Annotated in this window: 49 protein-coding genes (2 of these 49 running past the window's edge); 13 read left to right on the top strand and 36 right to left on the bottom strand. The window is 73.7% G+C overall.

What is annotated here, in order from left to right; genetic code table 11:
* Positions 1-510: the 5' portion of a TetR/AcrR family transcriptional regulator gene (locus tag QI554_RS05715; RefSeq protein WP_281466710.1), read on the bottom strand. The gene continues 45 nt to the left of window position 1, outside the view; 510 of the gene's 555 nt are visible here — the first part of the coding sequence; it begins with the start codon at positions 508-510; its stop codon lies off the left edge, out of view.
* 155 nt (positions 511-665) lie between these two features.
* Between QI554_RS05715 and QI554_RS05720 the strand changes: the two genes are divergently transcribed.
* Entirely contained in the window at positions 666-1,244 is a 579-nt protein-coding gene (locus tag QI554_RS05720; RefSeq protein ID WP_281466543.1) for a TetR/AcrR family transcriptional regulator, read from the top strand.
* Between the two features lie 371 nt (positions 1,245-1,615).
* Complete coding sequence (locus tag QI554_RS05725; protein WP_281466545.1) at positions 1,616-5,011, top strand: SCO7613 C-terminal domain-containing membrane protein; 3,396 nt, start codon at positions 1,616-1,618, stop codon at positions 5,009-5,011.
* 40 nt (positions 5,012-5,051) lie between these two features.
* On the opposite strand, the gene QI554_RS05730 is transcribed toward QI554_RS05725, so the two are convergent.
* The gene (locus QI554_RS05730) at positions 5,052-5,510 is read right to left on the bottom strand and encodes a MerR family transcriptional regulator (protein ID WP_281466712.1); all 459 of its coding nucleotides are present in this window, start codon (positions 5,508-5,510) and stop codon (positions 5,052-5,054) included.
* Between the two features lie 7 nt (positions 5,511-5,517).
* Here QI554_RS05730 and QI554_RS05735 point away from each other — a divergent pair, with 7 nt between their 5' ends.
* Entirely contained in the window at positions 5,518-6,288 is a 771-nt protein-coding gene (locus QI554_RS05735; RefSeq protein ID WP_281466547.1) for a methyltransferase domain-containing protein, read from the top strand.
* A gap of 146 nt (positions 6,289-6,434) precedes the next feature.
* Here QI554_RS05735 and QI554_RS05740 read toward each other — a convergent pair whose 3' ends face one another.
* Complete coding sequence (locus QI554_RS05740) at positions 6,435-6,923, bottom strand: GbsR/MarR family transcriptional regulator (RefSeq protein WP_281466549.1); 489 nt, start codon at positions 6,921-6,923, stop codon at positions 6,435-6,437.
* A gap of 102 nt (positions 6,924-7,025) precedes the next feature.
* On the opposite strand from QI554_RS05740, the gene QI554_RS05745 reads away from it, so the two are divergent.
* Together QI554_RS05745 and QI554_RS05750 are read left to right on the top strand one after the other, a co-directional pair.
* Positions 7,026-7,937, top strand: a complete 912-nt coding sequence (locus QI554_RS05745) for an ABC transporter ATP-binding protein (protein WP_281466551.1) — start codon at positions 7,026-7,028, stop codon at positions 7,935-7,937.
* Positions 7,934-9,517: an ABC transporter permease gene (locus QI554_RS05750; RefSeq protein WP_343230762.1), complete on the top strand. Its 1,584-nt coding sequence runs from the start codon at positions 7,934-7,936 to the stop codon at positions 9,515-9,517. Before QI554_RS05745 ends, QI554_RS05750 begins: the two co-directional genes overlap by 4 nt.
* Positions 9,518-9,637: 120 nt before the next feature.
* Here QI554_RS05750 and QI554_RS05755 read toward each other — a convergent pair whose 3' ends face one another.
* On the bottom strand, positions 9,638-10,147 hold the full coding sequence (locus QI554_RS05755; protein WP_281466553.1) for a winged helix-turn-helix transcriptional regulator: 510 nt from the start codon (positions 10,145-10,147) through the stop codon (positions 9,638-9,640).
* Between the two features lie 110 nt (positions 10,148-10,257).
* Here QI554_RS05755 and QI554_RS05760 point away from each other — a divergent pair, with 110 nt between their 5' ends.
* Positions 10,258-10,752 carry a tautomerase family protein gene (locus QI554_RS05760; RefSeq protein WP_281466555.1) on the top strand — a complete coding sequence of 165 codons (495 nt, stop codon included), beginning with the start codon at positions 10,258-10,260 and terminating at the stop codon, positions 10,750-10,752.
* A gap of 75 nt (positions 10,753-10,827) precedes the next feature.
* On the opposite strand, the gene QI554_RS05765 is transcribed toward QI554_RS05760, so the two are convergent.
* The 3 genes from QI554_RS05765 to QI554_RS05775 all read right to left on the bottom strand — a co-directional run bounded on the left by QI554_RS05765 (position 10,828) and on the right by QI554_RS05775 (position 13,927).
* Entirely contained in the window at positions 10,828-11,562 is a 735-nt protein-coding gene (locus QI554_RS05765) for a DUF4097 family beta strand repeat-containing protein (RefSeq protein WP_281466557.1), read from the bottom strand.
* 152 nt (positions 11,563-11,714) lie between these two features.
* Positions 11,715-12,632: a ketopantoate reductase family protein gene (locus tag QI554_RS05770; protein ID WP_281466559.1), complete on the bottom strand. Its 918-nt coding sequence runs from the start codon at positions 12,630-12,632 to the stop codon at positions 11,715-11,717.
* 107 nt (positions 12,633-12,739) lie between these two features.
* On the bottom strand, positions 12,740-13,927 hold the full coding sequence (locus QI554_RS05775) for an MFS transporter (protein ID WP_281466561.1): 1,188 nt from the start codon (positions 13,925-13,927) through the stop codon (positions 12,740-12,742).
* Between the two features lie 47 nt (positions 13,928-13,974).
* Here QI554_RS05775 and pdxR point away from each other — a divergent pair, with 47 nt between their 5' ends.
* Entirely contained in the window at positions 13,975-15,384 is a 1,410-nt protein-coding gene (pdxR, locus tag QI554_RS05780; protein WP_281466563.1) for a MocR-like pyridoxine biosynthesis transcription factor PdxR, read from the top strand.
* 27 nt (positions 15,385-15,411) lie between these two features.
* Here pdxR and QI554_RS05785 read toward each other — a convergent pair whose 3' ends face one another.
* Positions 15,412-16,272: a glycoside hydrolase family 16 protein gene (locus tag QI554_RS05785; RefSeq protein WP_281466565.1), complete on the bottom strand. Its 861-nt coding sequence runs from the start codon at positions 16,270-16,272 to the stop codon at positions 15,412-15,414.
* A 444-nt stretch (positions 16,273-16,716) separates the two neighbouring features.
* On the opposite strand from QI554_RS05785, the gene QI554_RS05790 reads away from it, so the two are divergent.
* Together QI554_RS05790 and QI554_RS05795 are read left to right on the top strand one after the other, a co-directional pair.
* Positions 16,717-17,355: an ankyrin repeat domain-containing protein gene (locus QI554_RS05790; RefSeq protein WP_281466567.1), complete on the top strand. Its 639-nt coding sequence runs from the start codon at positions 16,717-16,719 to the stop codon at positions 17,353-17,355.
* A gap of 156 nt (positions 17,356-17,511) precedes the next feature.
* Positions 17,512-18,084, top strand: a complete 573-nt coding sequence (locus QI554_RS05795; protein WP_281466569.1) for a hypothetical protein — start codon at positions 17,512-17,514, stop codon at positions 18,082-18,084.
* 392 nt (positions 18,085-18,476) lie between these two features.
* Here QI554_RS05795 and QI554_RS05800 read toward each other — a convergent pair whose 3' ends face one another.
* The 24 genes from QI554_RS05800 to QI554_RS05915 form a co-directional block, all read right to left on the bottom strand.
* Positions 18,477-20,672 (bottom strand): serine/threonine-protein kinase, encoded by a 2,196-nt coding sequence (locus QI554_RS05800; protein ID WP_281466571.1) that lies wholly within the window; start codon positions 20,670-20,672, stop codon positions 18,477-18,479.
* A 225-nt stretch (positions 20,673-20,897) separates the two neighbouring features.
* On the bottom strand, positions 20,898-23,417 hold the full coding sequence (locus QI554_RS05805) for a DUF7617 domain-containing protein (protein ID WP_281466573.1): 2,520 nt from the start codon (positions 23,415-23,417) through the stop codon (positions 20,898-20,900).
* 287 nt (positions 23,418-23,704) lie between these two features.
* The gene (locus QI554_RS05810) at positions 23,705-24,031 is read right to left on the bottom strand and encodes a hypothetical protein (RefSeq protein WP_281466575.1); all 327 of its coding nucleotides are present in this window, start codon (positions 24,029-24,031) and stop codon (positions 23,705-23,707) included.
* Between the two features lie 87 nt (positions 24,032-24,118).
* Entirely contained in the window at positions 24,119-25,168 is a 1,050-nt protein-coding gene (locus QI554_RS05815; RefSeq protein WP_281466577.1) for a zinc-binding dehydrogenase, read from the bottom strand.
* A 9-nt stretch (positions 25,169-25,177) separates the two neighbouring features.
* Positions 25,178-27,166 (bottom strand): aldehyde dehydrogenase family protein, encoded by a 1,989-nt coding sequence (locus tag QI554_RS05820; protein WP_281466579.1) that lies wholly within the window; start codon positions 27,164-27,166, stop codon positions 25,178-25,180.
* Positions 27,163-28,158, bottom strand: coding sequence for a helix-turn-helix domain-containing protein (locus QI554_RS05825; protein ID WP_281466581.1), 996 nt, complete (start codon positions 28,156-28,158; stop codon positions 27,163-27,165). The genes QI554_RS05820 and QI554_RS05825 overlap by 4 nt, the downstream gene beginning before the upstream one ends.
* A gap of 126 nt (positions 28,159-28,284) precedes the next feature.
* Positions 28,285-29,541: an SDR family oxidoreductase gene (locus QI554_RS05830; protein WP_281466583.1), complete on the bottom strand. Its 1,257-nt coding sequence runs from the start codon at positions 29,539-29,541 to the stop codon at positions 28,285-28,287.
* The gene (locus tag QI554_RS05835; RefSeq protein ID WP_281466586.1) at positions 29,538-30,440 is read right to left on the bottom strand and encodes an ACP S-malonyltransferase; all 903 of its coding nucleotides are present in this window, start codon (positions 30,438-30,440) and stop codon (positions 29,538-29,540) included. Before QI554_RS05835 ends, QI554_RS05830 begins: the two co-directional genes overlap by 4 nt.
* Positions 30,437-31,651 carry an NAD(P)/FAD-dependent oxidoreductase gene (locus tag QI554_RS05840; protein ID WP_281466588.1) on the bottom strand — a complete coding sequence of 405 codons (1,215 nt, stop codon included), beginning with the start codon at positions 31,649-31,651 and terminating at the stop codon, positions 30,437-30,439. Before QI554_RS05840 ends, QI554_RS05835 begins: the two co-directional genes overlap by 4 nt.
* Positions 31,648-32,394 carry a 3-oxoacyl-ACP reductase FabG gene (fabG, locus tag QI554_RS05845; RefSeq protein ID WP_281466590.1) on the bottom strand — a complete coding sequence of 249 codons (747 nt, stop codon included), beginning with the start codon at positions 32,392-32,394 and terminating at the stop codon, positions 31,648-31,650. Before fabG ends, QI554_RS05840 begins: the two co-directional genes overlap by 4 nt.
* 2 nt (positions 32,395-32,396) lie before the next feature.
* Positions 32,397-32,648, bottom strand: a complete 252-nt coding sequence (locus QI554_RS05850) for an acyl carrier protein (protein WP_281466591.1) — start codon at positions 32,646-32,648, stop codon at positions 32,397-32,399.
* Between the two features lie 82 nt (positions 32,649-32,730).
* Positions 32,731-33,714, bottom strand: a complete 984-nt coding sequence (locus QI554_RS05855) for a beta-ketoacyl synthase N-terminal-like domain-containing protein (RefSeq protein WP_281466593.1) — start codon at positions 33,712-33,714, stop codon at positions 32,731-32,733.
* On the bottom strand, positions 33,711-34,913 hold the full coding sequence (locus QI554_RS05860; protein WP_281466595.1) for a beta-ketoacyl-[acyl-carrier-protein] synthase family protein: 1,203 nt from the start codon (positions 34,911-34,913) through the stop codon (positions 33,711-33,713). The genes QI554_RS05855 and QI554_RS05860 overlap by 4 nt, the downstream gene beginning before the upstream one ends.
* Positions 34,914-35,059: 146 nt before the next feature.
* Positions 35,060-36,037: a beta-ketoacyl synthase N-terminal-like domain-containing protein gene (locus QI554_RS05865; protein ID WP_281466597.1), complete on the bottom strand. Its 978-nt coding sequence runs from the start codon at positions 36,035-36,037 to the stop codon at positions 35,060-35,062.
* A complete protein-coding gene (locus tag QI554_RS05870) occupies positions 36,037-37,173 on the bottom strand; it encodes a beta-ketoacyl synthase N-terminal-like domain-containing protein (protein ID WP_281466599.1) in 1,137 nt (378 codons plus the stop codon). Before QI554_RS05870 ends, QI554_RS05865 begins: the two co-directional genes overlap by 1 nt.
* Complete coding sequence (locus tag QI554_RS05875) at positions 37,170-38,651, bottom strand: AMP-binding protein (protein ID WP_281466601.1); 1,482 nt, start codon at positions 38,649-38,651, stop codon at positions 37,170-37,172. Before QI554_RS05875 ends, QI554_RS05870 begins: the two co-directional genes overlap by 4 nt.
* On the bottom strand, positions 38,648-40,654 hold the full coding sequence (locus QI554_RS05880) for an AMP-binding protein (protein ID WP_281466603.1): 2,007 nt from the start codon (positions 40,652-40,654) through the stop codon (positions 38,648-38,650). Before QI554_RS05880 ends, QI554_RS05875 begins: the two co-directional genes overlap by 4 nt.
* Before the next feature lie 244 nt (positions 40,655-40,898).
* Positions 40,899-41,675, bottom strand: a complete 777-nt coding sequence (locus tag QI554_RS05885) for a tyrosine-protein phosphatase (protein ID WP_281466605.1) — start codon at positions 41,673-41,675, stop codon at positions 40,899-40,901.
* Positions 41,676-41,708: 33 nt separating this feature from the next.
* Positions 41,709-42,668, bottom strand: coding sequence for an ABC transporter ATP-binding protein (locus QI554_RS05890; RefSeq protein ID WP_281466607.1), 960 nt, complete (start codon positions 42,666-42,668; stop codon positions 41,709-41,711).
* Positions 42,665-43,735: an ABC transporter ATP-binding protein gene (locus QI554_RS05895; RefSeq protein ID WP_281466609.1), complete on the bottom strand. Its 1,071-nt coding sequence runs from the start codon at positions 43,733-43,735 to the stop codon at positions 42,665-42,667. The genes QI554_RS05890 and QI554_RS05895 overlap by 4 nt, the downstream gene beginning before the upstream one ends.
* A complete protein-coding gene (locus QI554_RS05900) occupies positions 43,732-44,655 on the bottom strand; it encodes an ABC transporter permease (RefSeq protein WP_281466611.1) in 924 nt (307 codons plus the stop codon). Before QI554_RS05900 ends, QI554_RS05895 begins: the two co-directional genes overlap by 4 nt.
* A 112-nt stretch (positions 44,656-44,767) precedes the next feature.
* Entirely contained in the window at positions 44,768-45,730 is a 963-nt protein-coding gene (locus tag QI554_RS05905) for an ABC transporter permease (protein ID WP_281466613.1), read from the bottom strand.
* Positions 45,727-47,268: an ABC transporter substrate-binding protein gene (locus QI554_RS05910; protein ID WP_281466615.1), complete on the bottom strand. Its 1,542-nt coding sequence runs from the start codon at positions 47,266-47,268 to the stop codon at positions 45,727-45,729. The genes QI554_RS05905 and QI554_RS05910 overlap by 4 nt, the downstream gene beginning before the upstream one ends.
* Entirely contained in the window at positions 47,265-49,073 is a 1,809-nt protein-coding gene (locus QI554_RS05915; RefSeq protein ID WP_343230763.1) for a glycoside hydrolase family 3 protein, read from the bottom strand. The genes QI554_RS05910 and QI554_RS05915 overlap by 4 nt, the downstream gene beginning before the upstream one ends.
* Positions 49,074-49,192: 119 nt before the next feature.
* On the opposite strand from QI554_RS05915, the gene QI554_RS05920 reads away from it, so the two are divergent.
* Complete coding sequence (locus tag QI554_RS05920; protein WP_281466616.1) at positions 49,193-50,257, top strand: Lrp/AsnC family transcriptional regulator; 1,065 nt, start codon at positions 49,193-49,195, stop codon at positions 50,255-50,257.
* A gap of 9 nt (positions 50,258-50,266) precedes the next feature.
* Here the strand turns inward: QI554_RS05920 and QI554_RS05925 are convergent, their stop codons facing one another.
* Together QI554_RS05925 and QI554_RS05930 are read right to left on the bottom strand one after the other, a co-directional pair.
* Positions 50,267-51,745, bottom strand: a complete 1,479-nt coding sequence (locus tag QI554_RS05925; protein ID WP_281466619.1) for an MFS transporter — start codon at positions 51,743-51,745, stop codon at positions 50,267-50,269.
* 120 nt (positions 51,746-51,865) lie between these two features.
* Positions 51,866-53,494 (bottom strand): TIGR03767 family metallophosphoesterase, encoded by a 1,629-nt coding sequence (locus QI554_RS05930; RefSeq protein WP_281466621.1) that lies wholly within the window; start codon positions 53,492-53,494, stop codon positions 51,866-51,868.
* A gap of 179 nt (positions 53,495-53,673) precedes the next feature.
* Between QI554_RS05930 and QI554_RS05935 the strand changes: the two genes are divergently transcribed.
* From QI554_RS05935 to QI554_RS05945, 3 genes are read left to right on the top strand one after another with little or no spacing between them, the layout of a single operon-like run.
* Positions 53,674-54,405 (top strand): SDR family NAD(P)-dependent oxidoreductase, encoded by a 732-nt coding sequence (locus tag QI554_RS05935; RefSeq protein ID WP_281466623.1) that lies wholly within the window; start codon positions 53,674-53,676, stop codon positions 54,403-54,405.
* 10 nt (positions 54,406-54,415) lie between these two features.
* Positions 54,416-55,546 carry a protein kinase family protein gene (locus QI554_RS05940; RefSeq protein WP_425527919.1) on the top strand — a complete coding sequence of 377 codons (1,131 nt, stop codon included), beginning with the start codon at positions 54,416-54,418 and terminating at the stop codon, positions 55,544-55,546.
* Positions 55,546-56,109: a dihydrofolate reductase family protein gene (locus tag QI554_RS05945; protein ID WP_281466627.1), complete on the top strand. Its 564-nt coding sequence runs from the start codon at positions 55,546-55,548 to the stop codon at positions 56,107-56,109. Before QI554_RS05940 ends, QI554_RS05945 begins: the two co-directional genes overlap by 1 nt.
* A gap of 205 nt (positions 56,110-56,314) precedes the next feature.
* Here QI554_RS05945 and QI554_RS05950 read toward each other — a convergent pair whose 3' ends face one another.
* Both QI554_RS05950 and QI554_RS05955 read right to left on the bottom strand, forming a co-directional pair.
* Positions 56,315-56,863, bottom strand: a complete 549-nt coding sequence (locus QI554_RS05950; protein WP_281466630.1) for a hypothetical protein — start codon at positions 56,861-56,863, stop codon at positions 56,315-56,317.
* Positions 56,864-56,942: 79 nt separating this feature from the next.
* Positions 56,943-56,974 carry the end of a carboxymuconolactone decarboxylase family protein gene (locus QI554_RS05955; protein ID WP_281466632.1) on the bottom strand. 529 nt of this gene lie beyond the right edge of the window, so only the last 32 of its 561 coding nucleotides appear in the window; its start codon lies off the right edge, out of view; it ends in the stop codon at positions 56,943-56,945.

Genomic DNA, 56,974 nt, shown 5'->3' on the forward strand with positions numbered 1-56,974 from the left:
CAGGTCGCGGGCCTGCTCAGCGGTCAGGCCGCCGAAGAGCCAGCGTCCACTCACGCCCTCGAGCAGCGCGGTCAGCCGCTCGCCCGCCGCGAGGGCGGCGTCCGTCGGGACGGCCGGGATGACGCCCGCGATGAGGTCGGCCACCTCGCCCACCCACACCCGGGTGGCCTCGCCGAGGTCCTCGCGGAGGAAGTCGTCGAACACCGCGCTGGAACGAAGCTCGCCCCACGCGGTGGAGTTCTCTCGGACCTCGGGTGTGTCCTGGATCTCCAGCAGCAGGGTCTGCTCCAGGACGGCACGCGGGTTGTCGAGCCCGGCGCCGGCGACCTGTTCGGCGGTGTACCGGCCGGCCCGGTCGTTGATGAAGCCGAGAGTGGCGCGCAGCACACCCTCGCGGTTCTTGAAGTGGTAGTAGATGAGGCCCGTCGAGACGTCCGCCTCGGCGGCGAGCTCCTCGACGCGGAGGCCCCGGACGCCGCGCCTCGCAATGACCCGCGCGGCGGCTTCCATGATCACTGTTCGACGGTCGGCCACGGGCGCAGAGCTTACCGGCTGGTCGGCGCGCAGGGCGTACGGCACCGACGGCATGCGACTCCCGTCAACGATTTCCCTCTTCACCAGGTATCGTGGCTGAAGATTCAGTCAGTTTCTGATGAGGTGTCAGTGTGTCGAGCCGTCAGGCATTGATCTTGGAAGCCGCCGCGCGGCTGGTCGCCCGCCGCGGCGTGCGCGGCCTACGGGTCGACGAGGTGGCCGCCGAGGCCGGCGTCTCGACCGGGCTCATCTACTACCACTTCACCGATCGCGCCGGACTCATGCAGCACACCTGGGAGTTCGTCAACGAGCGCGCGGAACGCTACACGCAGTCCGCCACCGACGCCGCCGCCGACCCGCGGACCCGGCTCGAGGAGATGCTCCTCCTCGAGCTCCAGGACGCCCCCGACGTCATCGAGAACAGCACCGCGTGGAGCGAGTTCCGCGCGAGCGCGGTCTTCTCCCCCGAGCTGGCCGGCCAGGTCCGCGAGGCGACGGCGGGCTGGACCGGGGACGCCGAGGAGCTCATCCGCCAGGCCCAGAAACTCGGCGACGCCGCGCCCGAGATCGTCGCCGCGGACGCCGCCGAGCGCCTGACCTCCCTCGTCGAGGGCCTCAGCGAACGCTGGCTTGCCGGTTCGCTCCCCCTGGACCGGGCCCGCGCCCTGCTGCGCGGCGCGGTGAACCTGGAGCTGGGGGCACGCCCCTAGTCGGGCGTGTTTCCGCTTCGCCGTCGATCGGGTCCGCATGTCGGCGGCGTTCCGTTCTGCGGCACCTGTCGCTCGGCGCGCCGCCGCCGGCCTGACGAGCCGCCAGGCGACGACGTGCACCCACGGGTTGAGTACCGGGCGCAACCGTTCCGCGGGCCCGACCTGAGTAGTCCTACGGATGGCACCACCCGCACTAATGCGCCACGGTGGGCGTACGGAACGGGAACTCCGTGTGCGGGTGCGGTCGATCGATCGTTCGCCCGCACGCAGGCCCGTTCGAGACGTGCGGTCGGTGCGGGTCGCGGGTCGCGTGCTTGTGCGGCGGTCCGGGCCGCCCGCGCGTGACCGCGAGGCGCTCAGGGGAGTTGGCGATGATCGACATCAGTCTGCTGGCGGATCCCGCCAGGTGCCCGGACTGCGGCGGACCGCTGTCCGCGCCGCTGCCCCAGGCGTGCGGGGCGTGCGGACTGCCGCTGCGCGGGGCGATGGCCGTCGAGCTGTGGCACGTGAGCGCGCAGGCTCGGCACCTGCTGGAGCGGCGGCAGGTGCTGCTGGACGGGCTGCGGGCGTGGGCCGTCACGGCACCCGCCGCCGTCACCACGACGTCTGACGTGGCTTCAGCCGACGCTCCGGTCACCGCTCCGACGGTGCCGCAGCCCGCGCCGGCACCTGTCGCCCCGGCGTTCGTCCCTGCTCCGCCCCCGTCGTCCGCGTACGTGCCGCCGCAGTCGCCGCCCGCGTACGCGACGCCATGGCCCGCGTCCACCCCGCCCGACCCCGAGGTCGGCCGCCGCCGGGTCGCGCGGTTCTTCCTCGGCACCGGCGTCCTGTTCCTCGTCGTCGCGGCGGTCATCTTCGTCGCGGTCACCTGGCAGCGCTCCGGCACCGGCGGCCGGGCGATCGTCATGGCGCTGATGCTGCTCGCGGCGGTGACCGGTTCCGCACTCGCCGAACGGCGCGATCTGCCTTTGACCGCAGAGGCGTTGGGTGCTGTCTCGGTGGCACTCGGCCTGCTCGACGGATACGCGGCGTGGGCGGCGGACCTGGCCGGTCTGCGCGGTGTCGACGGTCTCCTGGTCACCGCCGTCACGCTCGCCGCGGTCGGCGGGGGCGCGCTGGCCGGGAGTCTCGTGCTGGGTCTGCGCACGCTGCGGGTCTCGGCCGCGCTGCTGTTGCAGGCACCACTCCCTCTGGTGGCCGGGTGGATCGGCGTCGCGCAGGACTCACGGGTGCCGCTCGCGGTCGGATTCACGGCTCAGGCGGCGGCCGAAATGCTGTTGTTGCACTGGATGTTCCGTACGCACGCGGCCGCCGAGGCGACGGCCAAGGCGGACGCGCACGCGGCCCGCACCGGCGCGTCCGGCACGGTGCCTCGCTCCCCCGCGATCCGCATCGCGCTGCTGGCGGCGGGCGTCTACTGGTTCGCCGCGTTCGGCCTGGCACTGTCCGAGACGGGCGAGGGCGCCGCGGCGTTCTCGATGCTGCTGGTCGCTGCGACGGCCGGGTTCACGGCGTGGCTGATGCGCGCGTTCGCCGTGATCCGGCACGTCGCCTCCGGCGCGTGTGCGGCGGCGCTCTACCTCGCCGTGCCGATGGCGCTCGCGTTGCTGCCGAACGACGCGAACGACGACGACCTTTCGACCGCGTGGGCGGCGGCATACGTGTCCGTCTTCACGCTGGTGGCGGTGGCGGTCGTGTACGCCGTGCGACGGCCGTACCGGCGCGGCGCCCTGATCGTGCTGGCGGTGCCGGCCGTGGCGGGTGGGATCCAGGCGCTCTATGCCGTCGGTGCGGCGGTGTTCGCCCCGGCCTCGTGGCTGTCGACGCCCTGGTCGTCGGACCACGAGCGGCTGGACGCACGGGAGTTCCTGTCGCCTCGGCTGGCGTGGCAGTGGGACTTCGGGACCGCGCCGCTGCTGGGCGTCGCGGCGGCCGGGCTGACCGCGGCCCTCACCGCGCACCTGCTCGGGAGGCGCGGCATCGCGTGGATCGCCCTCGCCACCACGGTGGCGGCCGAACTCGCGGTCGTCCCCTGCTCGTTGGACATCCCGTCGGCCGTGGCCATCGGCTACGACCTGGCGGTCGGCGTCGGGCTTGTGGTCGCCGCGGCGCGGCTCAAGGGCCGCCCGGCGGACACCGCGCGCGGCGTGGGGCTGCTGTTCGTCGCGCTGAGCGTCGTGTGGTCGCTGGCCGACAAGGAGGTCTCGATCGCCACGTGGGCCGCGGCCGCGCTCGCGCTGGCGGCGCTGATCGGCGCCGTACCGGCGATGTGGCGTCCCGGACTGGCGGCGCCGGCTTCGGCGTTGGCGTTCTCGGACCTCGCGATGGCGGCCGCGTGGCGGGAGATGGACCGGCAGGTCGCGGGCGCCGGTGTCGCGGCGGTGGGCGCGCTGGTGCTGGTCGCCGCCGTACGGGCGTCCCGGCGGTGGCCCACGGAGGCCTGGGCGGTCGCCGCGGTCTCGACACTCGCCGCGCTGACCGGCGCCGCCACCGCGGCGGACCGGCCCGGCGCGTTCGCGATCGCGTTGGGCGTACTGGCCGTCGCCGCAGTGGCGGCTGCGCGGCTGGACGCTCCGGCGCGTACGGCGGCGTGGTCGGCCCCGGCGGTGCCGGCCGCCGTGGGGGCGGCGGCGTTCGGCGCACGGGCGACCGGCGCCGGGCCCGCGTGGTCGGCGGTCGCGGGGGCCTTGGTGGCGGCACTCGTGCTGGCCTTCGCGCCGAACGCCTCGCCGCGCGGCGTGTCGCTCGACAAGGACGACGACGCTTCGCCGACCCGGCGAACCCTCTCGTGGACACTCGAACTCACCGCCGCCCTCGCCTACATCGCGACGGCCCTGACGTCCGCCCAGGAGACCGGACCACTCACCGCCGTCCTCGCCCTCGGCGTCGTCGCGGCGACAGCGCGGGTGCCGGAAGGCCGGTCCGCGTTCCGCCCGGTGTGGGCCCCGCTGGTGGCCGGGCTGCTGGTCGCCACCGCGGCGGCCGGTGCGTCCGCCACGGGGATGACCGCGGCGCACGCTGCACTGACCGCGGTGACGGTGGCGGCGGTGCTGTTCGTCCTGCTGCCGCAGCTGCCGCACGCGATCGTGCCGCAGGTGGACCCGACCGCGGCGGTGCTCGCGGTCGGCGCGGCGGCGGGCGCGGTGGGCCCGGGCGCGGATCTCGAACGGGTATGGATCGCCTTGGCGATCGCGGGCACGGCGGCCGTCCTCGCCGGGACGCTCCCGACCCGGCGCGGCGACACCGGACCCGTGCCGGCGGTGTCTCGGCTGTCGGGCGCGGTCCTGCTGCTGGCGGCGTACTGGGACGCGCTCGGCGTGCGCGGTGTGTCCGTGGTCGAGGCGTACACGCTGCCCGCGGGGCTCCTAGGCCTCGCCGCGGGTTGGCGGCTGCGGCGAACCCGCACCGACCTGCGCTCGTGGCCGGCGTACGGCGCGGGCCTGGCGCTGACGCTGCTGCCTTCCCTCCCGCAGGCCGTCGCCGACGACGGCGCGATCCGCCCGGCCCTCCTCGGCGCGGCCGCCTTCGCCACCCTGCTCGCGGGCGGCCGGTTCCGCCTCCAGGCCCCGCTGGTCATGGGCGCGGCGACCCTCTCCGTGGTGGCGGTCTTCCAGCTCTCGACCCCGGTCCTGGCCGCCTACCACGCCCTCCCCCGCTGGGCCGTCTTCGCCGGCGCGGGCGTCGCCCTGATCCTCCTCGGCTGGGGCTACGAACGCCGCCTCCGCAACCTGGCCCGCCTGGGCCGCTCGGTCCGGGCCCTGGACTGACCGCCCACGAACGTCGTCGGCGCGGCCTGAGCTCCGGCCATCAGAGCCGGCCCCCGGCAGGGCCTTCGAGACCGACGCGTTCGGCGATGAGGCGCTGGTAGTTCGGACAGCGGGTGACGTCCTCGTGTCCGCAGCGCAGGCCTCCTTCGATGAGTTCCAGGGACGCCTGGGCTGCGGCGATTCTCGATCGGAACTCCTCGGCGGCGGGGCGCAGGACTTCCTGCCGGCCGGCGCGGTCGACCGCTGCGGACAGGCTCCTGATGGCGTTCAGACCGAGGCCCGCCTCCTTCAGGAGGAGGATCGTGGCCACGCGGGTGAGGTCGTCCGCGCCGTAGCGGCGGCGCCCGCCGGCGTCCCGGCCGGGGCTCAGCAGGCCCATCGCCTCCCAGTGCCGCAGCACATGCGTGGCCAAGCCGAAGCGTGCCGCCAGCGCGCCGATGCTCAGGGTGTCGGCGCCGCTGTCGTCGCTTGACTTCATGCCGACATTAAGTCGCAGCATGACGTGCATGTCCACGAACCATGAAGCGGTGGAAGAGCACCGCGACACCGACGCCCTGCTGGCCGTCCTCGACGCCGCGGACCGGATGCCGGGCGCGGCTCGGCTGCGGGACCGCTCGTACGAACTGCTGTCCCTCGTCCCGGGCTCGACCGTCGTGGACGTCGGCTGCGGCGCGGGACGGGCCGTCGCCGAGTTGGCTGGACGCGGGGTCCACGCCGTGGGTGTGGACCCCGACGCGCGGATGCTGGCCGCGGCCCGGTGCCGGTGGCCTGAAGCCGAGTTCCGGGAGGCCGGGGCGGAGGATCTGCCGTTCGCCGACGCAAGCGTGCGCGGCTACCGGGCCGACAAGGTCTTCCACGTACTTCACGAGCCGGGGCGCGCGGTGGCGGAGGCGCGACGCGTGCTGTGCCCGGGCGGCAGGATCGTGCTGGTCGGTCAGGACTGGGACGCCGTCATGATCGACTCGGACGACGCGGCGCTCACCCGCACCATCGTGCACGCCCGCGCCGACCTGCTGGGCACTCCCCGTGCCGGCCGCCAGTACCGCGGCCTGCTCGTGGCCGGCGGCTTCGCCGATGTCGCGGTCGAGGCGCACACCAGCGTGTTCACCGACCCCGCGATGCTGCCCCTGCTCGACAGGCTCGCCGAAGCGGCCTGCGCGAGCGGCGCCGTGGACCGCGACCGGGCGGACGAGTGGCTCGCCGAACAGCGCCGACGCGCCGAGACAGGCCGCTTCCTCGTCGCGGTTCCGCTCTTCGTGGCCTCCGCGTCCGCCTGAGGGGCTGCGGGCACGACGCCGGCGCGCCCGCGTCGTCGAACAGGTGCTGCCCAAAGGGGAGTTGCATCCAGCCCGGCGTCGGGTGCGGACGTGGGCCAGGGGTGCGCGTTTAGGACCCCGTCAGCTGAAGTCGGGAGCCACAGGCCTCAACCGGCTTCGGGGGCGGGGGCTTTCGACTGCTGCCTCGCGCGCCAGCGGTCCATCATTCCCGACAGTTCCTCCTGGAGGAACTCGAAGAACTCGACGGTCTCGGCGAGGCGTTCGCCCGCGGCGGTGTCGGGGCCGACGGCGGCGACGCCGGTGCGCAGGGTTTCCTCCCAGCGGACGAGCATGCGGTCGCGCGACGCGAAGGTGCGGAACCACTGGTCGCTGCGGACGCGGTAGCGCTCGCGGCGGGAACCCGGTTCGCGTTCGCGGGCGAGCATGCCGACCTGGCTGAGGTAGCGAACGGCGCCGGAGACGGCGGCCGGGCTGATCTGGAGGCGGTCGGCGAGGTCGGCGGAGCCGAGGACGCCGTCGTCCGAGGCGAGGAGGGCGGCGAAGACGCGGGCGGGCATGCGGGACATGCCGGCTTCGGCGAGTTCCGCGGCGAAGCGCTCGACGAACGCCGCGACCTGGTCTTCCGGTGTCGTCACCCTGCCCTCGCCTCCTCGGATCGTGTGCGTCGGCCAGCCTATCGGGGCCCTTCCCGCGTTCTTTATCTTCAGGATTTTCTGAAGACAGTGTAGATTCGGGTCATGACGACGGCAATCGACGCGACCGGCGTTCGGAAGACCTTCGGGCGCACGGTCGCCCTCGACGGACTCGACCTGACCGTCCGCGAAGGCGAGGTGCACGGTTTCCTCGGACCCAACGGCGCCGGCAAGTCCACGACCATCCGCGTGCTGCTCGGCCTCCTGCGCACGGACGGCGGTGACGTGCGCGTGCTCGGCGGGGACCCGTGGCGGGACGCCGTCGCGCTGCACCGGCGCATCGCCTACGTGCCCGGCGACGTGACGCTGTGGCGCAACCTGACCGGCGGCGAGGTCATCGACCTGCTGGGCCGGCTGCGCGGCGGCCTGGACCCCGCGCGGCGCGCCGCGTTGGTGGAGCGGTTCGAGCTCGATCCGACGAAGAAGGGCCGCGCGTACTCGAAGGGCAACCGGCAGAAAGTGGCCCTGGTCGCGGCGCTCGCCTCCGACGCCGACCTGCTGATCCTCGACGAGCCGACGTCGGGCCTCGACCCGCTGATGGAGGCGGTCTTCCGCCGCTGCGTCGCCGAGGAGCGCGACCGCGGGCGCACGGTGTTGCTGTCGAGCCACATCCTCAGCGAGGTCGAGGCGTTGTGCGACCGCGTGAGCATCATCCGCCAGGGCCGCACCGTCGAGGCCGGGACGCTGTCCGAGCTGCGCCACCTGACCCGCACCTCGGTCAGTGCCGAACTCGCAGGTCCGCCGGACGGATTGGCCCGCCTGACGGGCGTGCACGACCTGGCCGTCGACGGCAACCACGTCCGGCTGCAGGCGGACAGCGACCGCATCGGCGACGTGCTGCGCGTCCTCGTCGAGTCGGGTGTCCGCAGCCTGACCAGCAGTCCTCCGACGCTCGAGGAGCTGTTCCTGCGGCACTACCGCGACGAGGCCGACGACGAGGCGGGGGCGGCCCGTTGAACGCCTACGCCGGCACCGCCACCCTCACCCGGCTCGCGTTCCGCCGCGACCGCGTGATGATCGCCTCGTGGGTGATCGGCATCACCGCGGTGGTGCTCGGCAGCGCGAAGTCGTTCGCGAGCCTGTACGACACCCCGGCCAAGCGCGCGAGCTTGGCGCAGAGCACCAACGACAACGCGTCGCTGCGCGCGTTCTACGGCCCGGTGTTCGGCTGGGACGGCACCGGCGCGCTCACCGCCTGGCGGTTCACGGTCGTCGGGGCGGCGCTCGCGGGCCTGATGGCCGCGTTCATCGTCGTGCGGCACACCCGCGACGACGAGGAGACCGGGCGCCACGAACTCGTCGCCGCGGGCGCGGTCGGACGGCGCGCGCCGCTCACCGCGGCGCTTCTGACCGCGTGCGGCGCCGGACTCGCGCTGGGCCTCGCGGCCGCGCTCGGGCTCGCCGCGGCCGCCCAAGACGGCGCCGGGGCCTGGGTGTTCGGCCTCGGACTGGCCGCCGGTGCGGCGGTGTTCGGCTCGGTGGCCGCGGTCACCGCGCAGGTCGTCGAGACGGGGCGCTCCGCGCGTGGGCTCGCGGGGGCGGTGCTGGGCGCCGCGTTCGTCCTGCGCGCGGCCGGGGACGCCGCGACCGACGACGCCTCGTCGCCGCTGGTGTGGGCGTCGCCGCTCGGCTGGATCGAGAACGCCCGCCCGTACGCGGGCGACCGCTGGTGGGTGCTGCTCGCGCCGCTCGGCTTCGCGGCGGTGTGCGCGGTGGTCGCGTACACGCTGGCCGCCCGTCGCGACCTCGGCGCCGGGCTCGTCGCCGGACGCCCCGGGCCGCCCGTCGGATCGCCCGCGCTGTCGGGCCCGTTCGGACTCGCGTGGCGGCTGCACCGGGGCGCGTTGGCGGCCTGGGCGGCCGGCTTCGTGGTCGTCGGCGGCGTGTACGGGGGGCTCGCGGACAGCGTGGCCGACCTGGTGAAGGACAACCAGGCGGTGACCGACGTGATCACCCGCATGGGCGGCCAGTCGCGCATCACCGACGCGTGGCTGGCGAGCGCGGTGTCGTTCCTGGGGCTGCTCGCGGCCGTCTACGCCGTCCAGTGCGTGCTGCGGCTGCGCGGAGAGGAGACCTCCGGGCGCGCCGAACCGGTGCTGGCCGGGGCCGTGGGCCGGACCCGGTGGGCGGGCAGCCATCTGGCGTTCGCCGCACTCGGCCCGGCGGTGCTGCTGGCCGTCGGCGGCCTCGCCATCGGCCTGGCGCACGGCTCGCGTGCGCCCGAACTCGCGGGCGCCGCACTGGCCCAGCTTCCCGCGGTCTGGACGGTGGCGGCCGCCGCCGCGGCGCTGTTCGGCCTGGCCCCGCGCGCGACGGGCGCGGCGTGGGCGCTGATCGCCGTGTGTGTGGCGCTGGGAATGCTCGGCGAGGCGATCCAGCTGCCGCAGGCGGTGATGAACCTGTCGCCGTTCACGCACCTGCCCAAACTCCCGGGAGCGCCCGTGGAGTTGCTGCCGTACGCCCTGCTCACCGCCGCGGCCGCGCTCCTGGGCGCCGCCGCCCTGACCGGCACCCGGCGGCGCGACCTGGCGGGTTGAAGCGGAGGCAGGGGCCACGAACTCCCGCCACCGGGCGCCTCGATCGACAACTCCGCACGCAAGTGCCGCCACACCGACCGATGCCGCGGCCCCGGCGGCGCGCCGCTGTCGGGCACGCCGCTAGGCCGTCGCGTCGTCGCGGAGCCGGGCACCCGGCCCGGGCACCGGGGTCGCGTCGCGGGCGGTCAGGCCCCCCAGGGCGCCGTCGCCTCGGTGGCCGGCCTCGCAGACCAGCTCGACGTGCAGGCGTGCGCCGCAGTCGCGGTGTTCGAGCGCGACGGGCGGGCCCGCCTCGTCCGGGAGGTGTTTGTCGCCCCATTCCATGAGGGCGACCAGGGCGGGGAACAGGTCGGTCCCCCGGTCGGTGAGCCGGTACTCGAACCGCTCGCGCTTGCCCGGTTCCCGGTACGGGCGGCGGACGAGCAGACCGTGTTCGACCAGCGTCTGCAGCCGGGCGGCCAGCACGTTGCGCGCGACGCCGAGGGTGCTCTGGATGTCCTCGAACCGCCGTTGCCCGTAGAAGGCTTCGCGCAGGACGAGGAACGTCCAGCGCTCCCCCACGACGGCGAGTGTGCGCCCCACCGAGCAGTTGTCGCTCGCGTACCGGGTCCGGTCGATCGTGCCTGCCATGCGGAAACTCTAGACATGCTGGGTTGACGATCGCAACGCAGCCTGCCTACGCTCCCGACGCCATCTGGGTTTCGTATCGAAACTCAGAGACACCTGACCGGGAGACCGCCATGCCCATGCTCGACGTGTACATCCCCGAAGGCGCCCTGCCCGCCGACACCGAGCGCGAACTGCTCGGACGCCTCACGGACATCCTGCTCAGGGCCGAGGGCGCCGACCCCGCGAACCCGCAGGCCCGGTCCATCGCCTGGGCGTTCGTCCACCGCCCGGCCGTGTTCGTCGCCGGCGCACCCGCCGAGGAGCCGCGCTACCGCGTCGTCGCGAGCGTCCCGGAAGGGCAGCTCGACGACCGGCGCCGCGAGGCACTGGTCGCCGAGATCACCCGCGCAATCCTCGACGCCGAGAAGGGCCCCGGAGCGCACACCGCCCTCGACGCGCTGCGCGTATGGGTGTTCCCGCAGGAGGTCCCCGAGGGCCAGTGGGGCGGCGGCGGACACATCTACCGGCTCGCCGACATCGCGGGGTTCGTCCTCGGGGACGCGGAGGCGGGCGCGCGGTACGCGGCGGGCCGGCTCGCCGGGACGGCGGCGGCCGGGCGGGCGTAAGTCCCCCTCGCGGGGACGCGTCACGGGGACCCGTCACGGGGACGCGCCGCGCGGGACCCTGGGCGAACCGCCGTTCTAGCCCGCCGACTTCACCGTCAAGTCGCCGTTCGTCGTCGACAGTTCCAAGCGGTACTTGGCCGCCGGGTCGTTCTGGAACGCCACCTTCTGCTCGCCGTGGGAGACGTTCGCCGCGACCTGGTAGTCGGCGGGCGGCGCCGTGACCGTGAGACTGCCGTTGGTCGTACGGGCTTTGACGTTCTGCGGGGTGGCGGTCTGGATCGTCACGCCGCCGTTCGACGACTCGGTGTCGACGGCACCGCCATTGGCGTCGAGGACGTGGACGTCGCCGTTGGACGTGCGCAGCTTCACCGGGCCCTTAGCCGTGTACACCGAGGTCTGCCCGTTGCCGGTGTGCACGTCGACCGGGCCGACGTTGGTCAGCTTGAGGTTGCCGTTGGCCTCGCTCCCCGAGACCGGGAGGCCGGCGGGCACCTTGACGACGTAGTCGATGCCGCAGTTCTTGCCGCAGGCGGACAGCGTCAGGACGCCGTTGTCGACGGTGAACGACGCGCCGCTCGGCTTGTCGCCGTGGTAGGAGACCTTGCGGTGCACGGAGACCACCGAGGTACCCGCCGAAGCGTCCACCTCCACATTGCCGTTCTTGTTGTCGAGGCGGATCCCGGTGATCTGCTGGGGCAGCTGGGAGTCGTCCTCGAAGGTCTTGTCGTCGTGCGTGCAGGCGGCCAGCCCGCCGACGGTGAGCGCGGCCAATGCCCCGGCCGTAAGAAGGCGCGTGTGTAGGCGTCGCATGAGCATTCCCCGTGTGAGCGAATCCGATCGATGTTCAGCTACGTCGACGTTACGTAGCCGACGTTCCGCCCACGATGGGGACAACCCCCCAATGCCCGAACCGAGCCGGGCCGCCGCCGGAGCGGTCGGCCCGGCCGGTGCTCATGCGGCGACTACTGTGCACCGTCCCGCAGTTCGGTCACGAGCCGGGTGGTGAGCGGTACGGCGATGCCGTGGCGCTCCGCCGCGCGCAGCAACGCCCCTCCGATGGCGTCGAGTTCCAGCGGAAGGCCGGCCTCCGCGTCGCGCAGCATGGACGACTTGCTCTCGGCCGGGAACGCGTCGTAGCGGGCCAGGATCACGTCGACCTCGGCCTGCCCGCCGCACGCCCGGCCGACCGCGACCGTCTCCGCGACGAGCGCGGTCAGTTCGTCGCGGTGCTCGGTGCGGATCCCGCCGATGGGCCGGCGGTAGCGCGTGGTGAGCAGGGCGAACGGCGCGAGGAAGGCCAACTTCCCCCACATCGCCTGCTCCTCGTCGGGCAGGACGCGGGTGGTGACGTCGGCCGCGGTCAGCAGCGCGGCGAGCCCGGCGAGCCGGTCCTCGGCTCCGGCGAGGTCGATCTCGACGAACGGGCTTCCGTGTTCGATGATTCCGGGCGCGGTCCGGGCCGATTCGACGCGGATCACCGCGGGGACGACGCGGTCCGCTCCGTACCGGGTGCGCAGGACGTCGGTGTGCTCGATGCCGTTGAGCATCGGCACGACCAGCCCTTCGGCCACAGCCTTCGGCGGGACGCGGTCGAGGGCGGAGTCGAGCGAGGTGCTCTTGACCGCCACGATGCATACGTCGACCGGCTCGCGCAGTTCCGTGTCCGCCTCGACCTGGACGGCGAAGTCGCCGAACTGCCTGCTGTGGACCTGGATTCCGTGCTCGCGCAGGGCGGCCGCGGTCACGTCGCCTGCGACACAGATGACGCGGTGCCCGGCGCGGGAGAGCAGTGCGGCGAGCAGGCCGCCCACTCCGCCGGGGCCGACGACGGCGATGGTGGACGGGGTCGGTGCGTTCTCGAGCTGACGGGGCTCGGACATGGTGCTGTTCCTCTCGTACGCGGTCGGCACCCGAACGGGTTGCCGCTGCGGCCCCGCGTGAACAGGGCGGGGCCGGGTCCATCTTGCCGGACCGGGCGGGTTGATGATCAAGAGGGTTTCGGGCCGTCGCGCCGGTCGCGCCACGCCGGGCCGAGCGCCGCGAGCATCGCGAGGCCGGTGAGCGCGAACGCCCACGGGTAGCCCGTCCCGCCCGCGACCCAGCCGAAGGCGAGCGCGCCCGCGCCCATGCCCGCGTCGTAGGCGAAGTTCCACAACGCGCTCACCGTGCCGAATCCGGCGGGCGGGACGCGCGAGTACATCAGCGCGAGGGTGGCGTTCTGCGCGATGCCGAAGCCGGCCCCGAAGACGCCGACGGCCGCGACGACCGCGACCGGGCTGCTCGTCAGCGCCATGAGCACCGTCCCGGCCGCCGACAGCAGGAGGCCCGGGAGGACCAGCCGCGCCGAGCCGTGCCGGTCGCCGTGCCGTCCGGCGAGCCATCGGGACGCGGTGGCCGCCGCGGGCTGGACGAACAGCGCCACCGTGACCAGCCCCGTGGACGACGCCGACACGGCCAGGGGAAGGAACGTGACCACGATCCCGGCCGAGACGGCCGTGGTCGCGAACACCACCGCTGGACGCAGCAGTTCGCCGGTGCGCATGCCCTCGGCGAGGCTGACCGGCCGACCCGACGCGCGCATGCTGTCCGGCAGCCCGAAGACCGTGGGCACCGCGGCGAGCGCGGCCACCGCCCCGGCCACGAAGACCACGTCGTAGCCCACGTGCGCAGCCAGCCAGACACCCAGCGGCAGCGCGATCAGCGACGGCACCCCGCCGACGATGCCGACGAGCGCCAGCCCTTCGCCGCGGCGTTCCGACGGGATGAGCGAGGCCGTCAGCGCGCCGCCCGCGACGACGGTGAACGCGAAGCCGAAGCCGCGCAGCAGGCACACCGCCACGATCCACGCCAGGCCGTGGGACCACGTCAGCGCGAACGCGGGCGCGCCCATGAGGCCGAGGCCGACGGCCAGGACGGCGCGGTAGCCGTAGCGGTTGACGAGCGCGGGCGTGGCGAGTTCGCCGGCGACGGTGGCCAGCATGAGCGCCCCCGTGGCGAGCCCGGCGCGCCCGCCTCCCCCGCCGCCCTCACTCGCGTAGGCGGGGACGACGGAGAGCAGGAGGTAGAAGCTGACCGACGCGCCGAACATCGAGACGAAGCGCAGCAGCAACGGCCGTGTCACCAAGGGCGGTTGCTGTTCCCGAACGACGGTTTCAGGGTCATGGGGAGGCGTCATGGCACGACGGTAGGCCGCCGACCGGATCGCCGGTAAGATCCGGTCACATGCCTCTGGAGTGGTCCAGTTCGCCACCCGAACTACTGCTGGCCGTGGACCGGACGAGCAGCCGTCCACTGCGCGCACAGGTCGAGCACGGCCTGCGGGACGCCATCCGCACCGGCCGCCTGCGCGTCGGCGAACGCCTGCCGTCCACCCGGGAGTTCGCCCGCGCCCTCGGCCTCTCCCGAGGGCTTGTCCAGGAGTGCTACGCACAACTGCTGGCCGAGGGCTACCTGGTGACGCGGGCGGGTTCGGCCACGCGGGTGGCGGCGGGTGCCGTCGCACAAACCGGGCCCGCGCCGTCGTCCGGTGAAACACCGCGGCTGACCGTCGACTTCCGCACGGGCGTACCCGACCTGCGTTCCTTCCCGGTCGACGACTGGCTGTGGGCCACCCGTGAGGCGGCGCGCACGCTGCCGACGGCCGCGCTCGACTACGGCGACCCGCGCGGCAGCGCGGCCCTGCGGGAGGTGCTGGCCGCGTACCTGCGCCGGGTCCGCGCCGCCGCGGCCGACCCGGAGCACATCGTCGTCTGCGGCGGCTACGCCCAGGGCCTGACGCTCGCGCTGCACGTCCTCGCGCGCGGCGGCGTCCGGACCGTCGCGTACGAGAACCCCGGTTCGCCCGTGGCCGTCGGCGAGGCGGCCGCGGCGGCGGGGCTGCGCGCCGTCCCGGTGCCGGTCGACGAACACGGCCTCGACGTGGACGCGCTGGCCGCGACCGACGCCCGCGCGGTCGTCGTCACGCCCGCGCACCAGTGGCCGACCGGCGTACTGCTCGCCCCCGAGCGCCGCCTGGCGCTGCTCGCCTGGGCGCGCGACCGCGACGCCGTCGTCATCGAGGACGACTACGACGCCGAGTTCCGCTACGACCGCGAGCCGGTCGGCGCGTTGCAGGGCCTCGCCCCGGACCTCGTCATCGCGATCGGCACGGTGAGCAAGTCCCTCGTGCCGGCGCTGCGCATCGGCTGGATGGTCTGCCCGCCGCACCTCGCCGGCCCCGTCACCGAGCACAAGCACCGCAGCGACCGCGGATCGCCGACCCTCGACCAGCACGCCCTGGCCCGGCTGATCGAGTCGGGCCGCTTCGACCGGCACCTGCGGCGCATGCGGACGACGTACGCGCTGCGCCGCACCGCGCTCCTCGACGCGCTCGCCGAACACGCCCCCGGCGTGCGGGTCACCGGACTGGCCGCCGGCTTCCACGCCGTCGCGCACCTTCCGGAAGGCGTCGACGAACAGGCCGTCGTGGCGGCCGCGAAAGCGCGTTCGGTCGGCCTCTACGGCATGAGCGGGCAGCACGCGTCGCACTCCGCGACGCCGCCGCGTCTCGTGCTCGGCTTCGGCAACGTAGGTGAACGCGCCATCGCCGAGGGCGTCGCCGCGGTGGGCGACCTCCTGGCCGGTCGGTCGTAGCGTGCGGCGCGTCTGGAACGCCCCGGGTCAGCGGCCGTAGACCCGCACGTAGTCGACCAGCATCGTGGCCGGGAAGACCGTCGTGTCGTCCGGCGGGCCGGGCCATTCGCCGCCGACGGCGAGGTTCAGCAGGAGGAAGAACCCGTGGTCGAAGACCCAGGTCCGGCCCTCGGGCAGGGAGGCGCGGTCGAGGGCGAAGTACGGCGTGCCGTCGAGCGACCACGTGATCCTGTCAGGCGCCCACTCGACGGCGTACGTGTGGAAGGCGTCGCTCAGCGCGGCCCCGTCCGGCAGCCGGGTGCTGCCGCCCATGCCCTTGTCGCCGAAGCCGGGGGCGTGCGCCGTCCCGTACAGCGTGGCCGGGTCGCTGCCGAGGATCTCCATGACGTCGATCTCGCCGTTGGCGGGCCAGGGATGGCGCTCGATGTCCGCGCCGAGCATCCAGAACGCCGGCCAGATCCCCTGCCCTGACGGGATCCGGATGCGCGCCTCGAACCGCCCGTACTTCTGGGCGAAGCGGTCCTTGGTGTTGAGGCGCGCCGAGGTGATGTCGCAGGTGCCCTCGGGGCACGGAGCCATTCCCGGCAGGGTCTCGCGGCGCGCGGTGACGGCGAGGTGGCCGGAGCCGTCGAGCGAGGCGTTCTGGGGGCGATCGGTGTAGTACTCCCACTCGCTGTTGCCCCACGAGGGTTCGCCGCCGAGGTCGAAGCCCCACTTGCCGGGGTTCGGGCGAGTCCCGGCGGCGCCGTCGAACTCGTCGGACCACACCAGGCGCCAGGCGTCCGACGCCGGACGAGCCGGGTGGGAGTCGCTCCCGGACGACGAACAGCCGGTCGCGGCAGCCAACGCCAAGGCGAGCCCCAGCACCGCCGGTCGGATCCCGCGCACCGTTCGCCCCCGTCGTGTCGTACCGGGCCGGGCCCGCGTGGCCCGGCCGGTGCGCGAGGGCGGTCTCCCCCAAGATCCCGAGCGCCGCAGCAGCCTACCCGGCGCCGCGCCCGCTCGCGGACTCCTGCGTCGAGGGATCGCGCGCCAGACCTTCGCGGCGCGCCCTGTCCGAGCGCGAGCCCTCGAGGCAGGGATTTTCTAGCACAGCCGCGGACCGCCAACCGAGTGGCTGCCATGTGCCGCGAATCGCCTCCGCGCCCGCCGGGATCCGGCAACGTCCCACATTTTCAAGGGCGTTCCATGACGAGCACGATTCGGGCCGGAGGCACCCGATTACCCCAGATGGACCAACGCCCCGGCAACCGGGCCAGCCGTCAGTTTTCGGTAGCAGCGCAGCGCCCCGAGGTTGACCGGCAAGCTGAACATGACGGCTAGGGTCTCCGGATGGAGAAGCTGTTCCGGGCCGTTCGACACGGTGACATCGCCGTGGTGACGGCCTTGCTCGACAAAAACCCCGCGCTGGTCGCCGCGGTGCGCAAGCCCCCGCCGAAGAAGGACGCGGGGCAGCAGCCGCTGGGCGTCGCCCTGAAGACGGGCCGGTACGACATCGCCCGCCTGCTGCTCGACCGCGGCGCCGACGTGAACTTCATCGAGGCCCCGGAGATCAGCGGCCGCCAGCCCGTGATCAACGACGCGCTCGAGGCCGCGGTCGCGGGCGCACTGGGCAACCGCCCTGCGACCGGCGCCGAGAGCCTCGCGGTCCTGAAGCTCATGCTGGAACGCGGCGCGGACGTCAAGGCTCCGCACCCCGACACCCGGCAGCCGGTGTTGTGGTGGGCGGTCTTCCGCGTGAAGTACCGGCGGTGGGCCGAGCTGAGCGCCGACGAGGTCGCCCGGCTCACCCCGGTGTTCCAGGCCCTGTCCGACGCGGGCGCCGACGCGGACGCGACCGACGAGTGGATCTGGTTCTACGGATCGGGCGAGGTGGCCTCGCGCGAGCGGACGAGCGTACGCGCGCAACTGTCCACCGGAACCACCGAGCCGGCACGCAGCCTTCTGGCGATCCTCGACCGCATCGAGTGAGCTCCGGCTCAAACCAGCTGCGCGAACGCCGACGCGTGTCCGTCCATAAGTCTCGTACTCGGTCGTACGTGGAGGAGCCGGGCCTAGACCAGCGCCCGGCCCAAGGCGCGGCAGTGGCGGGCGATTAGACTCCCGGCCGAACCGGAGGGGGGCGCCATGTTCGTGGCGCAGTGGACGCCGCCGTCCGGCGTGGACTCCGGCCCGGTGGAGACGGGCCCGGCGTACACGCTCTTGACGATCGGCGCGGTCGTGGCCTGCCTGGGGGCACTCCTGCTCGCGGCGAAGGAGCGCCGGGGCGGCGGGTACCTCGTCGGTCTCGGCGTGACCATGGCCGCCTTGGGCGCGCTGGTGCTGCTCCTCAGATACAACCAGGACCGGTCCGAGAAGGACGCCCTCCACAACGCCGCGGAGTCGATCGCCAGGTCCGCGGTCGAGTCCGGCCGCCACTGCGCGACCGAGCCCCCGCCGTCCCCCTTCGTGTACCCGAGCGGCCTGTTGCCGGGCGGCGAGACGAGCTTCACGCCGCCGCCCTGCAGTCTGTCGCCGCGCGGCCAGGTGACGACCTACCTGCTCACCTCGGTGGGGCGGTTCCGGGCCGTGGAGGCCGCCTCGTTCGCCACGACGGGCGGCGTCACGGTGACCGACCCCCGGAACGGCGCCCAGGTCTGCGCAACGGTTCCGGACGACCCGCAGGGCACCTGGACCGTCAGCGACGGCCCCTGCCCCTGAGCCCGTTCGGTGTCGGCCGGGGGGTATGCGGCACCAAGGCTCCGGGGCGGGCCCGCCAGGGCCTGTCTGGTGAATCACGGCTTGGACCAGAGGAAGATCGCGGCCACGTGCAGCGCAGCTTGGTATCGCGTGGCGAGCTCGTCGGTGCGCACGGCGATGCCGCGCCACTCTCGTACAACCCTCCGGGGGCGGACGGCGCCCTTCGTCAGCATCCGCGAGCAACACCGTCGCGTTGCAGCGGAAGGCGCTTCCGGCTCGCAGGCGGTGGTGCACGTGTGCGGTTACATCGCGGCAAAGAGGTCGGGCCACCGGGCCACCGGTCCGAACTCGGTGGTGAGCCGTCGTCCCCGGCCGGCTCCTGCGCCGCGGCGGGCCGGGGAGGCCGGTCTGAGTCAGCCGACGATGTCGAAGGCGTACAAGTGGTTGTCGGAGCTGCCGATGTACACCAGCCCGCCCGCCACGACGGGATCCGAGGCGGAGTAGCCGTTTGTCGCGTACGTCCGCTTCTTGACGCCGGTGGCGGCGTCGAGCGCGTACAGATTCTTGTCGCTGCTGAAGACGTAGACCACGCCGTCGGCGACCGCCACCGCGTTCCAGACGTACCCTTCGGAGGCGAAGGTCCACTTCTTGGTGCCCGTCGCGGCGTCGAGTGCGTACAGGTTCTTGTCCTGGCTGCCGATGTACACGACCCCGTCGACCACCACCGGGCTCGCGTTGACGTCGTCGCCGGCCGTGTAGGTCCACTTCCTGTTACCGGTGGCGGCGTCGAGGGCGTGCACGTTTTTGTCGGCGCCGCCGCCGACGTACAGCACGCCGCCCGCCAGCGCCGGGGAGGAGAAGAGCTTGGGGCCGATGGTGTACGTCCATTTCTTGGTACCGGTGGTGGCGTCGAGGGCGTAGACGTTCCCGTCGGTGCTGGTGGTGTACACCCGGCCGTCCCGCACCAGGAGACGCGAATCGATCTCGCCGTGACCGGTGGCGGAGGTCCACTTCCTGGTGCCGGTGGCAGGGTCCAGCGCGTACACGTTTCCGGTGCGACAGGCGACGAACAGCACGCCGCCCGCCAGCGCGGGGGACGCGTCGACCTCGGCGCCCGCGGCGTGCACCCACTTCTCGGCGCCGGTGACGGCGTCGAGCGCGTAGACGTTCGCGTCGCTGCTGCCGACGTACACGACCCCGTTCGCCACCACCGGCGACGCTCCGACCCCGAGGCCGGTGGTGTACTCCCACTTCTTGGCCCCGGTGATCGCGTCGAGCGCGTACACCTTGTGGTCGCCGCCCCCGATGTAGACCACACCGTTCACGACCGCCGGCGACGATCCGACCCTCCCATCGGTCAGATACGTCCACGGCTTCCCGGGGGCGGAACGCTGCGCCGCGGGCGAGGGTGAGTCGGCCTCGTCGCCGGGGCCGGTCGGCTGGGACGCGGCCTGATTGCCGGGCGTGGCCTGCTGGGGCTTCCGGGGGTCGTCCGGGCCGTCGGTGAGGGTGAGGGCGGCGGTGACGCCCCCTGCGGCCACGGTCGCGGCGCCCGCGACGGCAAGCCACAGGAAGCGGCGACGGGCTGGGCGCGAGGTGTCTCCACCGGCGAGGCCACCTGCGGCCGGCCCTGGGTCGGGGCCGATGGTCACCGCGGCGTCGAGCGGAACCGCGTCCGGGTCGACCACGGGTGCGGCCACTACCGTCGTCACGGCGGGCGGAGCGGCGGGCGGCGCAGCGGGCCGAGACGGCGACGAGGCCTGAGCCGGAGACAGCGACGAAGCCGAAGACGGCGCCAGCGGCGCAAGCCCATCCACCACCGCCCGCAACCGCCGATGCACTTCCTCCGCCGGAGCAGGCCTGTCTCCCGGCTCCTTCGCGAGCAACTCCAGCACCAGGTCGTCCAGTTCGCCGGGGATCCCGGCGCGATGCTCCCCAGGGCGCGTAGGCGCCTTCCGCAAGTGCGCGTTCATCATCGACACCGCCCCCGTGGCCTGGAACGGCACCTTCCCCGTCAGCAGCTCGTGCAGGACGCAGCCGAGCGCGTACAGGTCCGAACGCGCGTCCCCGGGCTGCTCGTCGAAGCGCTCGGGCGGCATGTAGGCCAGGGTGCCCATCACCTTGCTGGAGTGGTTGGTGGACTCCACGAACCGGGCGATCCCGAAGTCCAGGATCTTGACCTGCCCTTCGGCGGTGAGCATCAGGTTCGCCGGCTTCAGGTCCCGGTGGACGATCCCCGCGGTGTGCGCGCGCCCCAGCGCCAGCGCCGCCTGCGCGGCCCAGTCCGCGGCGGTGGCCACCGCCGGAGGGCCCTGCTCGCGGAGTACCGCGGCCAGGTCGCGGCCGTCCACGAACTCCATGACCAGGTACAGCGCGCCGTCCGCGTCGTCCTGGCCGAGGTCGTACACGGTCACCACGCCCGGGTGGTGCAGCGCCCCGGCGGTGCGCGCCTCACGGAAGAACAGGGCCGCGCCCGAGGCGTCGCCCGTCGCGTGCGGGAGGAGCTTGACCGCGACGCGCCGTTCGATCAGCCGGTCCCGGCCCTCCCACACCTCCCCCATGCCGCCTCGCCCGACGAACCGGACCAGCTCGTACCGACCGGCCAACACCCGCACACGCAACCCCCGTTCGACCAACCGGCCACGCCACGCTCCGGCCTAAACCGGAAGGCCCCGCACGGCAACGCGCCCCAGCATCGCACTCCGGCCATGCCGGCAGCCCATAAGGCCCGCCTCGCGGCCCCGGGGCGAGGAACTCCCGTAACCCGAAGGCCCCTTCCCACCCGGCGGGAAGCCGGGCGGGAAGGGGCCGAAAGGCGGCGCGTCAGGCGTGGGTCACACCGGGTCGGGCACCGCGAGGAGGCACAGCAGCGAGCAGGCCACCGCCGCGGAGCGTTCGCTGGTCGTCGGCGGCGTGCCGGGCGGCGAGTTCGCGGCGACGAAGCTCGCGGACGCGGTGTTCTTCAGTGGCAGCGCCAGCAGGAACGAGTTGCAGTAGATCTGTCGGCTGCTCCCGGCGGCGAGGGTGAAGGTGCCGGCGGCTTGTCGGCACGACGGTGTGGTGGCGTCGTTGACGGTGGCGGAAGCGGCGTCCACCGGGCCCGCGTTGGTGACGGTGATCCGCCAGTGCGCGGTGCCCAACAGCCCGAGCAGGCCGACGGGACTGGTCTTCGCCCATGGCCCGGGTCCGCCGGGTGCGCAGTCGTGCGGGTTGAGCGAGCCGCAGATCTCCTTGTTGACGGTGATGTCGGGCTGGCAGGCGGCCCCCGGCGCCACGGTGGTGGTGACGGTGTTGGAGGTGAACGCGCCGGTCGGGTCGGCGCCGGTCGCGGTGTTGCTGATCGAGGTGGTCGCGCAGTCTGCGGTCACCGTGGTGCGGAAGCAGATCTGCGGCGGGTCGCCCCGGTACTCGACGACCAGCGCCGGGTGGTTGTCGCCGCCGAAGTCGCCCGCCGTGGTGAGGACGAGCTGCGCGGTGACGGTGATCGAGGGGTGGGCTGCCGGGTCGATGCCGGTCAGGTCGACCGTGCCGTCGGGGGCCAGGCCGGGGGTGGCGATCGCGGTGCCGTCCGGGCCGGTGACCATCGCCCGCGACGCGGCGAAGTCGACGTGCGTCAGGTCGAGTCCGGTCAGCCGCGCCCGGGTGTAGCCCTGGACGTTGCCGCTGCCCCCGTCGCAGTAGAAGTCGGCGGGCTTCAGCGTGACGCTCGCGCCGCTGTGCACGCACGGGCTGGCGCCGGTGGCCGGGTCGAGGGAGAACAGGTAGCCCGCGTCGCCGAGGCCGATCAGGCAGCGGGAGGTGGCGTCGTACGTGTAGCCGTAGTCGCGGGTGGCGCCGCCGTTCACGCCGGGGTGGGTGGCGGGCAGCGGGAAGCCGGCGCAGGGCGCGGCGGTCGTCCAGTCGTGGCAGATCGTGCCGCCGGCGAGGCTGCCGCCCCAGGCGGGGAAGTAGCTGCGGGTGCCGGCGGGGGTGGTGACGGTCTCCGGGCTGAACGTGAGCGTGCCGCCGGCCAGCGAGGACAGCGTCGCGGGCGCGGCGTGCGCGGAACCGTCGAGCCCGTAGCAGGTCGTCAGGACGTTGGGTCCGCCCGACGTGCTGGTGCACACGCCGTCGGCGTGCCCGGTGGTGTCGTACGAGGCGTAGGCGCCGTAGGTGTAGTAGCCGCTGTTGGGCCCGGCGTTGTGCGGGGTGGTCCAGCCCGCACAGGTGGTCGCGGTCGCGGTGTCGAAGCAGCCGAGCGCCGGCGGACCGGGCACCGTGGAGCCGCCGCCCTGCGGCGAGGAGGACGCGAACACCTTGCCGCCGACTGTGGCCGTGCCGCCGAGGTAGAGCGCGCCGGGGTTGCCGGGCAGGTCGTGGTTGGCGGCGACGATGGGCGCGTACGGCTGGCCGGCGCACGGGGTGCGGGTGGCCAGGGCCAGGCACAGCACCTGGCCGGTGTTGGCGACGCCGTACACGTTGTCGCCGACCTGCACCAGCCCCGCCAGGTTGTTCGCACTGCTCGGGGAGCCGCCCATGGTGGCCAGCGGGACGAAGCCGCAGTTGGCGCGCGCCGCCATGTCGACGCAGCCGACGCCGACCGCGGAGGTGGTCACCGCCGGGTAGAGCAGCTGGTCGGGGTGCTGCGGGTCGAGGACGTACTGCGGGGTCAGCGGGCTGCCGATGTTGCCGGTGGCGCCGCTGCCGAGCGGGCCGGGCGCGGTGTTGAGCGGGCGCGGCCAGGGGCCGCCGGTGCACGGCTGACCGAGCGTCAGGTTGAGGCAGACGACCTGCGGGGCGTTCGTCGCGGCGTGGTGGTAGATGTTCCACGACTCGATCTCGCCGCTGGGCGTGCGGTGCAGGACGGGCGTGAACCCGTCGCCGCCGGTGGGCTGCGGTGTCGGCTTCACCGGGCCGAGGGCCAGCGTGGCGAGCGAGGTGCCGCCGGCCAGCGCGAGCGGGTTCTCGGCGCGGACCGCCTTCGCGGCGGTCCCCGGGTCGGTGCCGGTGAACGTGCTGCCGTCGGTGGACCAGCTCGCGTTCCAGCCGGGCGGGACGCGCAGCGAACCGGGCACGTACGTCTGGGCGTTGCCCGCACCGGCCAGCTGGTCGGTGATGGCGGCCGGGGCGGGGGTGGTGCCACTGGTCGCGTTGCGGTAGCCGAGGGTCCAGTCCAGGGTGTCCCCGTGCTCGGCGGCCGCGGCCCCCGGGTGGGTGACGTTCCGGACGCTCTTGACCAGCGTGGACGGCGTTTCGGCGGCGCCGGCGGGGGCTACTGCCCCCATGCCGGTGAGCAGCAGGCCGGTGGTGATCAGCGCGGCCGTGGCGGCGCGCAGCGGGCGTATCGCGGCGGACGGTCGGGTCTGAGCGGTCAAACGCGGGCTTCTCAGCACAGGTTCTCCACCTCGGATCGACGATCGGACTGACGGTCAGTCAGGCCGGGGCCGTCGATCAGGCTAGGGCGGCGAACAGTTGGTTACAGGCCCGTTTTTTCCTATTGCTCACATGATGCAGCAATACGACCCGCCCCGACCGCCTACCGACCGCTCCTGACCCGCCACAGAACGACTAAACGCATCAGCGTGGACGGCTCCGGGTAGATCGACGCACGCAGCTCGATACGCGTGGAACGCCCTGTTGGCATTCGCCCCGGCCGCTCCGCTCACCACGACACCGGTGCCTTCGACCAGCCTTTTGGCACCGCGGGCTCGTAGGCCGTGAGAGCTAGATGTTCGCCGTGCTGGGCCCTCAGGACGTTGACCAGGATCTCGCTGCGCTCATCGAAGCGCAGGGTGAAGACCGGGTCGAGAACCGTCAGGAGGTCGAAGACCTCGCGATGATCGTCCGGCAGGCGCTCGGGGCCGAGTGATGCGTCACAGGCCCAGTCGCCGCCGGCGACGCGGATCGCAACCTGAACGTCGAACTCGCCCAAGCATGCGGACCCGTCGGCCCACCACTCCAGCGTGGCCGGCCCCCGATAGCTGTCCATCTCCCAAGTATTGCCGTCAGCCGAGCGGCCCAGAACGGAGTTGGAACGCGGCAATGGTGCTGCATACGTCGGGGCTGCTTGCGAGCGTCAACCGCCTGGCGTGATCACGGGTTTGAGCGCCGCCCTCGTGTCCATCGCGTGGTAGGCGGCGGGGGTCGACTCCAGGGGCATGCTGGTGTCGAAGACGGGTGAGGGGTCGAGGGTGCCGTCGAGGACGCGGGGCAGGAGCTCGTCGATGTAGCGGCGGGTCGGGGCCAGGCCTCCTCTCAGGGTGATGTTGTGCATGAACAGGGTCATCGGGTCGAGGGCTTCGGTGTTGCCGTGCGGGGCGCCGACCCAGCCGATGGTTCCGCCGGGGCGGGTGGCGCGTAGGGCGGTCTGCATGGATTCGCGGGTGCCGACGGCTTCGATGGTGGCGTGGGTGCCGTGGCCGTCGGTGAGTTCGCGGAGGGCGGTGACGGCCGCCTCGCCGCGTGGGGTGACGACGTCGGTGGCGCCGAAGGCCCGGGCGATGTCGAGGCGGGCCGGGTGGCAGCCGAGGGCGATGATCTGCTCGGCGCCGAGGAGGCGTGCGGCGAGGACGGCGCACAGGCCGACGGCGCCGTCGCCGATGACGGCGACGGAGGTGCCGGGGTGGACGTCCGCGGACACCGCGGCGTGGTAGCCGGTGCCCATGACGTCGGAGAGGGCGAGGATCGCGTTGAGGAGACGGCCGTCCGAGGCCGCGTCCGCGGGAAGGCGGACGAGGGTGGTGTCGGCGTAGGGGACGCGGACGGCCTCGCCCTGGCCGCCGTCGGCGCCGACCGCGCCGAACAGGCCGCCGTTGACGCACGAGGTGGGCAGGCCGTCGACGCAGGGGGCGCAGCTGCCGTCGGACCAGGCGAACGGGGCGAGGACCAGGTCGCCGGGGCGCAGCGTGGTCACGTCGGGGCCGGTGTCGGTGACCGTACCGAGGAACTCGTGGCCGAGGCGTTGGCCTGGTCGGCGTTGCGAGTCGCCGCGGTAGGCCCACAGGTCGGTGCCGCAGACGCAGGAGCGGAGGACCTGGACGACGGCGTCGCCGGGTTCGGTGGGGTGGGCGTCGGGGACGTCTTCGACGCGGATGTCGTAGGGGCCGTGGATGGTGGCGGCGCGCATGTCGGGTCCTTAGTCGGAGGCGGGCCGGTCTGCGGTCAGGGTGGTGAGGTCGAAGCGGGCGACGGGGCGATCGCCGCGGCCCGCGACGGTGACGTGCCAGCGGACTTCGCCGCGCCCGGCGCGTGGGTGCGCGGTGATGCGCGTGGCGGTCATGGTGACGGTGAGCGGGTCGCCGGGGCGGACCGGGGCGAGGAAGCGCAGGTTGTCGAGACCCAGGTTGGCGAGCACGGGCCCGGGTTCGGGTGGGACGAGCATGCCCGTTGCGACGGCGGCGACCAGGTGGCCGTGGGCGACGATGCCTCGGTAGAGCGGGTGGCGTGCGGCGGCGGCCTCGTCGGTGTGCAGGTAGTAGTGGTCGCCGGTGAGTTCGGCGAAAGCGGCGATGTCCTCGCGGGTGACGGTACGGGGGCCGGCGGTGACGGTGTCGCCGAGCCGCAGGTCGCTGAGGTACAGGCTCAGCGGGTTGGTACCACGGGTGGGGTGCGGGGCGCCCGGTGTCCAACGGTCGGTGGCGGCGGTCAGGTGGGCCGGGGTGCCGCTGACGGTTGTTGCGGTGAGGCGTGTGCGGATGCGGTCCGTGGCGTCGGGTGCCGGTGGCGGTTCCGCGGGGTGTGCGGGCTCGGGGTTGAGAAGGTGCACGTGTTCGTGCGTGGGGGCCATCGCGCGTGCGAGTTCGCGGGCGTGGCCCGGGTCTTCGGTGACGATCCAGCTGCGCAGGCCGCTGCCGCCGAGGGTGAGTGCCGCGGCGATGTCGTCGGTGGTGCGGTACGGGATGAGCGTCGCGACGGGGCCGAACGCCTCGACGCGGTGCAGGTCTCGGGCGTACGGCTCGTCTGCGGCGAGCAGGACCGGAGGCATGTACGCGCCCGGCCCGAACTCATCTGCTGCGACGACTATTTCCTTGGGCGTCCCGCACATGGTGCGGGCCGACGCGCGCAGTTGGGCGAGCGCGGACAGCACGCGGCGCCGGTGTGCCGCGTCGACGAGGGGGCCGAGGACGCCGTCCGCGTGTGCCGGGTCGCCCAGGCGCAAGGCGCGCAGGGCCTCCGAGGCCGCTTCGCCGACGGCGTCCCTCAGCGCGGCGGGCACGAAGGCTCGGCGCACGGCTCGGCGGGTCTGGCCGTTGTGGGTGGACATGCCTGCTGCCAGGCGATCCACGAACAGGCGGAACGCCGGCCCCCCGGCTGCGACGTCCGGGCCCAGGACGGCGCAGTCGAGGACGCCGGCCGCGAACTCGGCGCGCGGCGGCGCCGGCATCGAGGCCAGCCGGGTGCGGAGCCGCCGTGCCGTGGCGGCCGTGCCGGTGAAGCGGACCAGGTCGTGGGGGCCGAGGTGGTGTGTCGGATCGGTGGGGCCGGTGACGAGCTGTAGGCAGCCTGGTGGGAGGCTCGCGCATTCGCTGATCCGCCGTACGAGGTGGGCGGTCAGCTCGGCAGTGCGGCGCGACGGCCGGACGATGACCGGCATCCCGGTCAGCAGGGCGCTCGCGAAGGCGTCGAGCATCGTGGTCACCGGGTCGGCGAATCCGGTGATGTGGACGGCGATTCCGGGCGGGGCGGCGGCGAGGAGGGCCGACGGTGACCCGCTCGCCGCGTGATGGGCCGGGTCGACGAGCAGTCGCCCGTCGTTCGTCGTCTCCCCCGCGAAGCGACGTGTGACGGAGTCGGCCTGACGGCGCATGCTGTCGATCCCGGCCCGGACGTCGCGCTCGGCGTCGGCCGGTGCGCCGCCGAGGCGGATCAGGGCGACGAACTCCGCCTGGTACGTGCCGAGATGCCGTGCCAGCAGCACGAGTGCCCGGGCGCGCCCCGCGAAGCCGAGGCCGTGCAGCGCGGGGATGCCGACCGCGCGGGCGTAGGCGACGGCCGGCGCGGTGTCGACGGGGACGGCGGTGACCCGGTATGCCTCCTCCCCGTGCACGGCGTGCCGCCGGGGTGTCCCGGCGTCCGTGGGCGTGCGCCACTCGCCGCACTGGTAGTGCGGCACGGGCCCGGTCACGGCCGGTTCCCGGCGCCCGGCGACACCAGCGCGGGCTCGGGGCGTGGGCCGTCGCCGCGGGCGTCGGGCCGGGCGGGGCCGGCCGGGGTGAGCCCGGCGAGCGCCGCGGAGCGGTAGACGGACGGTGTCACGGCGTACGCGGCCTTGAACATCCTTTGGAAATGGCTGAGGTCGCGGTAGCCGACCTTCATACAGATGTCGGACAAGGCAAGATCCGTTTTCAGCAGAAGCGCTTGCGCGCGCTCCATGCGCAAGGCGGTGACGAAGTCGATGAACCGGCCACCGGTGTGCTTCTTGAAGGTCCGCGAGAAGTGGTATTTGCTCATCTGCGCGACGCGGGCGGCGGATTCCAGGGTCAGGTCGTTGTCGGCGAAGTTGTCGGTGATGTACGAGACCGCGGCGGCCACCTGAAGCGCGGCGGCGCGGTCGTCGCGCTTCGACGGATGCCCGCCGGGCATCGGGGCGTCCTCGCGCAGCCGGGCGACGAACCACAGAAGATCGTCCGCGAACGCCCGCGCGCCGTCGTGCTCCCGCCCCGGCCCGAGGCCGGACGGCGGACGCTCGTATGCCGGTACGTGCAGGGCCTTGGGGACGACCACGGCCCCCAACGCGGCCAGCACGACGCGGAGGTGGTCCACCGCGTGGGTGCTCTGCCCGACGCCGACCGACACGATGCCGACCGGTTTGCGGCGTACGGCGCCTCCCGCGAGCCGGTCCAGGGCGAGTTGGACCTCGCCTGAGGAGGAGTCGTTGCGCACGCCGGCGAGCAGGACCAGGCCGTGGGCGCGGTGTGCCCAGGTGCTCAGGGTGTCGTCGGTCGGGCTGTGGCGGCCGGGCGGCCCGACCTGGATCCAGTGGGCGGGCCGCCCGGTGGCCGTGCTGATCGTGTCGTGCAGGGTCGGGAGCACGTGGGCGAGTCCCGGTAACCCCGCGGGCACGTCGCTGACGACGAGGATGGTGGGCGGGTTGCTTCGGGAAGGCGGCGAAGTCATGGGGCGACCTCCGGAATTCGAGTCGCGCCCAGCCTAGGAAGGTCGAGATGAGAATCCCGTGAGTATGAACTGTGTTAATACTGATAACGGTTGACGAATGCCGTTCCAGCGCGCCGGAGTTCGCGATCATGGCCGGCTCCCCGGCGATTCCCGGTGTCCTTCCATCGTGTGGAGGGGCGGGATTTTCGAAAGCGGAAGGAAACCGGCCGCTTCGAAGTAGTCGAAGTAGACGCCGACGAGCGCGCCGTCCAGCGGCGGGCAGGCCATGCCGACGCCTTCCAGGTCCCGGACGGTGTCCCGGTCGTCGACCACCGGCGGGCGGCCGGCTCCGGTCAGCAGCGCCCGGTAGTACGGCACGAGGACGCCCGCCTTGAGCAACGCCCCGTCGTGCCCGTGCCGCGCCGCCCACAGGCGTTCGAGCCACTCGTCCGGCGGGGCGTAGGACACGGGGAAACGCTTGGCCACATGGCCGATCAGCTCGCGCAGCGGCATGCGCGAGGGGTTGACCAGGTACCGGACGGGAGCGCGTCCGACGTGGGCTGCGCTGTCGTGTGCCGACAGCCGGACGATCGCGCGGGCGACGTGGTCGACCGGTGAGAACGACACATCGGGCCCGTCGTCGTCGGACGCCCCGACCTCGGGGGCGAGACCGAGCAGAGCGATCGCCCGAACGAAGTGCCATATGCCGTCGTCGAGTTGGCAGGCCCCGGTGATCGAGTGGCCGCTGATCCGGCCGGGGCGGTGGATCCGCACCGGCAGCCCGCGCTCGCCCGCCTGCTGGACGAGGCGTTCGGCGACCCACTTGCCGGTGACGTAGCCGGATCCGGGGCGTCCGGGCGGCGGGGGCGGCGCGGACGGGTCCGAGGGGTCGCCGGGGACGGCCGCGGTGGAGACGAAGCTGAGCGGCTTGCGCCGGTGTTCGGAGGCCAGCCGGATGATCTCCACGGTGCCGGCCACATTGGCAGCGCGCAGCGCGGCGTACGGCGCCGCGTGGCCGACCTGGGCGCCGTTGTGCTGGACGGCGTCGATCCGTTCGGCGAGTCCCGTCCAGCGGGCGGGGGTCAGGCCTAGGCGGGGTGCCGTCAGGTCTCCGGCGACGGGCACGACGCGCTCGGCCACACGGCCGTCCCAGATCAGGTAGCGCCGCATGGTCTCGCGTAGCCGGTCGAAGGCGTGGCGGTCGCTGTCGGCGCGTATCAGGCACGACACGTCGGCGTCGGTTCGGTCGAGGAGTTCGCGGAGCAGGAACGCGCCGAGGAAGCCGGTGGCGCCGGTGAGCAGCACGTTGCGGGCCGGCCCGATGGCGGGTGCGTCGGCCGCGGCCGGGCTGATCGCGGAGTCGAGCACAGCGTCGGCCGCCGGGTCGGGTCCGGGCGCGCTCACGCCGGCCCCCGGGACACCGGCTCGGACAGCGCGCCGAGGCCGGTGAACTCCAGGTCGCGGTCCCGCCGTCCGAGCTTGAGCAGCGTGGTGCCCGGCCCGGCGTCGACGAGGCCGGGTACGCCGAGGCCGCGTACCGTCCGCACGGCTTCCTGCCAGCGCACCGGGAGCACGAGGCCGCGGGCGAGTTGTTCGCGGACCTGCCGCGGGTCGGTGTGCGGCCGGGCGTCGATCGCGGAGACGAACGGCGTGGTGCCCGGACGGAAGTCGGCGGCCTCGAGGGCGCGGCGCCAGGCCGGGACGGCGTCCATCATGAGCGGGCTGTGGAACCCGCCGGGTATCGGCAGCACTTCGGCGCGCAGGCACTGCTCTTCCGCGGCCCGGACCGCGGCGGCCACCGCGGCGGGCGTACCGGACAGCACGGTCTGCCGGGTGCTGTTGAGGCCCGCGACGTCGAGGACGCCGCCCTGCACCGCGAGGACGCCCCGGCGCAGCCACTCGATCTCGTCCGCCGCCGCGCCGACGACCGCGACCATGCCGCCGGGCTTGCTGCGGCTCTGCTCGCGGCACAGCCGGCCGCGTTCCACCGCGAGTGCGAAGCCGTCGCCGATGTCGAGGAACCCTGCGTACGCCGCGGCGGTCAGCTCGCCGAGGCTGTGGCCGAGCACCACCGGCGGACGACGGCCCGCTCCGAACTCCTCCTCGGCGGCGGCGATCCCGGCCGCGTACGTCGCCGGCTGGGTGACGGCGGTGTCGGCGAGGTCGAGCCCCTCGGGGTCGGCCACGCCGAAGGCGTCCAGTAACCGGGCGACCAGCGGATGGCGTAGGTGGGCACGCAGCGCGCGGAGTACCGTGTCCGCTTTCACGCCCTGGCCGGGGAAGGCGATGCCGAAGCCGGTCATGCCGGGACCTCCTGGGACCGGATGTCGGGCACGGGGACGAGGTCGGGGCCGCTGCCCGCGGCGCGGTCGAAGAACGCCTGGACCCATGCCGGGTCGTGCACAGCTCCGGCGATGCGCGCCTCGATGCGGTCGGCGCGGAGCCGGGCCAGGGCGAGGGTGTCGGTGTAGCGGGTGGCGAGCATGCGGTCGCGGTCGGCGGTGTAGCGCTCCGACGCGGCCTCCAGGCGGGCCGGATCGCGCAGGTCGGCGCCGATTCGGGCGGCGAGATGGGCGGCCTGCTGGAACGCGGCGGTGATGCCGTCCGCCGTGATGGAGTCCTTGTGGTGGCCCGCGTCGCCAACGAGTGCCCAGCCCGGACCCGCGGCGCGGCGGAAGAAGTTCCGCTGGGTGCCGCTGCCGTACAGGGGCCCGATGCGGGTGCCGGCGCGGGCGCGTTCGTGGAGTTCGGGCGCGGCGGCGGCGAGGCCGTCGAGGTAGGCGGCGGGAAGGACCTGCCGGACGGCTGGGTACTCGGCCTGCGGGAAGTACACCGCGATCAGGGTGCGGCCGTCGTTGGTGGGAAGGCAGCCGACCCAGCGGCCGCGGACCGCGTAGGCCTCGAACCGCGTGACCGGCACGCCTTCCCAGTAGCCGTAGTAGACGCACGTCAGCGGAGGGTGCTCGCGCACCGGCTCCGCCTGAACGGCGGCGGCGACAACCGAGCGCATGCCGTCCGCACCGATGACCAGGGCGGCGCGGTCGGTGCCGCCGCCGGACGCGGTGCGCCAGCGCACGCCGACGGCCCGCCCGTCCTCGACGAGCACGTCGGTGACCCGGCAGTCGTCGCGGAACTCGACGCCGGCGTCCACGGCGGCCTCGGCGAGAAGTGCGTCGAGGAGGTACCGCCGTGGTGCGTAGGCGGCGTGGACGCCGCCCACCGGGGAGGGGGCGCCTTCGACGGTGACGCCTCCCATGCGGTGCATAGCCGTGGTGATCGGCGGGCACCCGGTCGCGGCGACGCGGTCGAGCAGGCCCCACCGGTCGAGCAGCGCGGTGCCGGGCTGGTGGATGTACAGGGTCGACAGGGTGTCGCGCGGAAACCGGGCGCGGTCCAGCATCAGGACGCGGTAGCCCGCGCGCGCCAGCAGCATCGCGGTCGGGGCGCCGCCGCAACGGGCGCCGACGACGATCGCGTCGTAGGCAGGGCCGGGCCCGGGGGGAAAGGCGGTCACAGCACCAGTCCCCCGTCGATCCCGATGACCTGGCCGGTAATGTAGCGGGCGCGGTCAGAGACGAGGAACGCGACGAGGTCGGCGACCTCGTCCGGCGTTCCGGGGCGGCGCAGCGGGATGCGCCGGACGATGGACTCCCGTGCCGCGGGCGGCATGTCGTCGGTGACGTCGGTGGTGATCAGGCCGGGTGCGACGACGTTCGCGCGCACCCCGGACCGGGCGAGCTCGCGGGCCAGGGAGGCGGTGAAGCCGACGATGCCGGCCTTGGACGCCGCGTAGTTGCTCTGGGTCGGGCTGCCGTGCGCGGCGGCGACCGAGGACAGCGTGACGATGCTTCCGCGGCCGTGCCGCATGAGCGGGAGGGCGGCGGCGCGGCAGGCGTGGTAGGTGCCGTAGAGGTTGGTGCGGATCACGTCGTCCCATTCGGTGTCGGCCATGCGTGCCAGCGGCCGGTCGCGGACGATGCCCGCGCAGGTGACGAGCACCGACGGCGGCCCGAGTTCCTTCTCGGCGGCCGCGACGAACGCCCGCGCCTGGTCGGCGGATCCGACGTCGGCCTCGTACGCGAGCACGCTGGCGCCCGCCGCACCGGCCTCGGCCACGACCTCGTCCGCGGCGTCCTTGCGGGAGCGGTAGCAGAACGCGACGTCGAATCCGTCGGCGGCGAGCCGGGTCACGACGGCGCGGCCGATGCCGCGTGATCCCCCGGTCACGACGGCGACCGGGCGGTGGGCGCCCGTCACGGTCAGGCCGCCCTGAGCCGGTCGGCCAGGAAGGCGTGGACGGCGTTGACCGAGGTGAGGCCGGAGAACTCGGACTCCTCCAGGCGGATGCCGTACTTCTTCTCCAGCTGCACGAGGATCTCCATCGTGGCGAGCGAGTCGACGCCTAGGTCCGCCTCGAAGTCGGCTTCGTAGCCGACGACGTCGGCCGGGAGTTCGAGCTCCTCGGCGAAGAAGTCGCGCAGTTCGTCACGGGTGGGGGTCGCGGTGCTCATGAGGGTCCTGCCTTTCGGGGTCGGTGTCGTCTGGTCGTTGGAAGCGAAGGGGCGGCCCTGGCGGTACACGGGCGCTGAACCCTCACGGAACGCCGGACGCGGAGGGCACCACGTCGGCCATCGCGACGTGGCCGTGCGCGGACACGGCGAGCACGACGGCGCGTTCGGGCGGCCCGGCGGCGAGCCGGCCGACCACGCGGCGCAGTGGCGCGAGGGATCCGCTGCCTGGCGGGCGGGCCACGGCGGTGATCGCGCGGTCTCCGGCGCGTGCCGTCAGCCACGCGGCGACGGCCTCGCCTGCGGGCGAGTCGTCGAGGACGGCGTCGATCCGTGCGAGCGGAGGGCCTTCGGCGGCCAGGTCCTTCCAGAGCGGGTCGAGGACGTCGGAGACCTCCGGCACACCGGGCGCCTCGCCGACGAAGGCGCCGCGCACCGAGCAGTGGCCGTACACCAGTTCCCCCGCAGCCGGAGCACCTTCGGACACGCACACGAGCACGGCGGCGCCGACGTCGTGCGCGGCTCCGCCGCCCTGAGCCTGGGCGGGGCGGTCCTCCACAGCGCCCGCGAGCACGGCCGTGGCGCGTCCGGCGGCAAGCGCTCGCGCCGCCGTCTGCAACGCCTCCAGCCCGGCGACCGCCGGGGAGTTGGCGGCCAGGCTGAACGCCCGCAGCCCGTGCTCGGGGGCCAGGCGGCCGGCGAACATGCTCAGCGCCATGTACGGGACGCGGGCCGGGGACAGGTCCGCCGCGCCGGTGGCGATGACGGTGTGGTCGAAGTCGTCCTGAAGCGTGGCTCCGGCGTTGTTGCCGCCGATCACGGCGGCCTTCTCCTGCGCCGGAAGGTCGGCGAACCAGGCGCCGGTGTCGGCGAGGGCGGACCGGGCCGCGGCGAGCAGGTACCGGCAGCCGGGCGGCAGTTTCCGGTAGCCGCGTCCGGGCAGCAGCACCTCTGCGTCGAACCAGTCGGGAGGCGCTTCCCCGTGGAGCTCCAGCGCGTGCTCGGGTCGCAGCGCGCCGGGGGCGGTCATACCGAGACCGACGACGCGGAGGCGGGCCGGGGCGCTCATGCCCGGCCTCCCGCGTAGGACAGCACGAACGAGGCGTTGATCCCGCCGGTCGCGCAGGAGTTGACGAGCACCGCAGGCCGAGTCAGCGCGAGGGGGCCGTCCTGCGGCAGCCACACGTCGCACTCGGGGTCCTGGTCGACGGGGGCGTTCGCCGGGATCCTCCCGTGGGAGGCGATGAGTGCGCCGGCCAGACACGCGAACATGCCCGCCGTGCCCGAGCCATGGCCGATCAGGGCCTTGAGCGCGAACACCGGGGGCCGGTCGGGGACGTCGGCGAACACGCGTCGCAGCGCCCGGCTTTCCACCGCGTCGTTGACCAGAGTGCCGGTCGCGTGCGGGAGGACGCACCCCACCTGATCCGGCCGCACTCCGGCGTCGGCGAGGGCGTCGCGCATGGCCCTGACCAACTGGACGCCGTCCGGTTCCGGAGCGGTCGGGTGGTGGTAGGAATCGCAGCTCCACACGGCGGCGCCGAGTTCCGCGTACGGCCAGGCACCGCGCGCGGCCGCGTGGTCGGCGGATTCCAGCACGGCGAATGCGGCGCCGTCGGCGAACACCGTGCCGGCCCGGTCGCGGGCGAACGGCCGGCAGCGGTCCGGGTCGGTGACCCTGATCCGGTCGAAGCCGGCCATGCCGACCCGGGTGACGCCTTCGGCGCCGCCGACCAACACCACATCGGCCTCGCCCGCGCGGATCATGTCCAAGGCCACACCGAGCGCATAGCCGCCCGCGGCACAGGCGTTGCCAATGCCCGAGGCGCCCGCGCGCGAGCCGACCGCCTCGGCGACGACCGCGGCGGTGACCGCGAGCGGCGTCCACCGCGGGGTGCCGCCGCCCGACGCGCGCTGCTCCTCCTGAACGCTCGCGTTGCCCATCTCGACGCCCATCACCACCGGCACCCGCGCGGCTTCGCCGTCCCCGATGCCTGCGTCGGCGAGCGCCTCACGTGCGGCGGCGACCGCCATGCGCGGGGCCGGGCCGAGCGGGATCCCTGCGTGCGCCACGGGCTCGACGGGGATGGCCGAAGGGGGTGTCAGGTACATGCGCTTGGCCCGCATGTTCATGTGCGGCAGGTCGACGTCGTGGGGAGCCGCACCGCCTGCGAGGAGGCCGATCCCGTACGCGTCGACGCCTGCGCCGAGGCAGGAGACGGCCCCGAGCCCGGTCAGCACCGCGCGACGCCGGTCAGGCCGCGTCATGGCAATCACCTTCGAGTTCGTGGTCGTGTCCGCGGCCGCGGATGTCGGCCGGGTCGGTCTGCGGCGGCGTGGCGCAGTCGGCGTGGGGGCCGCATCGACGGGCATCGCGCTCAAGAGGCCAGGCTGGCGCCCCCACAGCACTCCGGTCAGGCCGCGTCATGGCGTTCGTCTCCCCCACCACGCGCGTTGGCGTCGTACTCGGCTGGACGGGTGAGCAGCACGGCGGCCACTCCGCTCGGATCGCCTTCACCGTCCGGGTGTTCGCTGTCGCCCCCGGCGACCGCCAGCACCGCGTCGTGTCCCGGCCGGTCGAGCCAGGCCAGGGCGGCAGCGCATTGCAGGACACCGAGCGCGCCCGAGCAGCGGCCGAGCCGGGCCGTGAGGTCGACCGTCGCGGCCGCCTCTGCGGCGACACCCGGGCCGGCCGCGAGCCGCAGCCCGATCGGGCCGGGCCAACCGCGGGTCGCGCGGCGCACGGCCTCGGCGTGGTCGGCGGCCCTGCCGTAGGCGTGGATCTCGGCACGTGGCCGGGCGCCGCGGGCGCGCGCCCGGGCGGGGGTCTCGACGACGAGGCAGGCTGCGCCGTCCAGGTGCGTTGCGCCGCCGTGTTCGGCGTACAGCCGGGCGACCGGCGCGGTGTCCGGCTCGACGCCGACGACGACGGCGGCTTCGGCGCGGCCCGCGGCGAGCAGGGCGGTGGCCCAGAACATCGCGTCGAGGCCGCTGGTGGTTCCGCTGCACAGCGTGACGTTGGGCCCGCGCAGGCCGTGTTCGAGCGCCAGCCACCCCGCGGTGACGTTGCTGGACATGTGCGGGACGCGCATCGGGCTGAGGCCGACGACGGTCTCCTTGCCGATGGTGTCGACGAACGCGCAGACGGTGTCGAGGTTTCCCAGGTTGCTGCTGACGATGACGGCGGTGCCCGACGCGGGCAACGCGGTGCCGTGCAGCGCACGCCGGGTGGCGCGCAGGGCGAGCCGCGACGCGCGGTCCTTGTGCCGGAGCCCCGCGCCGCCCCGCCCTGCGTCGTCCTCGGGCACGCTGCCGCTGCCCGGTTCCAACAGGTCGTGTTCGTCGGCGATGCCGGTGACGGCGATCCCGCAGCCGGTGATCAAGGCGCGCATCAGGCAGCCCTCCCGACGATGGCAACGGCGTTGATGCCGCCGAGGCCGATGGCGTTGATCTGTGCGGTGTCGACGCGTTCACGCGCCGGGACGCCGGCGACGAGGCGCAGGCCGCGCGCCTCGGGGGTCGGGTCGGTCAGTTCCGGGATCGGCGGCGACTCGCCCGTCCGCATGGCGAGGACGGCGACCATCAGGCTCATCAGGCCGGAGCCGCCGCAGGTGTGGCCGAGCCCGGACTTGACCGAGGTGACGAGCGGCCCGGGCCGCACGCCGCGGAAGACGTCGCGCAGGACGCCGGCCTCCACGGCGTCGTTGTGCCGGGTGCCGCTGCCGTGCACGACGACCAGGTCGACGTCGCGGGCGGAGATCCCGGCGCGGCGGTGGGCGTCGCGGACCGCGTCGGAGACGCCCGCGGTGTCGGGGACGGTGGCGTGCGCCGCGTCGCAGTTCGTCGCGACGGCGCGGACGCGGGCGTGCACGGGCCGGGGATGGCTGCCGGAGGCGCGCACGACGACCGCCACGGCGCCCTCGCCCATGACCATGCCGCGCCGGTGCCGGGCGAACGGCCTTATGGCCTGCGGGGGCGGGTTCTGCACGCGGTCGAGTCCGCCGAAGGAGCTCTCGGTGATGGCGTCGGTGCCCGCGACCACGACGGTCTCGGCGAGGCCCAGCGCGATCAGGTCGGTGGCCATGGCCAGGGCGTACAGCGCGGCCGCGCAGGCGCTCGCGACGGTGTGCGTCTCGGTGGTGCCGAACGCCTCGCGCATCGCCCGGCCGAAGTGCAGGTCGGCGGGGGCGAGCGGGTGCCCGTCGCGCCACCACAGTTCGGCGGAACGGAGTTCGCGCAGCGTGGTTCCGACGATGACCGGCACATCGGGGACGTGGGCGGGCAGCCCGGCGTCCGCGAGTGCGGCCGCGACGGCGGCGCGCAGCCAGCGGGTGGCGCGCCCGGGCTCGTCCTGGCCGGGGACCGCCCGGTCGTCGATCTCGTACGCGTGCTTCACCCGGAACAGGGAGCTGTCGAAGGCGCGCAGCGGGGCGACGCCGGTGCGGCCGTCGCACAACGCGCGGTGCACGGCGGCGGGTTCGTCGCCGAGGCAGGTGACGGCGCCCATCCCCACGATGTCCCAGCTCATCGCTGCTCCTGCGGGACGCGCAGCCGGTAGCGGGCGAGCTTGCCGGTGGAGGTGGTCGGCAGCGCGGCGAGGATTTCGACGCGCGAAGGGCGCTTGTGCGGCGGGAGGTTCTCGCGGATCGCGCGGGCGAGGGCCCGCCGGGCCGACTCGGGCGCGACGCCGTCGGCGGGGACGGCGTGGACGACGGCCTGCTCGAGGCCGGCCTCGTCGCGGCCGCCGACGACGACCACCTCGGCGATGCCCTCGGTGGCGCGCAGCGCGGCCTCGATCTCGGCCGGGGCCACTTTGAAGCCGCCGAGGTTGAGCAGGTCGTCGGCGCGGCAGAGGTGCCGGAAGTCGCCGTCCTCGGTGCGGTAGGCGATGTCCCCGGTGTAGACGCCGCCGTCGGCGAAGGTCCGCGCGGAGTCGTCGGGCCGGTCGATGTAGCCGAGTGCGGCGGACGCGGACCGGATGTGCAGGCGGCCGTGCGCTCCGGCGGGCAGCGGCCGCCCGTCGTCGTCCCGCACGGTCGCGGTCACCCCGGGCACGGGGTGGCCGGTGGAGTCGGGCAGCGGCGCGTGCGGTGTGGTGGCCAGCACGATGTGGAGCACTTCCGTGGCGCCCAGCCCGTTCAGCACGGGCACGCCGAGGGCCGCCGCCGCCCGAGCGGACAGGTCGGAGGGCAGGTGCTCGCCCGCGGCGACCGCGAGCCGCAGCGACGACGGGTCGAGCACGGTGCCGCGCGCGACGGCGTCGAGCAGCGCCGCGTAGAGCCTCGGGACCGCGCACAGCACGGTCGGCCGGTGCCGGTGGACGGCGGTGATCGCCGAGTACGGGTCGACGGGGCCGGCGAGCAGCACCGACCTGGCGCCGGCGGCCAGCGGGAACAGCACCGAGTTCCCGAAGCCGTAGCCGAAGGACAGCTTGGCGGTCGACAGCACCGTGTCGTCGGGCGTCAGGGCGAGGACGCCGCCGAAACCGTCGAGGACGGCGCGCAGCCCGGCGACACCGTGCCGGACCCCGCGCGGCCGCCCGGTACTGCCGGAGGTGTACTGGACCAGCGCCTCGGAGCCGAACGGGGCGGGCGGCCCTGCGTCGGCCGCGCGGGTGGCGCCGGGTTCGCGCACGGGCAGCGGCCGCAGGGCCTCGCGCAGACCGTCCCGCCGTTCCTCGGGCAGCGGGACTTCGGCGTATTCGGCGCCGCAGTCGCGGGCGACGAAAGCGATCTCCTCGTCGGTCAGCATCGGGCTGAGGACGACCGGGACGCAGCCGTACCACCACAGGCCGAGCACGGCGACGACGGTGTCCGCGGTGTCGTCGCCGACGACCAGCGCGCGGCAGCCGCGTCGTACTCCGGCGGCGGCGAGCGCTCCTGCGTGGTCGCGGGCCGCCTGGGTCAGTTCGGCGTAGGTCAGGGCGCGTTCGTGGTCGACGAGGGCGGTGTGGCGGCCGTGGCCGGCCGCAAGGTGGCGCAGCAGCAGGATCTCGACGGGGTTCATCGCGCGCCGCCCTCGGGTGCGGCGGTCACCGGACCGCGGCGGGTGAGGAGGTCGAGGAGGTCGGCGAGCGAGTCGGCGCCGGCCGCCTCCTCGGCCTCGAACCGTACGTCGAAGGCGCGTTCGACGCGGGTGACGATCTCGATCTTCTGCAGCGAGTCGATCCGCAGCTCGGTGTGGAAGCCGTCCGAGAGCGCGACGGCGTCGGCCTCGAGGACGTCCTCCGCGATGCGGCTCAGGGTCTCGGCCACGTCCACCCGGGGCCGGCCGTACCCGGCGACAGCTAGCCTCTCGGCCGCGTCGGCGTGCGGTGCGGTGGCGAGATGGGCAGGCAGGTCGCGGTACTTCTCGCGGAGCCGGCGCTTGAGCACCTTGCCGGTCGCGCCGACCGGCAGGTCGTCGTCGGTGACCGCGATCTCCAGTGCCGCGAGCGGCGGTTGGCCGATCGCGGCGAGGGCGGAGTTGGCCCGGGCGAGCAGCCGGTCGGGGTGCGTCTGGGCGGCCGTGTCGCCGTCGCGCAGCCGGACCACCGCCACCGGGACGGTCGCCCCGCGGTCTCCCCCCGCCACCACCGCGCAGTCGGCGGCTTCCGGGAGCGCGAGCAGGAGCGTGTCCTCCATCAGCACGGAGTGGCCCGTCGCGCCTGCCGTGGGGATCGTGTCGACGATGCGGTCGACGTGGAAGTACTCGTTCGCCGCGTTGCGTCGGACCAGGTCGCCGGACAGGAAGTACCCCGCGAGCCGGCTGCGGTGGTAGGTGTCGTCGTCGTTCCAGTAGCCGGTGGTCACCGAGTCCCCGCGGACGCCGAGCATGCCGACCTCGTCGGGTCCGGCGGGGGTGCCGTCCTCGCGCAGGACCGCGACCTTCATCCCGCCCACCGGCCGGCCGAGGTGGCGCGGCGCGGAGGGGGTGTCCGCGGTCGTGGTGCGGCGCAGCGCGGCCCAGCCGAGTTCGGACGAGCCGAGGATGTCGTGGAACACCGAGCCGGGCACCCGCTCGCCGTCGACGTGGCGGTGGCCGAGCCGTACCAGCCGCCGCACGTGGGCCTCGTGCGCGGAGTCCCCCACGTTCGCCCAGTCCCGTACGGAGGAAAAGGCCTCCGGATCGGCGTCGGACAAAGCGAGTTCGGCGAGGGCGTGGTTGAAGGCGAACACCGTCGTGGGCCGGTACAGGTCGGCCGCCCGCGACAGGCCGGCCGCGCTGCGGTCGGACAGCGCGACCGTCGGCAGTCCGGCCAGGAGCGCGAAGAGCGTGACGGCGATGGCCGCCCCGTGCGACAGCGGTGCCGCGCACAGCAGCAGCGAGTCGGCGGGCTCGGGCTGGGCGGCCAGCCGGAAGGCCGGCCCGGCCACGCTCTGCCGGTGCGTCCAGGTGACCAGCTTGGGGTTGCCGGTGGTGCCCGACGAGTGGCACAGGAAGACCGGGTCGGAGTCGCCGTGCCGGTACCGGGCCCGGTCGGGCAGCACGGCGCCGCTCAGGTCGCCGGCGTCGTCCCGGGTGAACGCCCAGCGCAGTGAGGGGAGTTCCTTCTCGCCCCCGGCGAGCCGCTGCAAGTGTGCGGCATCGGTGTAGAGGCCGATCGCGTCGGCGCGCCGCAGCAGCCCCAGCACGACATCACCGGGCAGCCGTCCGTTGACGACGACCGCGATCGCGCCGAGCTGGGCGAGCGCGGCCAGGTGCGCGTGCTCCTCGAACGAGTCCTCTATATACAGCCCTACGCGGTCGCGCGGCCGCACCCCCTGGGCCAGGTACCAGGCCGACCACGCGTCCGCGAGCGCGCACAGCGCGGCGATGCCGAACTCCGCGCGCGGCAGTCCGTCGACGCCCGGAATCGGCGGATCGGCCACGACCAGCGTGGCGTCCGGATCCCGGCTGTGCGCGAGCGCGGTCTGCCAGACGTTCCCGCCGCCGAGGCGTGGGTCCCGGGCCACGTCGACGCGCCCCGCCCGGGGCAGCAGAGTGCGCCGCGCGGACGGCACGGACAGATGAGGGGACGCGGACAGCATGGGACCACCGGCTCTCACGGGAGGGATCGCGCCGCAGCCACGCACCGGGTCTCCGATGCCGCGGGCGCCGCGGGAACGGATCCAGTTGACCCTCGAGTTCGCGCCCCCGACAACAGCTTGCTCACCCGACCCGGCGTGTCGAGCAACATCCGCCGTATCCCGGGCCGACCGGAAGGCCCGTCCGCGCAATCCCCGCCGCCGCAGCGCCCCTTGGTCCCCTTGCGCCGCGGCGGCGGTCGGCCGCTCAGTCCAGCAGCCGCGCCCGCAGCGCGCCGCGCAAGGCCTCGTCGACCCCGAGCACGTCCCGCAGATACCCGTCAACGCTGCCGTGACTGCGCCGGACGTGGTCGAGCGCCCCCGTCAGGTATTCGGCGCGCACGCCCATCACCGGCCCGAACGCCTCGGCGATCCGGGGGTCGACCCCGACAGCCCGCTCGACCGCGCCGTTGGACAGCAGGTACTCGTCGAGGACGTCCTCCTCCGGCACCCCCAGCGCGAGCAGCACGAGCGCGACCGTCCAGCCCGTGCGGTCCTTGCCCGCCGAGCAGTGGACCAGCGCGGGCGTGCCCTGCGGCTCGGCGATCCGGGCCAGCGTGGCCGCGAAGACGCCGTCCGGGTCCGCCGTCATCTCGACGTAGAACCCGGCCATGTGCGCGGCCAGGGCCGCCTCGTGGTCGCCGACCCCGCCGAGGCTCGCCAGCAGTCCCGGGTAGTCCCCGCGGACCAGGAACTCGCGCATCTGGAGGTAGGACCGCGAGGGCGGCAGGCCGAACGCGAGGCGCTCGGCGCCTTCCGGGACGGCTATGCCCTCGTCCTGGGCCTCCAGTTCGGCGCGCAGGTCGACGACGAGGCGGACGCCCAGACGCCGCAACGCGTCCAGGTCCTCGGCGGTGGCCTTTCCCAGGTGGCCGCTGCGAAAGAGCAGTCCGTGGGCGACGGTGCGCCCGTCTTCGGTGCGGAGGCCGCCGATGTCGCGCCAGTTGGCGATACCGGACAGGGCCGGGGCGTGCGGTGTCTGCATGCGGTCGTGCTCCAGGTGACGTGTGTGCGGCGGCTACGCGCCGGTGAGCGGGTGGTGGCAGGCGACCCTGCGGTCGGGCGCGATCCGCACGGTCGCGGGTTGTTCCGCGGCGCAGCGGGCGGTCGCCAGCGGGCAACGGGTGCGGAACCCGCAGCCCGACGGCGGGGCGAGCGGCGAGGGCGGGTCGGCCGCGACCAGCCGGGTGTCCGCGGCGAGTGCACGGCCGGGTTCCGGGACGGCGGCCAGCAGCGCCGCGGTGTAGGGATGGGTGGGAGCGGCCAGCACGTCCTCGGTCGGCCCCTCCTCGCACAGCCGCCCCAGGTAGAGGACGGCGACGTCGTCGCTGACCGCGCGCACCACGCCCAGGTCGTGCGAGATGAACAGCCCGGCCAGGCCGAGCGTCTCGGTGAGCCCGCGCAGCAGGTTGAGCACGGTCGCCTGCGCGGACACGTCCAGCGCGGAGACCGCCTCGTCGGCGATGAGCACGCGCGGTTCGGCGGCCAGAGCGCGGGCGATCGCCACGCGCTGGGCCTGGCCGCCGGACAGCTGCGTGGGCCTGCGGTCGGCGAAGAGGTCGCCGGGCAGGCCGACGGCGTCGAGGAGTTCGTCCACGCGGGCGTCGCGTCCGCCCTTCGGCGGCGTGCCGGGGTGCGCGTCGAGCGGTTCGGCGACGATGTCGCGCACGCGCCGGCGCGGGTTGAGGGAGGAAAGCGGGTCCTGGAAGACCATCTGCATGCGCGGCCGCAGCCCGCGCAACTCCCGGGCGGACAGTGCCGCCAGGTCGGTTCCGTCCAGCCGCACCGTGCCGGACGTCGGCGGCGGAAGGTGGAGGACGGCCTTGGCGATGCTGCTCTTCCCTGACCCGGACTCCCCCACCAATGCGAGTGTCCGGCGCGCTTCCAGGCTGAGGCTCACGTCGGTGACCGCGTGGAGCGGCCCGGAACGGGTGCGGTGGACCACGGAGATGCCGGTGGCTTCGAGCACGGGGGTCATGGGGCGGCCTCCTCGACCACGGTTCCGGTCGCGGCGGACGCGGGTTTCGGCACGACCACCGACGCTGTGGTCGACGTGGTCTCACGTCCGACCGGGTGGTGGCAGTGCGCGCTGTGCCCCTCCCCCACGTCCACGCGCGGCGGCGGAGCGGTCCCGCACACCGCTGAGGCGCGTTCGCAGCGCGGCGCGAAGGGACAGCCCGCGATCGGCAGCGCGAGGTCCGGCGGCGATCCGGGGATCGTGGGAAGGACGCGCCGGAGCTCCCCGGTCACCCGCGGAACGCTGCGCAGCAGCGCCACCGTGTAGGGGTGCACCGGCCGGCCGGTGACCGCCTCGGTGGGCCCGGTCTCCACGATGCGCCCGGCGTACATGACGGCGATGCGCTCGGCGCGCCCGTACAAGAGCCCGATGTCGTGCGTGATCAGCAGGGTTGCCAGCCCTCGAGCGGCGCGGTGCCGGTCCATCAGGTCGAGCACGGTGCGCTGCACGGTGACGTCCAGCGCGGTGGTCGGCTCGTCCGCGAGCAGCAGCGCGGGGTCGCCGGCGAGTGCGGCGGCGATGCCGACGCGTTGCCGTAGCCCGCCGGAGAGTTCGTGCGGGTACGCGCGGGCCCGCCGTTCGGGGTCGGGCACGTCCACGGCGGCCAGCAGCTCCGTCGCGACGCGCAGTCGTTCACGGCGTCCCATGCGGGTGCGGTTGGTGAGCGACTCGGTGACCTGGTCGACGACCCGCACCACCGGGTTGAGCGAGGTCATGGGGTCCTGATGGACCATCGTGATCCCGCCGCCCAGCCGGCGGCGCCGCTGTCGCGGATCGATGTCCAGCAGGTCGTCGCCGTGCAGCAGCACGCGTCCGGTGTTCTCCACGCGGACGGTGCGGCCGTGGACGCCGAGTACGGTGCGGGCGAGCACGGACTTGCCGGAGCCGCTCTCGCCGACGACGCCCAGGCATTCACCCGCGTCGATGGTGAGGCTGACGCCGTGCAGGACGTGCAGCGGGCCGCCGGCTGTGTGGATGTGGGTGTGCAGGGACCGTACGTCGAGGACAGGGATGTGCGGCGGCGTCATCGTGTGCTCTCCGTCCGTGCGGTCGGCGCGCCGGAACGCAGGTGTTCGCCCAGGTAGTTGAAGGCGAGGACGGTCAGGCACAGCACGGTGGCCGGGACCATCGAGATCCACGGCGCGCTGCCGAGCGTGGTGCGGCCTTCGGCGATGATGCCGCCCCAGGTCGGGGCGGGCGGGGGCAGGCTGAACCCGAGGAAGCTGAGGGCGCCTTCGGCCACGATGGCGATCGTGGTCGCGGTGAACGCGAAGGTGACCGCCACCGGGGCCATGTGGGGGACGATCTCCCGTCGCAGGATGCGCAGCGGCGACGTTCCGATCATGCGGGCCGCCTGGACGAACCCACGTTCGGTCAGGGAGAGCACCGAGGCGCGGGAAATCCGCATGAACGCCGGAACGGTGAACGCCCCGATCAGGCAGCCGATCAGCGGCAGCCCGGGCCCGCGGAGCGAGACCACGATCATGACGAGGATCAGGGTGGGCACGGACATCAGCAGGTCCGCCGCGAAGCCGATGACGCGGTCGGTCCAGCCGCCGAACCAGCCCGCCGCGACGCCGAGCGCGCCGCCGACGAGCAGGCCGACCGCGACAGTCAGCGCGGCGACGGCGAACGAGGCGCGGGCTCCGGCGGCGGTGCGGTAGAGCAGGTCGCGGCCGTTGGCGTCGGTGCCGAACCAGTGCCCGGGCCCGGGGGCGGCGGACGGGTGCGTGAAGTCGCCGCGCAGCGGGTCGCAGCCCGGCAGCAGCGGCAGGATCAGCGCGGTCAGCAGGACGACCAGCAGCCAGCCGGCCGCGACCAGCACCCCGACGGGCGGGCGCCGCCGGGCTCGTGCGACAGCGGGCCGGGCGGCGACCACGACGAGACCGGACGGATCCGGGACGGAAGCCGCGGAGCCGGACGGGACGGAAACGGGCGTGTCGGACACGATCGTTCCTCCGTCGGGCGCCGGCTCCGCGGCGGGTCGGAGGCCATCGGCGGCTCCGGGGCCGGCGACGGACCGAGAGCCAACGGCGGGTCGAGGGCCGGCGGGTCGGGATTCATCGGCGTGCATCGGCGATCCGGGGGTCGAGTCGGCGGTAGAGCAGGTCGACGGCGAGCGTCGCGGCGACCACGCCGGCCGCGGACACGACGATGACGGCCCGCAGGACGGGGAAGTCGCGCCCGGCGATGGCGGTCGCGACGAGGCTGCCGATGCCGGGCACCGCGAACAGCGTCTCCACCAGCACGGATCCGCCGAGCGAAGTACCGATGCCAAGGCCGACGAGGGTGACCAGCGGCAGCGACGAGGGCCGCAGCGCGCGGCGCGTGAGCAGTCGGCGGGTGGACATGCCGCGCCCGCGGGCGGCCGCGATGTACGGCTGGTCGAGCGTGTCCATCAGCTGCACCCGCAATGTTCGGGTGAAGACGGCCGCTTCGGTGAGCCCGAGCGTCAGCGCGGGCAGCACGAGGTGCCGCAGGTTCTCCACCGGGTCGTCGGTGAAGCGCACCCAGCCGGTCGCGGGGAGCACGCGCATCTGGACGGCCGCGACGTAGATGAGCAGCAGTCCGAGCACGAACCCCGGTGCGGCGGTCACCACGAACGCCCCAGTGGTGGCGACGCGGTCGAAGACGCCGCCGGGCTTCCACGCGGAGCGCAGGGCGACGGGGACGGCGACCGCGAGGGCGACGATCTGCGCGGTCAGGAACAGTTCGAGGGTCACCGGGATGCGGTCGCCCAGTTCGGTGGCGACCGGGACGTCGTTGAGCAGCGAGCGTCCGAGGTCGCCGTGCACGGCGTCGGTGAGCCACTGCCACAGTGCGGCGAGGACGTTCTCGTCCATCCCCACACGGTCGTTGTACGCGGCCACCTGTTCGGGGGTCGCGCCGGGTCCGAGTGCGGCGAGCGCCGGGGAGCCGGGCATCAGGCGGGGCAGTGCCGCCGCGCCGAGGGCGACGGTGAAAAGCACGGCGGCGGCGCGGGCGACGCGCAGCGACGCCCGCCGGAGAAGCCGCGCGCTCACGTGAGCCACAGTCCCGTCGGGGACAGGTTGAGGACCGTCGCCTTGTCGAGCGCGGGCACGCCGCCGACCTTGCCGGAGGCGATGTAGCCGACCCGGTTCTCGGTGAGGAACAGCATCGGCGCGTCCCGGACGACGGCCTTGGCCACGTCGTCGTAGGCGGTGCCGCGGGCGGCGGCGTCCAGCGCCGCGCGGCCGCGATTGAGGGCCTCCTCCACCTGAGGCGTGGTGAAGCCGGTGAAGTTGAACGGGCTGCGGGCGAGGAACAGCGACGGGAATCCGAGGTCGGTGTCGCCCAGGATGCTGGTGGTGAAGTCGAGGGCCTGGAACTGGCGTTGTCCCAGCGCGGTGGCCTGCGCGGCGGCGTCGGCGGGCTTGACGGTCATCTTGATGCCGACGTCGCCGAGCATCTGCTGGATCACGGTCGCGCGCTGCTGCGAGGCAGGGGTGCTGGGCACCAGGTAGTCGAACGAGACCTGCTTGCCGGATTCGGCGAGGAGCGCCTTCGCCTTGGCCGGGTCGAACCCGGGATACGAGGGGTTCTTGCGGTACGGCGACGTGGACAGCAGGGGCCCGTCGGCCACGCCGCCCTGTCCGAGGTTGACGACCTTGAGCAGCGCCTCACGGTCGATCGCGTACTGCATGGCCTGCCGTACGCGCGCGTCGTCGAACGGCGCCGTCGTGGTGTTGAGCAGGGCCACCGACACCGCGGCCGGCGCGGTCGCGCTGCGCAGCCCGTCGGCGGCGGCCTGCTTGTGCTGGGACGGCGTCTCCGTCCAGATGAGGTCGGTGTCGCCGGAGCGGAGGCTCTGATACCGGCTGTCGGTGTCCGGGAGCACCTTGTACTCGACGCGGTCGACGTGCGGCTTGGTGCCCCAGTAGTTCGCGTTCTTGGTGACGGTGACCGACACGCCGGTCTGGCTGCTCGCGACGGTGAACGGGCCGGAGCCCACCACGGCGTCGGGGCTCGTGCCGGGCGCGGCGATGTACCCGAGGGCGCGGGTGAACAGGTTCGGGAACGTGGCGTTGGGCGCCTTGAGGTCGAACCTGACGGTGGTGGGCCCCGCGGCGGCCATGCCAGCGATGGTGGCCGCGTCCACGATGCACGAGCACTTGGTCTCGGGCTTGGTGAGCCGGGTGACGTGGGCGACGACCGCTTGGGCGTCCAGCGGGGCGCCGTTGCTGAAGGTCACGCCCGGGGTGAGCTCGAGCGTCCAGCGGGTGGCGTCCGCGTTCGGGGTGAAGGACTTGGCGAGGTAGGGGTGCACGCCGCCCGCGGCGTCGTTGACCATCAGCGGGTCGAACAGGGCGTTGGCCAGAAGGAACATCGGTTGACTGGTCAACGTCGCGTCGGCGGGGTCCAGCTTCCCGAACGGCCGGTCGAGGCCGACCTTGAGGGTGCCGCCCTCCTTGGCCGTTCCGCCGTTGGACGCGGGCGGTTTGCCGGCGACCGCGTCGTCGGAGGTCGTGCAGGCGCTCGCGCCCGCGAGCACGCCGGCCAGTGCGGCCGTCGCGGCGAGCAGCCGGGTCGTGCGGGTCATGATCCCTCTCCTTCAGGTCCCTCAGAGATGTGGGGGTTCGCGGGGTGGCCGAAGCGGAACAGCGGGTCCGCGGTGTCGAACGGCACGTCTTCGCGCGACTCCTCGACGGCGCGCATGGACGAGGGCAGGTCGAACGGCAGGCGTCCCTCGGCTTCGGCGCGTCCGAACACGGCGTCCAGGACCAGGTCGTCCTCGGCGCCGAAGTCGGCCAGCAGCAGGAGCGCGGTGTCTGCGACGCCGGTGAGTACGGCGGGCCGGTCGAGGTGGACGCACAGGGCGAGCGGCACGGTCGCGCCGAGCCGGTTCAGGCGGGCGGTCTCGCCGGGCGGAAACTCCAGCGACCCGGCGCGGAAGGCGGCTTCGAGCAGCCCTTCGCGGTGCTCGTACGGCGCGTCGACGCGGACGACGGCCAGGTCGGCGTCCTCGGGCCGGTCCACGACCTTGCCGTAGCGGGATGCCACCTGCGGGTCGATGTTCTCGACGTACAGCGCGCAGTCCGCTTCGTAGCCGAGCGGTGTGCCGGACAGGCGGACGAGGGAGCGGCGCTGGACGGTGCGGCCCAGCGCGCGCGTCGCGGCGTCGCCGACGAGTTCGGCGGCGGCGTCCGGGTCCACATAGGGGTCGTCGAACAGCCCGAGCAGGAACTTGTCACGCAGGATGCGGCGTACCGAGGCGTCGATGCGGGACTCGGTGACGGCGCCGGACCGCACGGCGTCGACGATCAGCTCGGGGCGGGTCTCGCCGCCGAACTGGTCGACGTCGGCGTCCAGCAGCATGCGCACCTGCTCCTCCAGCGGCAGGTGCTCGACGCCCCAGTTGCGGGCGGGCAGCGCGCCCCGGCCGGGGATGGCCATCCCGGCCAGGAGGTTGAAGTCGGTGCAGACCACGCCGTCGAAGCGGTAGCGCCCGCGCAGCAGGCCGGCGACCACGTCGCGGTTGAAGCACGCGCCGACCTCGGCCATGCCGGTGCCGACGGGGATCCCGTAGCCCGGCATGACCTGTGCGCAGCCGGCTTCCAGGGCGGCCTCGAAGGGGCGGAGGTGGTACTCCAGGTTGCCGCCGGGGTAGGCGGCGAAGCGGCCGTACGAGAAGTGCGGGTCCTCGCCGGCCGCGGTCGCGCCGCCGCCGGGGAAGTGCTTGACCATGCAGGCCACACTGTCCGGCCCCAGCCGGTCGCCCTGGAACCCGCCGATGTAGGCGGCGAGCATGCGCGACGCGAGTCCGGCGTCCTCGCCGAAGGTTCCGTGGATCCGGGCCCACCGGGGCTCGGTGGCGAGGTCGGCCATGGGGTGCACCGCGACCCGGATACCGACGGCGCGCAGCTCGCGGGCCGCGGCCGCGGCGAACTCGGCGACCAGCCCGGGGTCGTCGGTCGCGGCCAGGCCGATCGGCTCGGGGCCGCGGCTGAACCCGCCGGACAGGTGGGCGACCGCCGCGTTGGCGGCGAAGCCGTGCCGCGGGTCCGAGGACAGCGTGACCGGGATGCCGAGCCGCGTGGCGGCCGCCTGGTCCTGGAGGTGGTTGTTCCAGCGCGCCATCACGGCGGGCTCGGGCATCGTCATGAGCAGGAAGTGGCTGACCCCGGCGTCGGCCGGCGCCGCACATTCCTCTGGGAACGTGTCGTGCCGCGCGGTAAAAAGGCGCCCGTGGCACATCAGCGCGGCCTTCTCGGCCAGAGTCATCCGCGGGAGCAGGTCGGCGACCCGCTCGTCGGCCGGCAGCCGCGGGTCCTCGTACGGCTCCATCGTGCCGTTGTGGTTCAGATCGCGGAACGCCGTCCCGTCGTGATGGCGCAGCAGTTTCACCGTTCGTCCTTGCGAGTGTCGTCGGCCGTCCACAGGGCTGCCATGGACCCCCGCCAGGGTTGCGGTTCCACGCCCGACGTCACCGCGGATGGCGGAAGCCGTCCTGGGAGGCCCGACTGATGCTCGAAACCAACGCCGTGCCCGGTCCCGACGCACTGGACGAACTCGACCTGGCGCTGGTCCACGCCCTGCAACTGGTCCCGCGCGCCTCCTGGTCCGACCTCGCGCCGGTGCTCGGCGCGGCGCCCGCGACCCTCGCGCGGCGGTGGCGCCGCCTGCAGGCGTCCGGCGCCGCGTGGATGACCTGCCACCCGGGTCTCGCGCACGGCACGGAGGCGCCGGTCAACAGCGTCGCGATGGCCGAGCTGACGGTCGCCCCGGGGCGGATCCCGGCGGTGTTCGCCGAGCTCGCCCACCACCGGCCGGTGATCAACATCGAGCACGTCACCGGCGCCCGCGACCTGCTCATCTGCGCGGCGGCGAGCAATGCGGGCGAGCTCGCGGACTACCTCCAGACCCGGCTGCCGTCCGTCCCCGGCATCACCAGCATCCGCGTCCAGATGCCGCGCCGCCTCTACAAGGACACCGGCGCCTGGCGGCTGCGCGCCCTCGACCGCGACCAGCGCCGCCGGCTGGCCGAACTCGCACCCGCCGCCTCGGGCGCGGCGTACCCGCTGGACGCGTACGACCGCGCGCTCCTCGCCCATCTCGGCCCCGACGGGCGGCTCAGCACCACCGAGCTCGCCCGTCGGCTGAACATCAGCGCGGTGACCGCGGCCCGCAGGCTGTCCCGGCTGATCTCGTCCGGCTACGCCCGGTTCCGCTGCGAACTCGCCCGCCCGCTCGCCGGCTGGCCGGTCACGGCGACGTGGTGGCTGCGCGTCCCTCCGGCCGACCTGGACGCGACCGCCGCCGAGCTGAGCGCGCTCGGCGACGTCCGCCTGTGCGTCTCGCTGACCGGAGCGGCGAACCTCGTGGTGGTCATGTGGCTGCGTCAGTCCCGCGACGCCCCCGCGATCGAGGCGGACTGGGCGCGCCGATTCCCCCGCATCGAGCTCGTCGACTCGGCGGTCACCCTCCAGGTGGTCAAGTGCATGGGACGCCTGGTCGGCACGGACGGCCTCAGCACGGGGTTCGTCCCGCTCGGCCTGTTCGAGCCCGAGTTGGTGGACGTCGCGTCGTAGCCGCGCTCGTCACGCGCCGGCCTCTTCCTCCCCCGCCGCGTGCCGTTCGTGCACGATGTCGGCGGCCGCTACGGCGAGTGCGACGGCGACGAATCCGATCGAGACCCCGAGCCCCGTGCGCAGCGGCCCGGCCCAGTCGCGACCGCCGTTCGCCGCGAGCCGGGAGAAGAACGTCGAGCCGACCGCCGCGATGCCGAACGCCGAGCCGATGCGCTGCCCGGTCTGGAGGACGCCGCCCGCGCTGCCGCCGCGCGCCGGTGGGACGCTCGCCAGCGTGAGCGCCTGGTTGGGCGCGATCACCAGCCCGCTCCCCAGCCCCGCGACGGCCAGCGGCGCGACCAGCGCCCACGCGGTGGCGTCGCCTTCGACGTGGCCGACGACGGCCACGGTGACCGCCAATCCGACGATCACCGCGATCAGCCCGGCGGCGACCAGGCGCCGCCCCCAGCGCGCGACGAGATGCCCGCCGACGGCGGCCGCGACCGCCGAGCCGAGCGCGAACGGGGTCACGGTCAGGCCCGCCTTCAGCGCCGTGAAGCCGAGCCCCGACTGCAGGTACAGGGTGAGGACGAAGAAGATCGACGTGAAGCCCGCGAAGTAGAACAGCATCACCAGCGAGCCGTAGGTGTACGACGCCTCCCGGAACAACCCGAGTTCCACGAGCGGTTCGTAGCGCCGCCGGTACCGGGCCTCCCACCAGACGAACGCCGCCAGCAGCAGCGCCGCCGCTGGGATCAGCAGCCACTTCTCGTTGCCCTGCCACTCGCGTTCCTCCACGAGCGGGAGCAGCAGCAGGACGACCGCCGTGCCGAGCAGGATCACGCCGACCGGGTCGAGCTGGCGCAGGCACGGCCGGTGCTCGTGCTCCGGCGGCGGCAGCACCCGCCTGGCCAGGACGAACGCCGCGACACCGATGGGGAGGTTGACGAAGAAGATCCACCGCCAGCCGCGTTCGACGCCGAACACCTCGATGATCAGGCCGCCCAAAACCGGCCCGACCGCGGTCGAGATCCCGACGACGGACCCGAACAGGCCGAACGCCCGCGCCCGTTCGGCGCCGCGGAACATCTGCTGGATGAGCGCCGACACCTGCGGGGTGAGCAGTCCGCCCGCGACGCCCTGCAACAGCCGTGCGAGGACGAGCCAGAGAGGCGTCTGGGCGGCGCCGCACAGCGCGCTGGAGGCGGTGAACAGTCCGACGCCGAGCATGAACATCATGCGGCGGCCGCGCGCGTCGCCGATCCGCCCGGCCGGGACCAGGGCGAGGCCGAAGGTGAGCGCGTATCCCGACAGCACCCACTGGATGTCGCCCACGCTCGCGCCGAGGGCCTCGCGGATGGACGGCAGCGCGACGTTCACGATCGACACGTCGAGCAGCGTGATGAACCCGGCGAGCAGGCACACCGCGAGCGCCTGCCATCGGCGCGGGTCGGGTGTGTAGCCGTCGTCGCCGCCGAGTCGCGCCGCCGTGGCCTCCCGTCCGCTCATGGGCGCCGTGACCGCGTGACCGAGCCGAACATACCGGCATTTCAACCACAAATAGCGCTATCGGATCGCGAGGACGCGGCGGGGGCGGCGCGAATCCACCCCGGTGGAGTACCGGTGGGGCTACGCGAACGGGTGCGGCAGCACGAGCTCGGTGTTGCGGTCTCCGGGCTCCCCCGGCCAGGCGCGGTCGGCGTGGATGTCGTTGTACGCCAGCTCGCGGTACAGCGCGGCGAGCCCGCGCGGCGTCCAGTCGTCGTGCTCGGCCGCGTACGGCGAGTCCGCCTCGACCAGCGTGGTGAACAGCGAGACGGTGCCGTCGGCGTTGTCGGCGACCTCGACGACGCGCGCGTGCTGCGGGAAGTCGACGTGGGAGGCGGTGTTGACCTCCCAGAAGCCCTGCGCGGGGGTCGGGCCGGGGTGCGGGGTGACGCGGTTGTAGTGGGTGTGGCCGTTGACCCAGGCGAGGACGTTCGGGAAGCGGTGCAGCAGGGCGACGAGCGCGTCCCCGAGCAGCCGCGGGTCGTCGGGGCGGCGCAGGTCGGGCAGCGTGTTGCTCATGGTCTCGCTGCTGTGGTGGCTGAAGACGATGACGAGTTCGTCGTCGCCGGGGTGCGTGCGGCGCCGGCCGTCGGTGCCGTACGAGGCGGAGCTGTGCCGGGTCAGGACGTCCTCGAGCCAGGTCAGCTGCCGCTGCCCGATCGAGCCGTGGCCGAAGCCGCCGGTGCAGGTGGTGTCGAGGCTGACGCCGAGCACACCGGGCGCGACGCGGAACGTGTAGTAGGCGTCGCGGCCGTCGGCGTTGGCCTCGGTGAAGCCGTGGCCGACGGGGCCCGGACCGGTGTTGGCGGGGTCGAGGTGGGCCTGGACGTACTCGGCGGGCGTGAACGGGCTGCGCCGCTCGTCCGCGGTGACCTCCGCCAGCGTGGCGTCGGGGCCGAAGATCTCCTCCATCGGGACGCCGGCACCGGACGCGATGGCGCGCAGGACCCGCCGGGTGCCGCGCTCGTCCCGCGCGACCGCCTTGCGCGTGCCGGTGTACCAGTCGGCCATGCTGTCGCCGCCGGCGATGATGCCGCCGAGCACGCTGTCGTCGTGGTTGCCGAACGCGGAGTACCAGGGCAGGCGCAGGCCGGGCGAGGCGAACTCCCGTGTGACGGCGTGGTCCAGGAGGCCGGGCAGGTACGGGAAGCCCGCTTCGGCGTAGCGGTCGCCCTTGAGACGGTCTCCTGGATGCCAGTAGAGGGGCTCGCCGGAAGCCTGGACGCCTTCGTACCGGGCACGGTCACCCGACCTCGGGTCGATCCGGCCGCCGTTGAACAGGCACATAAGCCAGTCGAGTTCGAGGTGCTCGTGGTTGTCGGTGTTGTCGCCGGTGCTGATGGCGAAGTCCAACGGCCGCCCGGTGAAAGGGGCGTGGGTGAGCGCGTTGACCCGCTCGATCAGCGCGACGGTCGACACGAGGCCGAGTGCCTCCTGAGGGCGGAACATCGGATGCACCAACGGGTGCAGGAACTCGACGCGGGCGGGGCTCTCGACGTCGGTGACGTGGACGTCGGTCACCTGGACGAACGCGGCCATCGGACGCCGTCGTTCGGCGCGGCCGGGCTTGGCCTCGGCGAGATCCTGGCGCAACACCGGGAGCCAGGCGGGGCCTTGGAGCAGACGGCTGTACGAGGCGCCCGGCCGGGCGGGTGCGGCGGCGTGCGCCAGGGTGGTTCCTTCGACGTACCGTGCCCGTGGCTCGTCCACGACCGCTCCCCCTCCGACGCGTCGGTACATGATCCGGGCATCGGGCCGACGGCGACAGGGGCACGCAGCCTCGGGACCGGGATCCTAGGACGAAAGGTCCCATCCTGCCCCGTCCCGCACCGACTTAGGCTCGCCGCGCAGTCCGCAAGACGCACGACCGACCGCGCTGGGAGCCAACGATGCCGGACCAGAACATCACCGTCGTGACCGGGGGAAGCCGCGGCATCGGCGCGGCCGTCTGCCGACGCCTGGCCACCGACGGCCACCACGTCGTGGTCGGCTACCACGCGGACGCCCTGGCCGCCGAGGAGGTCGCGGCCGACGTCACATGGGTCGGCGGAAACGCCCTCGCGGTCGCCGTCGACACCGCCGACGAGGCCTCGGTCGAGGCCCTCTTCGACACCGCCGCCCAGCTCGGGCCCGTCACCGGGCTGGTCAACAACGCCGGCATCAGCGGCCCCGTCGGCCCGCTCGCCGGCGCCTCGGCCGACGGCATGCGCCGCGCGCTCGAGGTCAACGTGCTCGGCTACCTCCTCTGCGCCCGGCGAGCCGTCCGCGAGATGTCCGCGACCGGCGGCGGCGCGATCGTCAACATCTCCTCCGCCGCGGCCACCCTCGGCAGCCCCGGCCAGTACGTCCACTACGCCGCCGGCAAAGCCGCGGTCGACGCCATGACCGTCGGCCTCGCCAAGGAGGTCGGACCCCGCGGCATCCGCGTCAACGCCGTCGCCCCCGGCAGCGTCTGGACCGACTTCCACGCCGACCCCCAACGCCCCGCCGAGCTCGCCCCCACCGTCCCCCTCCGCCGCGCCGGTCAGCCCGAGGAGATCGCCGCAGCCGTCGCCTGGCTGCTCTCCCCCGACGCGGCCTACACAACCGGCGCGATCCTCCGTGTCGCAGGGGGCCTGTAGCTTGACGCCGATGGAGGCATCGGTGAGGAACCCTGACCTGTCCCACAGCGCCCGGCTGTCCGCCCACCGGGCCGTTGCCGCGTCCCTGGCACGCCGCACCGACCGCCACCTACGCGAACTCGTGGACTCCGCTACCCCGATCGGCTCCGGCATCGGCGGGAAAACCCTGCTGCTGGAGGTCGACGGAACCGCGGTCTTCGTCAAGCAGATACGCCTGACCGACCTGGAGCGGCGGCCGGAGAACGCCCACTCCACGGCCAACCTGTTCGGGCTGCCGACCTTCTGCCACTACGGCGTCGGCAGCATCGGAAGCCCGTCGTTCGGCGCCTGGCGCGAGCTGGCCGTGCACGCCATGACGACGGCCTGGGTGATCGATGGCGACTACGAGGGCTTCCCCTTGATGCACCACTGGCGCGTGCTCCCGGACGCCGGCCAGCCCCTCCCCGACGAACTGGCCGACGTGGAACGAGCCGTCGCCTACTGGGGAGGCGGCTCCGCGGTGCGCAGCCGGATCGAAGACCTCCGCGAGGCCTCGGCCGGCCTCCTGCTGTTCCTCGAGTACATCCCGCAGAACCTGCACGACTGGCTGGGCGTCCAGATCAAGGCCGGCGACGAGGCGGCCGAGCGGGCCTGCGCCATGGTGGAGAGCGAGCTGAAGGCGGGAGTGGCGTTCATGAACGCCCGCGGGCTGCTGCACTTCGACGCCCACTTCGAGAACATCCTCACCGACGGCCGACGGCTCTTCTTCGCCGACTACGGCCTCGCGATCTCCTCCGACTTCGAGCTCGCACAGGACGAGGCCGACTTCTACGAGCTGCACCGCACCTACGACGAGCGCTACAGCGCCACGCACCTGGTGAACTGGCTGGCGTTCGCTTTGAACGGGTACACGCCGGACGAACGCCAGGCATTCGTGCACAGCTGCGCCCAGGGGACGCGCCCCGAAGGAATCCCGGCTGCAGTCGCGGACGTGCTCCTCCGGCACGCACCTGTCGCGGCAGTAATGGGCGACTTCTATCGCCGCTTCGAGCACGAGAGCCGGGCGGCCCCGTACCCGTCGGAGGCGATCACCGGCGAGCCTGCCCAGTGCCGCGGGACCGGCGGCCATACCGTCGAACCAACCACCGAGGAGGACTTCTGATGCGCAGCGTGACCTACTCCATGGGCATGTCCCTTGACGGCTACATCGTCGGGCCGGACGGCGGCTTCGACTGGACGGGGCCCGACGCGGAGGTCTTCCGCTGGTGGATCGACGAGATCAAGGGGGTCGGCACCCACCTGATGGGGCGACGCCTGTACGAGACGATGCTGTACTGGGAGACCGCCGACCAGGATCCATCGCTGGGCGACGCCGAGCGCGAGTGGACCGCGCTCTGGAAGCCGCTCCCCAAGGTCGTGTTCTCCACCACGCTGACAGCGGTGCAGGGCAATGCCCGCCTGGCCTCTGGCGACCTGGCGGAGGAGATCGAGCGGTTGCGGGCCGAGCCGGGGGAAAGCGAGATCGCGATCGGCGGCGCCACCCTCGCCGCCCAAGCCGCCGAACTGGGGCTGATCGACGAGTACCGCGCCATGGTCCACCCGGTCCTGGTCGGCGGCGGCATTCCGTTCTTCCCGCAGCACGAACGCCGCGTGAATCTCGACCTCGTCGAGACGCGCACCTTCACGTCGAAGGTCGTGTACCTCCACTACCGCGTGGTGCGCTAGCCCGACGACTCGGCGCCCGTGCCGTCTCAGCCCTGAAGCCAGATCCGCAGAGGACCGATCGGCTCGAAGCCGTGGGGGCGCGCCGCCGCCTCGACCAGAAACCGCTCCGTTGTCGTCACGAGTGCGGATCATCGCCTGTCCGGGCCGCCACCGTCGAACGGTTTCCCGGGGGCGGCACGCCGAGGTCCGGCACGGCCGGGTTCGGCTACCAGCCGAGTTCGCCCGGCCCGAGGATTTGCAGACCCGCCTGCTCCGCCAACCACTCAGCACGCCGGTCGCCTTCGAAGGTGGTCCACTTCACGTGGAGGTACACCCGGTGCCCTTCGGCGGGCTCATCCCGGTAAAGGCCCGCGCAGTTCATCATCAACTGCAGCTCGGAGTACTCCGACCGGCTGGGCAGGGCGAGTTCGGGAACCTCCGGCCACACGAGATCCCACCACCCGACGGACGCGATCATGTGCCCGGCCGCATTGAGTATCGGGCGCTCGACGTCCGGCCTGGCTCGGTACGACGCTTCGAGGGTCCACCACCCCGGGCGATACGAACGCTCACTCTCCTGCGCGATTGTCGCCGGGTGATCGGGTTCCGGCACGGCGTCCAGCAGCCCCTCGATCGCCGACTTCTCCGGCGCGTCCGCCCACAGCATGGTGTTCATGCGGCCGGTATCCGCCAGCGCCAGCAGCCGCTGGGCGGCGGCGTAGGTCGCGTCCAGGTCGTCGGACTCGAACACCGGAAAGTACAGCGTCTGTCCCATGGTCGGAGATCCTCGCACGCCATGACGGGAGCCCGTCGTCTGACCGAGGCCTGTGGGCGGGTGCTCGGGGCGTAAGGCGTTACGGGGTCGGGAGCGGCGGTGCCCACGGCT

The organism is Yinghuangia seranimata (assembly GCF_029953285.1).
Lineage (GTDB): Bacteria > Actinomycetota > Actinomycetes > Streptomycetales > Streptomycetaceae > Yinghuangia > Yinghuangia seranimata.

What these genes read in the sequence shown, in the direction of transcription:
- QI554_RS05725 (WP_281466545.1), top strand. Translation starts at nt 1,616, where the DNA reads ATGATCGACATCAGTCTGCTGGCGGATCCCGCCAGGTGCCCGGACTGC.
- QI554_RS05730 (WP_281466712.1), bottom strand. Translation starts at nt 5,510, where the DNA reads ATGCTGCGACTTAATGTCGGCATGAAGTCAAGCGACGACAGCGGCGCC.
- QI554_RS05735 (WP_281466547.1), top strand. Translation starts at nt 5,518, where the DNA reads ATGTCCACGAACCATGAAGCGGTGGAAGAGCACCGCGACACCGACGCC.
- QI554_RS05745 (WP_281466551.1), top strand. Translation starts at nt 7,026, where the DNA reads ATGACGACGGCAATCGACGCGACCGGCGTTCGGAAGACCTTCGGGCGC.
- QI554_RS05755 (WP_281466553.1), bottom strand. Translation starts at nt 10,147, where the DNA reads ATGGCAGGCACGATCGACCGGACCCGGTACGCGAGCGACAACTGCTCG.
- QI554_RS05760 (WP_281466555.1), top strand. Translation starts at nt 10,258, where the DNA reads ATGCCCATGCTCGACGTGTACATCCCCGAAGGCGCCCTGCCCGCCGAC.
- QI554_RS05765 (WP_281466557.1), bottom strand. Translation starts at nt 11,562, where the DNA reads ATGCGACGCCTACACACGCGCCTTCTTACGGCCGGGGCATTGGCCGCG.
- QI554_RS05770 (WP_281466559.1), bottom strand. Translation starts at nt 12,632, where the DNA reads ATGTCCGAGCCCCGTCAGCTCGAGAACGCACCGACCCCGTCCACCATC.
- QI554_RS05775 (WP_281466561.1), bottom strand. Translation starts at nt 13,927, where the DNA reads ATGACGCCTCCCCATGACCCTGAAACCGTCGTTCGGGAACAGCAACCG.
- pdxR (WP_281466563.1), top strand. Translation starts at nt 13,975, where the DNA reads ATGCCTCTGGAGTGGTCCAGTTCGCCACCCGAACTACTGCTGGCCGTG.
- QI554_RS05790 (WP_281466567.1), top strand. Translation starts at nt 16,717, where the DNA reads ATGGAGAAGCTGTTCCGGGCCGTTCGACACGGTGACATCGCCGTGGTG.
- QI554_RS05795 (WP_281466569.1), top strand. Translation starts at nt 17,512, where the DNA reads ATGTTCGTGGCGCAGTGGACGCCGCCGTCCGGCGTGGACTCCGGCCCG.
- QI554_RS05810 (WP_281466575.1), bottom strand. Translation starts at nt 24,031, where the DNA reads ATGGACAGCTATCGGGGGCCGGCCACGCTGGAGTGGTGGGCCGACGGG.
- QI554_RS05815 (WP_281466577.1), bottom strand. Translation starts at nt 25,168, where the DNA reads ATGCGCGCCGCCACCATCCACGGCCCCTACGACATCCGCGTCGAAGAC.
- QI554_RS05825 (WP_281466581.1), bottom strand. Translation starts at nt 28,158, where the DNA reads ATGACTTCGCCGCCTTCCCGAAGCAACCCGCCCACCATCCTCGTCGTC.
- QI554_RS05835 (WP_281466586.1), bottom strand. Translation starts at nt 30,440, where the DNA reads ATGACCGGCTTCGGCATCGCCTTCCCCGGCCAGGGCGTGAAAGCGGAC.
- QI554_RS05850 (WP_281466591.1), bottom strand. Translation starts at nt 32,648, where the DNA reads ATGAGCACCGCGACCCCCACCCGTGACGAACTGCGCGACTTCTTCGCC.
- QI554_RS05855 (WP_281466593.1), bottom strand. Translation starts at nt 33,714, where the DNA reads ATGAGCGCCCCGGCCCGCCTCCGCGTCGTCGGTCTCGGTATGACCGCC.
- QI554_RS05860 (WP_281466595.1), bottom strand. Translation starts at nt 34,913, where the DNA reads ATGACGCGGCCTGACCGGCGTCGCGCGGTGCTGACCGGGCTCGGGGCC.
- QI554_RS05865 (WP_281466597.1), bottom strand. Translation starts at nt 36,037, where the DNA reads ATGCGCGCCTTGATCACCGGCTGCGGGATCGCCGTCACCGGCATCGCC.
- QI554_RS05870 (WP_281466599.1), bottom strand. Translation starts at nt 37,173, where the DNA reads ATGAGCTGGGACATCGTGGGGATGGGCGCCGTCACCTGCCTCGGCGAC.
- QI554_RS05875 (WP_281466601.1), bottom strand. Translation starts at nt 38,651, where the DNA reads ATGAACCCCGTCGAGATCCTGCTGCTGCGCCACCTTGCGGCCGGCCAC.
- QI554_RS05880 (WP_281466603.1), bottom strand. Translation starts at nt 40,654, where the DNA reads ATGCTGTCCGCGTCCCCTCATCTGTCCGTGCCGTCCGCGCGGCGCACT.
- QI554_RS05885 (WP_281466605.1), bottom strand. Translation starts at nt 41,675, where the DNA reads ATGCAGACACCGCACGCCCCGGCCCTGTCCGGTATCGCCAACTGGCGC.
- QI554_RS05890 (WP_281466607.1), bottom strand. Translation starts at nt 42,668, where the DNA reads ATGACCCCCGTGCTCGAAGCCACCGGCATCTCCGTGGTCCACCGCACC.
- QI554_RS05895 (WP_281466609.1), bottom strand. Translation starts at nt 43,735, where the DNA reads ATGACGCCGCCGCACATCCCTGTCCTCGACGTACGGTCCCTGCACACC.
- QI554_RS05910 (WP_281466615.1), bottom strand. Translation starts at nt 47,268, where the DNA reads ATGACCCGCACGACCCGGCTGCTCGCCGCGACGGCCGCACTGGCCGGC.
- QI554_RS05920 (WP_281466616.1), top strand. Translation starts at nt 49,193, where the DNA reads ATGCTCGAAACCAACGCCGTGCCCGGTCCCGACGCACTGGACGAACTC.
- QI554_RS05925 (WP_281466619.1), bottom strand. Translation starts at nt 51,745, where the DNA reads ATGAGCGGACGGGAGGCCACGGCGGCGCGACTCGGCGGCGACGACGGC.
- QI554_RS05935 (WP_281466623.1), top strand. Translation starts at nt 53,674, where the DNA reads ATGCCGGACCAGAACATCACCGTCGTGACCGGGGGAAGCCGCGGCATC.
- QI554_RS05940 (WP_425527919.1), top strand. Translation starts at nt 54,416, where the DNA reads ATGGAGGCATCGGTGAGGAACCCTGACCTGTCCCACAGCGCCCGGCTG.
- QI554_RS05945 (WP_281466627.1), top strand. Translation starts at nt 55,546, where the DNA reads ATGCGCAGCGTGACCTACTCCATGGGCATGTCCCTTGACGGCTACATC.
- QI554_RS05950 (WP_281466630.1), bottom strand. Translation starts at nt 56,863, where the DNA reads ATGGGACAGACGCTGTACTTTCCGGTGTTCGAGTCCGACGACCTGGAC.